Source organism: Thermoproteota archaeon (assembly GCA_030130125.1).
In the GTDB taxonomy this organism is placed as follows: domain Archaea; phylum Korarchaeota; class Korarchaeia; order Korarchaeales; family Korarchaeaceae; genus Korarchaeum.
In genome coordinates this window covers 1-49791 of record JARZZM010000004.1, presented here as the reverse complement: position 1 = coordinate 49791, position 49791 = coordinate 1, and the positions used below count along the sequence as shown (strand labels likewise).

The 49791-nt window shown below is 53.4% G+C and carries 57 protein-coding genes and 8 tRNA genes; 26 read left to right on the top strand and 39 right to left on the bottom strand.

The window, feature by feature from the left end:
* The first annotated feature begins 138 nt into the window (after positions 1–138).
* On the top strand, positions 139–588 hold the full coding sequence (locus tag QI197_01220) for a UPF0179 family protein (protein ID MDK2371988.1): 450 nt from the start codon (positions 139–141) through the stop codon (positions 586–588).
* Here QI197_01220 and QI197_01215 read toward each other — a convergent pair whose 3' ends face one another.
* The gene (locus QI197_01215) at positions 589–1296 is read right to left on the bottom strand and encodes a peptidylprolyl isomerase (GenBank protein MDK2371987.1); all 708 of its coding nucleotides are present in this window, start codon (positions 1294–1296) and stop codon (positions 589–591) included.
* A gap of 47 nt (positions 1297–1343) precedes the next feature.
* Complete coding sequence (locus QI197_01210; GenBank protein MDK2371986.1) at positions 1344–4172, bottom strand: intein-containing RctB family protein; 2829 nt, start codon at positions 4170–4172, stop codon at positions 1344–1346.
* Positions 4173–4254: 82 nt separating this feature from the next.
* Here QI197_01210 and rsmA point away from each other — a divergent pair, with 82 nt between their 5' ends.
* Positions 4255–5007, top strand: coding sequence for a 16S rRNA (adenine(1518)-N(6)/adenine(1519)-N(6))-dimethyltransferase RsmA (gene rsmA, locus QI197_01205; protein MDK2371985.1), 753 nt, complete (start codon positions 4255–4257; stop codon positions 5005–5007).
* A complete protein-coding gene (locus tag QI197_01200) occupies positions 4980–5606 on the top strand; it encodes a methyltransferase (GenBank protein ID MDK2371984.1) in 627 nt (208 codons plus the stop codon). The genes rsmA and QI197_01200 overlap by 28 nt, the downstream gene beginning before the upstream one ends.
* Here QI197_01200 and QI197_01195 read toward each other — a convergent pair.
* The 10 genes from QI197_01195 to prf1 all read right to left on the bottom strand — a co-directional run bounded on the left by QI197_01195 (position 5578) and on the right by prf1 (position 9084).
* Positions 5578–5772 carry a hypothetical protein gene (locus tag QI197_01195; GenBank protein MDK2371983.1) on the bottom strand — a complete coding sequence of 65 codons (195 nt, stop codon included), beginning with the start codon at positions 5770–5772 and terminating at the stop codon, positions 5578–5580. The genes QI197_01200 and QI197_01195 overlap by 29 nt on opposite strands.
* A gap of 18 nt (positions 5773–5790) precedes the next feature.
* A tRNA-Arg gene (locus tag QI197_01190) sits at positions 5791–5868 on the bottom strand.
* Positions 5869–5918: 50 nt separating this feature from the next.
* A complete protein-coding gene (locus QI197_01185) occupies positions 5919–6083 on the bottom strand; it encodes a 30S ribosomal protein S27ae (protein ID MDK2371982.1) in 165 nt (54 codons plus the stop codon).
* On the bottom strand, positions 6080–6376 hold the full coding sequence (locus QI197_01180) for a 30S ribosomal protein S24e (protein MDK2371981.1): 297 nt from the start codon (positions 6374–6376) through the stop codon (positions 6080–6082). Before QI197_01180 ends, QI197_01185 begins: the two co-directional genes overlap by 4 nt.
* Before the next feature lie 47 nt (positions 6377–6423).
* Entirely contained in the window at positions 6424–6612 is a 189-nt protein-coding gene (gene spt4, locus QI197_01175; GenBank protein MDK2371980.1) for a transcription elongation factor subunit Spt4, read from the bottom strand.
* 8 nt (positions 6613–6620) lie between these two features.
* Complete coding sequence (locus tag QI197_01170; protein ID MDK2371979.1) at positions 6621–7193, bottom strand: DNA-directed RNA polymerase; 573 nt, start codon at positions 7191–7193, stop codon at positions 6621–6623.
* A gap of 38 nt (positions 7194–7231) precedes the next feature.
* Positions 7232–7630 carry a hypothetical protein gene (locus QI197_01165; GenBank protein ID MDK2371978.1) on the bottom strand — a complete coding sequence of 133 codons (399 nt, stop codon included), beginning with the start codon at positions 7628–7630 and terminating at the stop codon, positions 7232–7234.
* A gap of 14 nt (positions 7631–7644) precedes the next feature.
* Positions 7645–7719, bottom strand: a tRNA-Ile gene (locus tag QI197_01160).
* Positions 7720–7721: 2 nt separating this feature from the next.
* Positions 7722–7795 (bottom strand) — tRNA-Ala (locus QI197_01155).
* 47 nt (positions 7796–7842) lie between these two features.
* Complete coding sequence (gene prf1 / locus QI197_01150; GenBank protein MDK2371977.1) at positions 7843–9084, bottom strand: peptide chain release factor aRF-1; 1242 nt, start codon at positions 9082–9084, stop codon at positions 7843–7845.
* Between the two features lie 26 nt (positions 9085–9110).
* Here prf1 and QI197_01145 point away from each other — a divergent pair, with 26 nt between their 5' ends.
* On the top strand, positions 9111–10376 hold the full coding sequence (locus tag QI197_01145) for a putative sugar nucleotidyl transferase (GenBank protein MDK2371976.1): 1266 nt from the start codon (positions 9111–9113) through the stop codon (positions 10374–10376).
* Here QI197_01145 and QI197_01140 read toward each other — a convergent pair.
* Positions 10377–10448: transfer RNA gene (locus tag QI197_01140), tRNA-Cys, on the bottom strand.
* An 81-nt stretch (positions 10449–10529) separates the two neighbouring features.
* Between QI197_01140 and QI197_01135 the strand changes: the two genes are divergently transcribed.
* Positions 10530–10607, top strand: a tRNA-Arg gene (locus tag QI197_01135).
* Between the two features lie 3 nt (positions 10608–10610).
* Positions 10611–10687, top strand: a tRNA-Gly gene (locus tag QI197_01130).
* 134 nt (positions 10688–10821) lie between these two features.
* Here QI197_01130 and QI197_01125 read toward each other — a convergent pair.
* The 6 genes from QI197_01125 to QI197_01100 all read right to left on the bottom strand — a co-directional run bounded on the left by QI197_01125 (position 10822) and on the right by QI197_01100 (position 15130).
* A tRNA-Leu gene (locus QI197_01125) sits at positions 10822–10911 on the bottom strand.
* A 51-nt stretch (positions 10912–10962) separates the two neighbouring features.
* On the bottom strand, positions 10963–11949 hold the full coding sequence (locus tag QI197_01120) for a VWA domain-containing protein (protein ID MDK2371975.1): 987 nt from the start codon (positions 11947–11949) through the stop codon (positions 10963–10965).
* Positions 11950–11957: 8 nt separating this feature from the next.
* Positions 11958–12836: a MoxR family ATPase gene (locus QI197_01115; protein MDK2371974.1), complete on the bottom strand. Its 879-nt coding sequence runs from the start codon at positions 12834–12836 to the stop codon at positions 11958–11960.
* 113 nt (positions 12837–12949) lie between these two features.
* A complete protein-coding gene (locus QI197_01110; GenBank protein MDK2371973.1) occupies positions 12950–13525 on the bottom strand; it encodes a cytidylate kinase family protein in 576 nt (191 codons plus the stop codon).
* Between the two features lie 10 nt (positions 13526–13535).
* Positions 13536–14513: a KEOPS complex N(6)-L-threonylcarbamoyladenine synthase Kae1 gene (gene kae1, locus QI197_01105; GenBank protein MDK2371972.1), complete on the bottom strand. Its 978-nt coding sequence runs from the start codon at positions 14511–14513 to the stop codon at positions 13536–13538.
* Complete coding sequence (locus QI197_01100; GenBank protein MDK2371971.1) at positions 14510–15130, bottom strand: L-threonylcarbamoyladenylate synthase; 621 nt, start codon at positions 15128–15130, stop codon at positions 14510–14512. Before QI197_01100 ends, kae1 begins: the two co-directional genes overlap by 4 nt.
* Positions 15131–15188: 58 nt before the next feature.
* On the opposite strand from QI197_01100, the gene map reads away from it, so the two are divergent.
* Both map and hjc read left to right on the top strand, forming a co-directional pair.
* Entirely contained in the window at positions 15189–16103 is a 915-nt protein-coding gene (gene map, locus QI197_01095) for a type II methionyl aminopeptidase (GenBank protein MDK2371970.1), read from the top strand.
* Positions 16100–16507, top strand: a complete 408-nt coding sequence (gene hjc / locus QI197_01090) for a Holliday junction resolvase Hjc (GenBank protein MDK2371969.1) — start codon at positions 16100–16102, stop codon at positions 16505–16507. Before map ends, hjc begins: the two co-directional genes overlap by 4 nt.
* On the opposite strand, the gene endA is transcribed toward hjc, so the two are convergent.
* Both endA and QI197_01080 read right to left on the bottom strand, forming a co-directional pair.
* The gene (gene endA, locus QI197_01085) at positions 16497–17573 is read right to left on the bottom strand and encodes a tRNA-intron lyase (GenBank protein MDK2371968.1); all 1077 of its coding nucleotides are present in this window, start codon (positions 17571–17573) and stop codon (positions 16497–16499) included. The two genes, hjc and endA, sit on opposite strands and share 11 nt — an antisense overlap.
* An 11-nt stretch (positions 17574–17584) precedes the next feature.
* The gene (locus QI197_01080) at positions 17585–18520 is read right to left on the bottom strand and encodes a Gfo/Idh/MocA family oxidoreductase (protein MDK2371967.1); all 936 of its coding nucleotides are present in this window, start codon (positions 18518–18520) and stop codon (positions 17585–17587) included.
* Positions 18521–18575: 55 nt separating this feature from the next.
* Between QI197_01080 and QI197_01075 the strand changes: the two genes are divergently transcribed.
* Complete coding sequence (locus QI197_01075; GenBank protein MDK2371966.1) at positions 18576–19427, top strand: geranylgeranylglycerol-phosphate geranylgeranyltransferase; 852 nt, start codon at positions 18576–18578, stop codon at positions 19425–19427.
* On the opposite strand, the gene QI197_01070 is transcribed toward QI197_01075, so the two are convergent.
* Genes QI197_01070 through rqcH form a run of 4 tightly spaced genes read right to left on the bottom strand, consistent with a single transcriptional unit; the run spans position 19417 to position 23428 of the window.
* Entirely contained in the window at positions 19417–20205 is a 789-nt protein-coding gene (locus QI197_01070; protein MDK2371965.1) for a CBS domain-containing protein, read from the bottom strand. The two genes, QI197_01075 and QI197_01070, sit on opposite strands and share 11 nt — an antisense overlap.
* Positions 20198–21013 (bottom strand): CBS domain-containing protein, encoded by an 816-nt coding sequence (locus tag QI197_01065; protein MDK2371964.1) that lies wholly within the window; start codon positions 21011–21013, stop codon positions 20198–20200. Before QI197_01065 ends, QI197_01070 begins: the two co-directional genes overlap by 8 nt.
* 19 nt (positions 21014–21032) lie before the next feature.
* Positions 21033–21521 carry a CBS domain-containing protein gene (locus tag QI197_01060; GenBank protein MDK2371963.1) on the bottom strand — a complete coding sequence of 163 codons (489 nt, stop codon included), beginning with the start codon at positions 21519–21521 and terminating at the stop codon, positions 21033–21035.
* Positions 21522–21526: 5 nt separating this feature from the next.
* Positions 21527–23428 (bottom strand): ribosome rescue protein RqcH, encoded by a 1902-nt coding sequence (rqcH, locus tag QI197_01055; GenBank protein MDK2371962.1) that lies wholly within the window; start codon positions 23426–23428, stop codon positions 21527–21529.
* A 54-nt stretch (positions 23429–23482) separates the two neighbouring features.
* On the opposite strand from rqcH, the gene QI197_01050 reads away from it, so the two are divergent.
* The 8 genes from QI197_01050 to QI197_01015 all read left to right on the top strand — a co-directional run bounded on the left by QI197_01050 (position 23483) and on the right by QI197_01015 (position 28289).
* Positions 23483–24352 (top strand): hypothetical protein, encoded by an 870-nt coding sequence (locus QI197_01050; protein MDK2371961.1) that lies wholly within the window; start codon positions 23483–23485, stop codon positions 24350–24352.
* A gap of 4 nt (positions 24353–24356) precedes the next feature.
* Positions 24357–24767, top strand: coding sequence for an archease (locus QI197_01045; GenBank protein MDK2371960.1), 411 nt, complete (start codon positions 24357–24359; stop codon positions 24765–24767).
* A gap of 127 nt (positions 24768–24894) precedes the next feature.
* Positions 24895–25902, top strand: a complete 1008-nt coding sequence (locus QI197_01040; protein MDK2371959.1) for a 50S ribosomal protein L3 — start codon at positions 24895–24897, stop codon at positions 25900–25902.
* A 4-nt stretch (positions 25903–25906) separates the two neighbouring features.
* Entirely contained in the window at positions 25907–26695 is a 789-nt protein-coding gene (gene rpl4p / locus QI197_01035) for a 50S ribosomal protein L4 (GenBank protein ID MDK2371958.1), read from the top strand.
* A 1-nt stretch (position 26696) separates the two neighbouring features.
* Positions 26697–26969, top strand: coding sequence for a 50S ribosomal protein L23 (locus QI197_01030; GenBank protein MDK2371957.1), 273 nt, complete (start codon positions 26697–26699; stop codon positions 26967–26969).
* A 4-nt stretch (positions 26970–26973) separates the two neighbouring features.
* Entirely contained in the window at positions 26974–27708 is a 735-nt protein-coding gene (locus QI197_01025; GenBank protein ID MDK2371956.1) for a 50S ribosomal protein L2, read from the top strand.
* Between the two features lie 40 nt (positions 27709–27748).
* Entirely contained in the window at positions 27749–28147 is a 399-nt protein-coding gene (locus QI197_01020; GenBank protein MDK2371955.1) for a 30S ribosomal protein S19, read from the top strand.
* A 55-nt stretch (positions 28148–28202) separates the two neighbouring features.
* Positions 28203–28289 (top strand) — tRNA-Ser (locus QI197_01015).
* Here the strand turns inward: QI197_01015 and QI197_01010 are convergent.
* Genes QI197_01010 through tuf form a run of 6 tightly spaced genes read right to left on the bottom strand, consistent with a single transcriptional unit; the run spans position 28290 to position 33232 of the window.
* Positions 28290–28505 carry a hypothetical protein gene (locus QI197_01010; protein ID MDK2371954.1) on the bottom strand — a complete coding sequence of 72 codons (216 nt, stop codon included), beginning with the start codon at positions 28503–28505 and terminating at the stop codon, positions 28290–28292.
* An 8-nt stretch (positions 28506–28513) separates the two neighbouring features.
* A complete protein-coding gene (locus QI197_01005; GenBank protein MDK2371953.1) occupies positions 28514–29530 on the bottom strand; it encodes a lactate racemase domain-containing protein in 1017 nt (338 codons plus the stop codon).
* A gap of 2 nt (positions 29531–29532) precedes the next feature.
* A complete protein-coding gene (gene pdxA, locus QI197_01000; protein MDK2371952.1) occupies positions 29533–30486 on the bottom strand; it encodes a 4-hydroxythreonine-4-phosphate dehydrogenase PdxA in 954 nt (317 codons plus the stop codon).
* A complete protein-coding gene (locus QI197_00995) occupies positions 30458–31552 on the bottom strand; it encodes a four-carbon acid sugar kinase family protein (protein ID MDK2371951.1) in 1095 nt (364 codons plus the stop codon). Before QI197_00995 ends, pdxA begins: the two co-directional genes overlap by 29 nt.
* Before the next feature lie 41 nt (positions 31553–31593).
* Positions 31594–31911, bottom strand: coding sequence for a 30S ribosomal protein S10 (gene rpsJ / locus QI197_00990; GenBank protein ID MDK2371950.1), 318 nt, complete (start codon positions 31909–31911; stop codon positions 31594–31596).
* A gap of 52 nt (positions 31912–31963) precedes the next feature.
* Entirely contained in the window at positions 31964–33232 is a 1269-nt protein-coding gene (gene tuf, locus QI197_00985) for a translation elongation factor EF-1 subunit alpha (GenBank protein ID MDK2371949.1), read from the bottom strand.
* 92 nt (positions 33233–33324) lie between these two features.
* Here tuf and QI197_00980 point away from each other — a divergent pair, with 92 nt between their 5' ends.
* Positions 33325–33816 carry a hypothetical protein gene (locus QI197_00980; GenBank protein MDK2371948.1) on the top strand — a complete coding sequence of 164 codons (492 nt, stop codon included), beginning with the start codon at positions 33325–33327 and terminating at the stop codon, positions 33814–33816.
* A gap of 4 nt (positions 33817–33820) precedes the next feature.
* On the opposite strand, the gene glmM is transcribed toward QI197_00980, so the two are convergent.
* The 5 genes from glmM to QI197_00955 form a co-directional block, all read right to left on the bottom strand.
* Positions 33821–35164 (bottom strand): phosphoglucosamine mutase, encoded by a 1344-nt coding sequence (glmM, locus tag QI197_00975; GenBank protein MDK2371947.1) that lies wholly within the window; start codon positions 35162–35164, stop codon positions 33821–33823.
* Positions 35155–37161 (bottom strand): OPT/YSL family transporter, encoded by a 2007-nt coding sequence (locus QI197_00970; GenBank protein ID MDK2371946.1) that lies wholly within the window; start codon positions 37159–37161, stop codon positions 35155–35157. The genes glmM and QI197_00970 overlap by 10 nt, the downstream gene beginning before the upstream one ends.
* 30 nt (positions 37162–37191) lie before the next feature.
* Positions 37192–37947, bottom strand: coding sequence for a hypothetical protein (locus tag QI197_00965; GenBank protein ID MDK2371945.1), 756 nt, complete (start codon positions 37945–37947; stop codon positions 37192–37194).
* Complete coding sequence (locus QI197_00960) at positions 37944–39152, bottom strand: phosphoglycerate kinase (protein MDK2371944.1); 1209 nt, start codon at positions 39150–39152, stop codon at positions 37944–37946. The genes QI197_00965 and QI197_00960 overlap by 4 nt, the downstream gene beginning before the upstream one ends.
* A gap of 108 nt (positions 39153–39260) precedes the next feature.
* Positions 39261–40076, bottom strand: coding sequence for an S-methyl-5'-thioinosine phosphorylase (locus QI197_00955; protein ID MDK2371943.1), 816 nt, complete (start codon positions 40074–40076; stop codon positions 39261–39263).
* A 125-nt stretch (positions 40077–40201) separates the two neighbouring features.
* On the opposite strand from QI197_00955, the gene thsB reads away from it, so the two are divergent.
* Genes thsB through QI197_00920 form a run of 7 tightly spaced genes read left to right on the top strand, consistent with a single transcriptional unit; the run spans position 40202 to position 46208 of the window.
* Positions 40202–41863 (top strand): thermosome subunit beta, encoded by a 1662-nt coding sequence (thsB, locus tag QI197_00950; protein MDK2371942.1) that lies wholly within the window; start codon positions 40202–40204, stop codon positions 41861–41863.
* Positions 41864–41872: 9 nt separating this feature from the next.
* Positions 41873–42757 carry a TrmB family transcriptional regulator sugar-binding domain-containing protein gene (locus QI197_00945; GenBank protein MDK2371941.1) on the top strand — a complete coding sequence of 295 codons (885 nt, stop codon included), beginning with the start codon at positions 41873–41875 and terminating at the stop codon, positions 42755–42757.
* Positions 42758–42767: 10 nt separating this feature from the next.
* Positions 42768–44072: an oligosaccharide repeat unit polymerase family protein gene (locus tag QI197_00940; GenBank protein ID MDK2371940.1), complete on the top strand. Its 1305-nt coding sequence runs from the start codon at positions 42768–42770 to the stop codon at positions 44070–44072.
* Positions 44069–45244: a hypothetical protein gene (locus QI197_00935; GenBank protein MDK2371939.1), complete on the top strand. Its 1176-nt coding sequence runs from the start codon at positions 44069–44071 to the stop codon at positions 45242–45244. Before QI197_00940 ends, QI197_00935 begins: the two co-directional genes overlap by 4 nt.
* Positions 45245–45257: 13 nt before the next feature.
* Positions 45258–45662 carry a 30S ribosomal protein S8e gene (locus QI197_00930; GenBank protein MDK2371938.1) on the top strand — a complete coding sequence of 135 codons (405 nt, stop codon included), beginning with the start codon at positions 45258–45260 and terminating at the stop codon, positions 45660–45662.
* Complete coding sequence (locus QI197_00925) at positions 45652–45933, top strand: signal recognition particle subunit SRP19/SEC65 family protein (protein ID MDK2371937.1); 282 nt, start codon at positions 45652–45654, stop codon at positions 45931–45933. The genes QI197_00930 and QI197_00925 overlap by 11 nt, the downstream gene beginning before the upstream one ends.
* On the top strand, positions 45930–46208 hold the full coding sequence (locus QI197_00920) for an H/ACA RNA-protein complex protein Gar1 (GenBank protein MDK2371936.1): 279 nt from the start codon (positions 45930–45932) through the stop codon (positions 46206–46208). The genes QI197_00925 and QI197_00920 overlap by 4 nt, the downstream gene beginning before the upstream one ends.
* On the opposite strand, the gene QI197_00915 is transcribed toward QI197_00920, so the two are convergent.
* The gene (locus QI197_00915; protein ID MDK2371935.1) at positions 46186–46728 is read right to left on the bottom strand and encodes a nucleoside-triphosphatase; all 543 of its coding nucleotides are present in this window, start codon (positions 46726–46728) and stop codon (positions 46186–46188) included. The two genes, QI197_00920 and QI197_00915, sit on opposite strands and share 23 nt — an antisense overlap.
* A gap of 49 nt (positions 46729–46777) precedes the next feature.
* Between QI197_00915 and QI197_00910 the strand changes: the two genes are divergently transcribed.
* The gene (locus tag QI197_00910) at positions 46778–47860 is read left to right on the top strand and encodes a hypothetical protein (protein MDK2371934.1); all 1083 of its coding nucleotides are present in this window, start codon (positions 46778–46780) and stop codon (positions 47858–47860) included.
* Here QI197_00910 and QI197_00905 read toward each other — a convergent pair.
* Both QI197_00905 and QI197_00900 read right to left on the bottom strand, forming a co-directional pair.
* Complete coding sequence (locus QI197_00905) at positions 47847–48530, bottom strand: fibrillarin-like rRNA/tRNA 2'-O-methyltransferase (protein MDK2371933.1); 684 nt, start codon at positions 48528–48530, stop codon at positions 47847–47849. The genes QI197_00910 and QI197_00905 overlap by 14 nt on opposite strands.
* Complete coding sequence (locus QI197_00900; protein MDK2371932.1) at positions 48527–49666, bottom strand: C/D box methylation guide ribonucleoprotein complex aNOP56 subunit; 1140 nt, start codon at positions 49664–49666, stop codon at positions 48527–48529. The genes QI197_00905 and QI197_00900 overlap by 4 nt, the downstream gene beginning before the upstream one ends.
* Positions 49667–49791 lie beyond the last annotated feature (125 nt).

Below are 49791 nucleotides of genomic sequence, written 5' to 3'. Positions count from 1 at the left end.
CACAGGATTTCTAGCTTTTACATCACTCATGTACATATAATCACCTTAACAGATGCGATACTGGCGAAGTAGCTTCCCATCTGATGGGTCGGAATTGAATTAAAAGGATTCCGCTGAGAAGGCGTCAGTGAGGATAACATGCCCTATGAGGAGAGAAGGAGCTTAGTTCCAGCTGAATTAGCTTTTGAAGGGTTTAGGTTCATCTTTGAAGGAATTACGGATACTCGAAACAGTTGCAGACCAAAATCAGCCTGCGTAGAAGGGCTGGAGGAGGGAAGAGTATATGAAGCAGTAGAAAATAATTCAAAAAAGAGATTCGAATGTCCTTTGCACGGAAAGCTAGTCCTAGCAACATTAAGGAGGGCTAACATACTGATAGCGCTACCCTCTGGAGTGATAGAAGGAGCAACAATACACTATAGACCAATAGAATGTGAGCTAGTTACTTGTAAAAACTTCCAGTACTGTAGGCCGGATGGTCTGAAACCGGGGGATAAGATTAGGTTAGTAAGGGAGGCCGGGCCGTTCAAGCCATTGTGTGGCAAGACCTCCGGGTTTAAGATATATGAGGTTGAGGTAAAATATTGATTAGGATTGAGACGTACTTTCCTCTCTTCCTGGTATTTCGAACTCTTCTACAAATCTAACCTTTTTAATACTCTTAACATGCCTCATTATCAGCGATAAGGCACGTATCTTCCTAGAATAAGCATCTCTTAGCACATAAGCTTTAGAGGGTAGCTCCACCGTGACCACACTATCTCCAGAGGGCGAAGCCTTTATATCTTCAAACCCGACGTCAAAGGCATCAGCCACTATTACTCGGACTTTGTCAACATCCTCCTCAACCTTCCTGACGATTTCTCCCTCAATAACGAGCTCCTTCCCTGCAAGTGGGTGGTTAAAATCTATGGTGACTCTTCCACCAGTTACTGACTTCACAATCCCTCTCTGCCCATCGATATAGACAAACTCACCGATCTTTGGCTGTATTCCCTCTCTCTCAAGCCTTTTGACTGAAAATCCCTTAATTTTGCTTCTATCGTAATTGCCATACGCCTCCTCAGGTCCAAGCTCGACAGAGAAACTCTCTCCTTCATCTAGCTGTAATACCTTCTCTAGGACCTTAGGAAACAAGTTTGTCTCGCCAGGTATGACAAGGATAGGCAGGTATACTGAGTCCTCTAAATAGATACCACTCTCCTTAGCTACTTCTTCTCGTGTAGTTTGATATACTTCACCTGTATTGGCATCTTTTACCGTGAGATCTATTAGTACGAAGGGTCTATCTGTCAATCCAAACACCTATGAGCTATAAGAAAGCAGGTTAATAAAATTGACCATTATCCCTTGACCACACCCATTGGTCTAAGCCTCGCCACAAGTCTAGCTATACCTGCCCTATGAGTTACATTTACTACTTCGTCTACATCCTTATATGCCCCTGGTGCTTCTTCGGCAGCAACCGCATATGAAGCCGGCTTCACTATAATCCCCCTCTCCGCAAGCATTTGGACTATCTGGGTACCTCTATATATCCTCTTAGCCCTAGATCTACTCATAACCCTGCCAGCGCCATGCGCTGTAGTTCCAAAGGATTCGCTCATAGCCCGATGAGTACCAATCATTAGGTAAGATGCCGTTCCTTGGGATCCAGGTATCAGCACTGGCTGGCCAATGCTTTTATAATCACTAGGAATGTCTGGATGGTCTGGTGGGAATGACCTAGTGGCCCCCTTTCTGTGGATGAATACCTTCACTCTCTTACCATCTATCTCATGCTCCTCAAGTTTAGCTATATTATGTGCTACATCATAGATAAGCCACATACCCATATCCTCCGCGCTTCTCCCGAATACCCTTTCGAACGACTCTCTTACCCAATGTGTTATCATCTGTCTATTGGCCCAAGCATAATTCGCGGCACCTTTCATAGCTTTAAAGTATTTCTGGGCGGTCTCTGAGCTAGTATAGGCACAGATAAGCTGCTTATCTGGTAACCTGAAATCTAAAGATCCTACTCTTGATAACATTAGCCTTAGGTAATCATCTGCTACTTGATGACCAAGGCCTCTGCTACCTGTATGTATCAGGGCCGTCACTTGACCCTCGTGCAGTATCCCCATAACCTTGGCTGTCTCGGGATCGTAGATCTTATCAACTATTTGGACCTCTAGGAAATGATTCCCGCTACCTAAGGTCCCGAGCTGAGGTGCACCTCTCTCCTTTGCTCTCCTACTGATCACAGATGGATCAGCTCCCTCCATCATTCCACCTTCCTCAGCGTGCTCTAAGTCCTTCTCCCACCCGTAACCGTGTTCCACGGCCCACCTGGCTCCCATTAGGATAACCTCATCGAGCTGCTGTGGCGTCAACCTCAACTTGCCTCTGCTGCCTAATCCCGAAGGGACATTGGCGAATAGAGTGTCGACCAGATGCCTCAGCTTGGGTCTGACCTCGTTCTCGCTCAGATCGGTCCTTATCAGCCTGACCCCGCAGTTATGGACGATCATCCCGTTGGCCACGAAGTTATGGGCCCTGTGCTCGACGCCGACATCGTAGAACTCCCTGTAGGAGGGCCTCACCCTCTCGACTCTCTCGACCCTCTCGATGATCATGCCCCCCCTCAGCCCGTAGGCATCGACGAACTCCTCGAAGGTCGGGAACCCCTTCGGAGGCCTAGCGTCCCCCACTGGTTGGTAAAGCGAGCGCTCGACGAACCTCCTGTTCACCACATCCTTCACGGATTCGTAGGCCTCCTTCAGACTTCCCGTCCTCCTGTGGACCTCCTTGGCCCTCTCTGCTGCCTCACGCCTGATCTCCTTCACTCTCTCCTTCCTGACGAGGTATGCATAGGCCCAGAGACCCCTCTCCTTCTTCCTCGGATCGTACTCGTAGCCCACTCTTCCTAGGAAGTTCCTTATGTTCTCGTCCCCCTCTATCGCGAGCCTGTATGAGACACTTCCCTCCACGGTCTCTACCCGGTATATGAGGCTCGATACACCGAACTCCCTGAGCAGGCCCGCTATGTCCTTCAGATAGCTCAGGAGGCTGTCCTCAAGCCCTGACCTCTTGTGCTGGGTGAAGTGTATCGGGAGGGACGTGTACCTCTTGAAGATGGGTGCGCTACCGTCAGCCCCGAAGAGGCCTGCCAGAAAGTTCCTCTTCACCCAGAGAGGCGCCTTCCTTATCCACTCAGGGACCGAGAAGGGGACCTCCGATTTCCTACCCTTGGGCATCCCAAGCCTCTCCATCAGAAGGGCGAAGGACCTGCTGGCCACCCTGAGCTCCGAGTTATCGCCCCTCCTCACGTAAAGGCTCGCGCTCACTCCCAGCCTCTCCAGATCCCTCCGCACCTCCTCCAGCGTATCCTTCAGGCCGTAGAAGGAGATGTGAAGCCTCCCTGACATCTCCCCGAGGTGGCCGTCCCCCATCGCGAAGCCAAGCAGCCTCGCTATCGTACCGATCCTCGGGTCCTCCCAGCGCAGCGGGATCAGGCCCCTCTCCTTCAAATACCTCCTCACCTGAGGATCCTCGAAGGCGCTCTCATCGAGCAGCACCCCGCTCCTTTCCTCATACTCCACGCCCTCGAACGGGTACACGACGATGGAATCGCCGGCCCTCAGCTCCCCCATCTGCCTGTAACCCTCGGGGGTCAGGACGGGGTGATCTGCACTGCCTTCGAGGGAGCGGCCCGTCTCGGTGATCAGCCTGATCGCGAACTCATCGGCCTCCCTCACGGCCACAAAGAGCAGGTCCGAGTAATCGTTGTGGCCCTCCTCGGCATCGTAGACCCTGATGCCGTGGGGCCTCTTGGGGAGGTCCGAGAGCCTTATCCTGAAGCCATGCTCCGTTAGGATCTCCGAGTCCGGGGAGAGGCAGTTGATGTCAAAGCCGACTCCTCCAGGACTTATCACCCCCTCATAAGCGTCGAAGGCGGCCACTCCCCCTATGGGGAACCCGTATCCCTCATGTATGTCTGGCATAGCTATGGAGTACTTGTAAATGCCAGGGAGTGTTGCTACATTAGCCAACTGTTCCACAGCTCCCCTCTCTATCTGCTTCATCAGCTTTTCACTGGCGAAGACCAGCCCAGGAACCCTCATTCCGGGTTTAAACCCTTTTGGAAGTTCCCATCTCACCTCATCGATTTTCTTGAAGAGAGACTCCACACCCAAGCTTCTCACCCGTTAGCTAACCTAAGAAACCATATATAAGCTTGTTAACCTCATTCTCAAAGGACGGTGATCTCTCCTGAGGCTTAAAAAGAGCTTGGGCCAGCACATAATGATATCGAGGAAGTGGCTCAGTGTCATGGCGGATCTACTTTCAATAAGATCCACCGATTCCGTGATAGAGATGGGAGCTGGGACTGGAAATCTGAGCGAGGAGATCCTGAAGAGAAGTCCCAAGAGGCTTACACTTGTAGAGAAGGACCCCAGCATGATATGGCATCTCAAGTTGAGGTTCTCATCAGATCCCCGGGTGGAAATAGTGGAGAAGGACATCAGAGAGGTGCTACCCATCAGAGGCTACGAGAAGGTGGCTGCTAACCCACCTTACTACCTGTCCTCCACTATTCTGATAGGTCTCGCGAGGAGCGATTTCGAGAGGGCAGTAATGACCTTCCAGAGGGAATTCGCCGAGAGGATGGTCGCCTCCCCTGGGACCTCAGAATATGGAAGCCTGACGGTGATATCTTCCCTCCTTTTCAGCGTGAATATCGTGGCTATAGTGGGAAGGAGGGCCTTCAAACCCTCACCTAAGGTCGAATCGGCCATAGTGGTGATAGAACCCAAGGATGTTGAACCCGAGGTGAGGGAGGCAATCCTCAAGTATTCCAAGACGATATTCTCTAAAAGGAAGAGAACCCTTAGGAACGTCCTGAGACCCTTGGTGGGCGAAAAGGTGGAATCGGCTCCCCATGTGGATAGAAGACCGTACCATCTCTCTCCAGAGGAGGTATTGGAGGTGGTACTTTGGCTGAGAGAGCTAAGATCAGAGTGAGAGGTCTCGAGATCGAGACTGACAGGGAGGTCTATACGCCTGCCGAGGACTCACTACTCATGATTGACTCCGTAGACCTGTGGGGAGATCTTAAAGGAATTAAATGCTTGGATGTGGGAACGGGCACGGGCATAGTAGCAATATTCATGGCTAGGAAGGGGTGTGAGACCTTCGCGACGGACATAACCTCTGAGTCAGTGGAATTAGCACGTAGAAATGCCGAGCTAAATGGTGTAGACATCCATGTCACCCAGGGTGACCTGATGGATCATTTCAAGGATTCTTCCTTCGACATAATAACGTTCAACCCACCGTATCTCCCGGAACCCCCGAGCAACGTCAAGCTCTCCATATCTTGGGCCGGGGGTTCTATGGGCAGGGAACTCATAGATCGCTTCCTCTCCGATCTTCCTCGTGTTATTAAAGAGGATGGTAAGGCAGCAGTATTGCACGCGGACTACAACGAGCCGCGTCTGACTCTAGAATGGGGAAGAAAGAGGGGATTCAATTCCCGCATACTAGGCAGGAGGAAGCTAGCATTTCATGAGCTGATTGTTATCGAGCTCAGACCTAGAAGCCTGAGAGCTGAGCGTCCCTGACCTGCTTCACCATCTTGTAATGCTTCCTGCATAGGGGGATCTTCTTCCCGGTGTTCTCCTTCACCTTCAGCTTCAACTCTTGGATGAAGGGGAGGAACGATCTATCTACCTCCTTCGAGGCTGGTTCGTTACAACCTTCTATCACACACACCTTTTCATCCCTCAAACCGAAGCACCTCCCTCATGGCGGGCCCGGGGGGACTCGAACCCCCGACCTCCGGCTCCGGAGGCCGGCGCTCTATCCATGCTGAGCTACGGGCCCGGAGATTAGTACCCCGAATCCGATATAAAATCGCTGCAGGAGCGGAGGGATCAGCCCTTCTTCTTGAACTCAGTATAACCGCACTTACCGCAGGTGTATCTGTCCCTGTGCTCAGCCATGAAGGAGCCACATCTCGGGCACATCCTCTTCTTCCTGACCAGCTTGTTCCCCTCAATGGAGTAGTACTTCCACACTTGAACTGGCTTGTGCTTCATGAGGATACTCCCTCCCCCTCTCCCTCATTCCTCTTTATTATGTGGTCCGGCTCTATAAGTAGGGCAAAGCCCCTGCTGTTATAGGCCATTGCCACGACCTCGGCCTCCTCCTTCCCATACTCGGTGATAATCCTCCTGATAAAGAGGTTTCCGACGGGTTTCCCGAGCTCTTTGGCTAGGGCCTCTCTTATCTCTTTCCTAGATGGGGTGCCACCCTCGAACCGCACCCTAGCGATGACCTCTTCCCTCTGCAGCAGCGGGTTTTCCCTGCGCCTGACGATCTCCAACTCCATTTTCGCCTCCCTTCTTGCGTTCACCCCTCCAATATATAACCTCTACCTCACCACACCCTCAGGGCGTACATACCCACCTTCTCGTGACCGAGCATCTTGGCGAGCTGGGAGCGTAGAGGGTCTGTGATGGCGACTATGCCCTCCCAGTTGTAGGTTAAGTCATCAGATCCACATAAGGGACATTTGTTATCGGTAGTAAGGGCCTTACAATTCCTGCAGGCCTTCCATTTAGCCATAAGATCACCTATTCACGATTCTCCATCTCTTTTTCCTTCTCCTCTATCTTTCCGAGCTTCGGCTGTCTCATCGTTAAGGAGACCCTGACTATAGGCTCTCCTCTGAGGAGAGCCGCGGGACTGGGCTTACTCACCGTGGTTATCCTAGCTCTGACCCTATCCCCCTTCCTAAAGGTGATCTTCGCCTTCTTACTCTGCAAAACCCCCGCCCTATGTATGAAGACGTCATCGCCCAGCTGGGAGATGTGAACGAACCCGCTTATCGGACCTATAGAGACGAACATCCCGTAGTCCACGATGTTCTCCACCTCTCCCTCGACTATCTCGTCCTTGAGGGGGAGGTATGTCAATACCTTGAACTTCGCCCTGACGTATATGTTTGGACTGCCTATGATGGACTTACCGTGGCTCAATTCAGTGACCTTGAGCACATCCAGAACCAGACCCACATCCCTGAGGTAGCGTCCTATGTACTTTGAGCCGAACTGCTCCCTCAATATTGATCTAATATCCCCAGTTATATCGGCAGGCCTTATGAAACCCACATCGCTCATTTCCGTTATATAAAACAATTCTTCCATTCCCCCGCTGGCCCCGAGAGGTCTTACCACTCCAGAGATCAGCTTTCCTTACTTAACCTTAACGGATCATCGAGCACTAGTTTCTTCCCTGCCCTGAGGTATATCACAGGAATGCCCTCTCTCAGCAGCCTCTCCTTCAACTTAAGATCGAATGTGACCACAACAGCTCTCAACTCCTTAGCCAGCGCAATTAGATCTTCGTCAACCTCTCCGCGATATTTCTCATCCACAATGATGTCATGCCTCTCTAATACCTGCAGGGCAACGCTGGCAGAAACCCTCTTCCCTCCCCTGAGAAAACTCTCAAGTTCCTTGACCACGGATTTTGTGGTGACTAATTTTGCATTGGGATAGAACTTCCTCAGGTCGCTCAGGCTCAGAAATCTGAGCTCTGTCAAGGCCATCAAGAAGGAGGTGTCCAAGACGATGTACCTCAAATCGATCACCCTAGTGGGCCCGGGGGGACTCGAACCCCCGACCTCCCGGTTATCAGCCGGGCGCTCTGACCAGCCTGAGCCACGGGCCCAGTGGACCGGGGGGGACTCGAACCCCCGACCTCCGCCTTGCGAAGGCGGCGCGCTACCAACCTGCGCCACCGGCCCAATGACCAACTACCCACTCCCCTAAATAAAATTTTACAGTCAGAGGATCAGTATTCCCTCAATTCATATCGGAGAACAGCTGCCACGCCGCCCAGAGCTTTGAGCTGCATACCCCATTCAGTACCCGAGGAGATCACGTAGATCTCAGCACCGCTCTGCTTTCCCATCTCTCCCAAGTGCTCTATTATGTCCAACTCCTCCACCTCGTATACCGTTCCCCCGCAATTCGGGCACTGCCAGCCGGATAGAGAAGCCTCCCTGTCCTTCCTGATTATCCTCTGCTCCTCGTAGCCGCACTGCGAGCACCTAATTTTCACTTTCTTCACGGGTATGTCCTCCAGCACTAGCACCTTCTCGGCAGCTCCGGCTTCCAGCGCTCTCTCGACCTCGCTTATCCCGTAAGCCACCTTGCCTGGCCCTTTGGCTAGGAGTCGAAAAACCTCCTCCACCAAGGCCTTCTCCTTGTAGAGGGAGGACTCTTTCAGGAGATCCTCCGCCTTCATCACCAACTCCCTGACCCCTTGCTCCTCTGTGTAGGACAGAGGTATATTCGCGATTATCTTCTTCTGCAATCTGTAATCCAAGAAGTTACCCTCCTCGAACTTCTCTCTAGCATCCCCTGGTCCTCCAATTATTATCCCCTCTAGCTCATCCTCTAATGGTAGGAGAGCCTCATTCGCCCTCTTCCCCAGCCTCTTGAAGAAGTCGTGCACCCTCTCCTCTCTTATCCTCTCGAACCTCCTCTGGGACTGTCCTCCAGCGCTGTGCTTTGGAGGTATGTCCGAGGTGACCCAGTCCACTATCTTGTAGTTGGGGCCCCTGAGCACGGCTATGACGCCGCCTCCCCTGTCCATAACTATGAGGCCGTAGGCCCTCTTCTCCTTAGCCATCTCCTCTAAGGGTTCTACGTAGAACTCGTGGTCACATACGTACTGGAAGGATCTGACAGGTTCTGGTGGTTCTATCACGTAGATCTCGATCTTCTCAGTCCCTCTATCTTTACCCTGAGGTATCGCACCACAGAAGACGACCAGTCCGTGCTCAGGTACCCTCCGGTACAGCTTGAGCCTCTGTATTATGCTCTCTATGGCGCTCTGGACATTTTTCCTAGTTAGCTTGTCCTTGATATTGCTCGCTTGATCGTACTCATCCCTCAAGTACTTTATAACGTCATAAACGTTTCTCCCGGGTGGGATATATAGGGATATAAGCTCAGTACCTCTACCCCTCTTACCCTTAAGCTCTTTTATCAGCTTCTTGAACTCATAGCGCTCGTAGGTTAGGGACAAAGTTTTTCACCCTTACGAGAGGTGGAATGGCATCCGACTTAAAAAACTCCATCAGGTGTAGCATGGTGCCTATGATCCAAGTGGTGCTGTTCGAGGACTCGCGGGTTAGTGACATCTCCCCCCTGACCGACCTCACACTGATGCAGGAGATCGTAGTTGGTGGGGTTAAGCAGTTCGAGAGGATGGATAAATGGCTGGGTACTCGAACGAGATGGCTCGTGAGGGATGGATACGAGGAGAAGATCCCTAAGGATAGAAAACCCGATTTCGGAGATCCTGCTCTACTGCTGAATTCTCGTCTGATATCGCCTGAGGTCCTGTCCAAAGTCAGGGGGTTGGAACTTGGTGAGGCGTTGGTGAGTAAGGGGCAGGTGGTCGCCGCTAGAGTCAGCTCCCTAGATTACGATGACAGTCTCATGATCTTCAGAGGGGACGCGGGGACATTCAAGGCGAGGCCGTGCGATGCCCACCTTCTCACCTCGCCTTGGGACGTCTCCCCGACATCGTTAATCACTCACCTATCCAAGGACCTGATGGATTTCTTCAAACCACCCACTAGCAGGAAGTTCGGAGAAATCAAGGTGCTGGGGAACTATCCTGTTGATCTGCCTGAGGAACTACAAATTCTTGGGCCTGTAACGATAGATGCCAGGGAGGGACCTGTAGTCATTGGTGAGGGTGTTCAGATTGAGCCTTACGCTTATCTCAAAGGGCCACTCTACGTAGGCCCGCATACTGTCATAGTCACCGGCTCTAGGGTTGCTGGGAGCTACATAGGGGTGCAAGGGAGGATAGGAGGGGAGGTGACCACTAGCATAGTTTCGGACTACTCGAACAAGTATCACTTGGGATTCTTGGGGCACAGCTACGTCGGCAGGTGGGTGAACATAGGAGCTGGATCCATAACCTCCAACTTGAAGAATACTTACGGCGAGATCAAGGTGGGGGGAGTTCCAACGGGCCTCAATAAAGTGGGTGCGTTCATAGGAGATCATGCCAAGCTCTCTATAGGGACATTGACGTATGCAGGAGTCAGGATCGGTCCTGCATCGCATCTACACGGTCTAGTGCATGAGGACGTACCTCCGTTCACCATTTACGCTAGGAGCCTCGGATGGGGTCTCTACGAACTGGATCCAGAGTCGGCCATCAGGACCTACAGGAGAATGGCTCCACGCAGGGGCGTGGACCCTGACCCGGTCGAGGAGCAGCTCCTCAGGAAGCTCTTCTACGAAACAGAACACCTTAGAAGGAGCAAGGGAGTGAAGAAGGGAAGACTTGTAGTGAGGTAGAGCCGGGTGGGGGATTCGAACCCCCGTCTACGGGTCTGCAGCCCGCTGCCTGAACCGCTCGGCCAACCCGGCCCATCATTGTATGGGGAGACCACCGTAATAAGTTTTGTTCCGAGTCAAAGTTATAAATGGGTTGACCCAAACTACTGAGTGGGGCCCGTAGCTCAGCAAGGATAGAGCGGCGGCCTCCTAAGCCGCAGGTCGGGGGTTCGAGTCCCCCCGGGCCCGCCATGTGCGGCCGTAGTCTAGCCTGGATAGGATGCCGGCCCCCCAAGCCGGCGACCCGGGTTCAAATCCCGGCGGCCGCACCATTTTGGACTGCTTATAGGATATGTGCGGGATTCCAGCTCGAAACGCTCAGCTAAGTGGATCAATTAAGCTTAGAATTCGATGGCATCTCAGCGGACTAGCCGCCAGAGTGACATCTATGATGAATTAGCTTGACTGGTGCGGGGGGTGGGATTCGAACCCACGCGGGCCTGCTGCCCACCAGCTCCTAAGGCTGGCGCCTTGGACCTATCTCGGCCACCCCCGCCCGCTCTCTATCTGAGTGTTAAGGGTATTTAACTATATTCCCGCTCGAGAACTAACTGAGTATACTTCTCATGAGTCTGGGTATCTCTTGCGGGTCCCTCAATTCATGGAACTTGCCATTACCCAGTCTAGCTAGGTCTCTGCAGAACTTGGCCCCTCTGCTGGAAGATCTCCTCCCTACGTAAACTACATGCAATCCCCTGATATGGGATACCACCTTTCTCGGATCCTCCCCCACGTTGTACTCCCCATCGGTCAGCAATATGAACCTCGGATTCACCAGACTCTTGGACTCCTCTAGAGCCTTGATTAAGCCGTCAGCTATATTGGTGTAGCCTAGGGGCACCAAGTCCAGTATATCCTCCACGACCTCGATGGACCCCTTGCTCTCATTCACATGCTTGATCGGAAAGGCCTCACTGTTGAATCCGATAACGGAATACTTACCTCTTCTGATCTTGTGAGATATCAGCGCGGCCATGGTGGCGGCGCTCAGTATCTTCCTGCCGGACATGGAACCACTGGAATCTATTATGACGACAGCAGAGCACTCACTTCTCCTCTTATCTAAACCCACGATGTCGCTGTAATCCAACTCATCGATCTTCTTTCCCCTCTCAATTAGCTCTTCGATGGTCCTCTCAACATCGAAATCCATTCCTACCTCGTAAGATGCCTCTGATCTCCTGTCCTCCTCCAAATTACCCCTCCCCCCCTTCACAACTAAGTTCACCACGGCCTTTGCTACCAGCCGTCTGAACATCCTCCTAGCCCTCTCGTTGAGCCTCCATCTGACCTGCCTGTACAGCCTGACGGCGGCCTCAGGATCTCTCTCTAGGGAAGAGACCATCTTTGGGGTGAAGTTGCCCTTGGATATGGCCTTAGCCACCACTATCTGGCTGTAGTTGGATATCCTTAACAATCCTTGGAGATCTCCCTCCATTAGGTAGTACTCCGCAGCTTTCCTCAGCACCTCGTAATCGCTTGCTAGAGGTTCTCTAAGGCCTGGTATGTTTCTTACTTGGGGATAATCCGTCATCGGAGCCTTTAACGGCTCCTCAATTCGAGAAAACCCTCCCCCCCTCCAAGTACTGATCTAACGATGTCCCTTATCAGGGACTCCTTGCTGACAGCTGTGTCCCTGAGCTCTATCCTCTGAGGTAGGACCATGAGGGCGGCATTGTACCAGCGCTCCCCGTCGCCCCTCAGCATCAGCGCTATCTTCGCCAAGTCTATGGACGATCTTATTGACCCACCTCTCAGGATGCTCGGATGCTCTCTGGTGCTCCTCACGATATCCACGCTGATCTCGGCGGTTTCATCATCGATATCTTGCACATGCCTCCTGACTATCTCCACCTCCTCTTCCCTTCTAGGATATCCCAGCTTAACGAGAACGAACCTGTCCTTCAAGGCCTCAGACAACCTGAGCACGCCGACATCCTCCTCCGGATTCTGCGTGGCTATTATGAGGAACCCACTCTTCGCTTTCAGGGTCCCTAAGTGGGGTATGTGAATGAGACCCTCATCCATGACGGGGAGAAGCGCGTTCTGAGCCGATTCTGGGAGTCTGTTCAACTCGTTTATGAAGAGGACAGAGCCACTGGTTGCAGCCCTAGTAAGGGGCCCGGGAACGAAGGCCTCTTCGACATATCCCTTCTTCAACACCATAGGAGGATCCCAATATCCGATCAGCTTCGTCTCGTTAAGTCTCTCATCACCATCTACCCTCACGAAGTCCCTCGAGAGGTATTCCGCTATCGATCTGGCGAGGAGCGTCTTGCCGACACCAACCGGTCCCTCCAAAAGTATGTGTCTACCGCTTTTGACCGCAACCAGCATCTTGAGTAGCTCCTCTCGTCTTCCTACTATGCCGTACCGCTGACCTATCTCCTCTACCTCATCCAGCAGTCCCTTTACCAGCATCTCCCCTATCATGCATATCTGTCCAACGTCGAATATTAAGTTGAGCCGGAGCGCTGCCCTCCTTAGTAACAAAATAAACTATATTCTAATATAACTGGGGATATAATATCAAATTACTTCAACCAACTATCAATAAATTTGCTTACTATGGAGAGTACCTCGCTGGCATTTAACCTCGTGGTGTCTAATACGAGATGGAAGGGAGTGAGGTCCTTGCCGAGCTCAAAGCCGTAGATCCTCTTATATATGCGATAAGTCTCCTCCTCCTTCAATTTTATTCTCTTTACCGCCTCATCAAAGCTTATCCTATCCCTTCTAGCTACTCTGAGAGCCCTAACTTCCAGATCTGCTTTCAGGAAGATCTTGATACAGTCCTCGGAGTCCAAGAGGTAGGCCATGGTCCAAGAGTCTAGTACGTAGCCCCCTTCAGAGGCTAAGGACATGAGCCTCCTGTCCACTTCCATGTCCAGCTCCGGATTGGACATCCTCTCGGCCATCGCCCTGCTGGCTTCCTCCCTTTCCCACCAGCCCGGATCCTTCAAGCTCTCTTTACCCCCTATTATCTCCTTCAGTATATCTCCGCCGGATACCCTCTTCAATCCGTACCTCTCAACCAACCTCCTAGCTAGTGTGCTCTTGCCGCTCCCAGTGAGACCCGATAGGCACACATTGAACCTCTTCCTTCCCAATCGATCACCCTCAGATGTCGGTCAGTGGCCACTCTATCTCATCTATCCTCCACTGGGGTTTTATGGAAGACTCCTCAATGGGCTCCGGCCCCCTTATCCTATAAGAGAGTATCGCGGTCCAGGCTATCATGGCCCCGTTGTCCCTCACGAGCTCCACGGGGGGTACCTTGAGCTCAACACCCCTCTCGCGGCACATGACCTCCGCTTTCTCCTTTAATCTAGGGGAGGCAGCGACCCCTCCGACTAATAGGAGTTCGTCTTTACCGCTCAGGGCCAAGGCCCTCTCAGCCACCTCTATCGTCATGGAGAAGGCCACTTCCATGAAACTCCAGACGACATCCTCGACCCTCTCTCCCGACTTTATTCTCCTCAATGCCTCGGTGAGGAGGCCGCTGAACGACAGGTCCATCCCTTTCACGGTGTAGGGGAGCTCCACCCACTTACCCATCATCCTATCCAATTTCGGTCCGGCCGGAAAGGGCAGCCCTATCTCTCTGCCCAATTTGTCCTGAGCATTACCCAAGCCCACATCTAGGGTCTCTCCTAAGACCACATACCTCCTGCCGTTGTGGGTGATCACTTGGGTGTTGCCACCGGAAACGTAGAGCACGACGGGATCGTAACTCTTGGTGATCTTCCTGCCTATCTCCACGTGGGCCAAGGGGTGGTTGACACCCACTAAGGGCTTCCCATATTTCAGTGCCAGCGATCTGGAGATGAAGGCTCCTATTAACAGGGCCTGTCCTATTCCAGGTCCCCGAGAATAACCGATGATGGAGATATCAGAGAGGGTCAGACCAGCTTGATCCAAGGCATCCTTTATCACCTTCACCGCGGTGTTGAAATGATGTTCAGCTAACTCATGGGGCCTCATGCCTCCCTCCGGAGACTTGTAGGAGTCCCACACGTTGGCGAGTATCTCGCCCTCTGAGGTTATGATCCCCACCCCGAAGGTGTGGGCCGTCGACTCTATACCTAGTGAGATCACCTTACCCTCTCGTAAACCCTCAGTATTCTCTCGAATGGCACATCTCCCTCCCTCACTAGCACGGGTCTCTCACCCGTGAGGTCCACTACGGTGGATGGCCTGCTGGGTGGAAGAACGCCGCAGTCTAGGAGTAGATCAACCTCGATCTCCTCAGCTACCTCCCTAGGATCTCTCTTAGGGGGTGAGCCCGACCTGTTCGCGCTAGTGGCCGTTACGGCCCTCCCGAAGGATCTAATGAGGCCACGAGTCAGATCCAGATCCGGGATCCTCACGCCTATAGCCCTAGGATTCACAGAATCCGGGACCCTCTCGGTCTTGGGCAGTATGAAAGTCACCTTGCCCGGTAGGAAGTGCCTAATCAGCTCCCTGCTTACCTCGTTCAGCACGGCGTACCTCTCCAACATGTCAAAGTCGCTGACCGCTATAGTCAGAGGCTTGTCTCTCCTTCTACCCTTGACCTCGTACACCCTCAACACCGCCCTCTCATTCTCCGCATCTGCGCCCAGCCCATATACCGTGTCCGTGGGGTAGACCACTAGCCCTCCGGATCTCCATACACCCACCACTTCACTGACACAGGCGTCATCGCACCCTCTCTTAACGTCCAGCCACCTCACAAAGCGAATGGGATGAAACGATTTAATAATCCTCCCGTGAGAGTTCCAGCGATAGGGCATGGATGATGAGCAGCTTGAATCTTACTTGAAACTGGGTGAAGAGCACTCTTACATCCTAGAGCAGATGAGAAGAAAGATCGAACCCGGTGCAAGCGTTCTGGATCTTGTTGAAGAATCCGAGAGACTGGTCAGGGATAGAGGGTACTCACTGGCCTTCCCCACCAACCTCTCCATAAACGAGGTCGCAGCTCACTACACCCCCTTTCCAGGGGACGAACTGAGGATCCCGGAAACTGGCTTAATAAAGCTGGATATGGGCTCCCACTTGGAAGGGTGGATAGTAGATGCCGCTAGATCCGTCGCTCTCGAAGAGAAATACGAGGAGATGGTTCAAGTTGCCAGAGAGGCCCTCGATAACGCGATAGATAGGATGATCCCGGGGAACAAGATAAGGGAGGTCAGCGAGGCGATATACGACACGATAGTGTCAGCGGGATACAAGCCCATACTCAACCTCACTGGCCATATGGTGAGGCCATACGAACTCCACGCTGGCATCGAGGTTCCAAACGTCCCAACCGGGAGGAGCATGGGTTACAAGATCAAGGAGGGAGACATCTTCGCAATAGAGCCCTTCGTAACTCTCCTAGAGGCCAGAGGATATGTGGTTCCTTTGGGAGAGCCCCTAATATTCTCCTTAGGTAGGAAGAAGGGCAGAACCCGCGATGAGATTGAGAGGAGGATTCTCAAGATAGTGGAAAAGAATTACAAGAGGCTTCCCTTCTGTGAGAGATGGCTATTCAAGGAGATCGGCCACAGAGTTAATCATGCCCTGTCCAGACTGGTAGATAAGAGGATCCTCATACCCTACCCTCCCCTGATCGAGGTCTCGGGGATGATGGTCGCCCAATATGAGGACACGGTCCTCGTAACTGCAGATGGCCCCCTCAGGCTTACGGGGGAGAGGGGTTGAGGAGAAAGGCCAAGGGGACTAGAGCAGAGAGGGACCTCCTAGACAAGTTATGGAGGCAGGGAATAGCGGCAGTGAGGATAGCAGGAAGCGGATCCACCAGTCATCCATCTAGCGATGTGATCGCTGGCTACAAGGGAAGAATAGCTGTCATCGAAGTTAAGACCACATCTAAGGAGACCGTTTACATTCCCTCAGAGGAGGTGACCTCCATGAGGAGGCTGGCAGAGCTGCTTGGGGGGGAGTGCTGGTTCGCGGTGAAGTTCTCCTCAGATAGGGGTAAGTTCTACCTGCTGAAGATGGAGGATGCCAAGGAATTGAAATCGGGATCCATCGCTATAGATATAGGGACAGCGAGGTCCAAGGGGCTGTCCGTAGAGGATTTCGCCCAGGTGATCAAGGCTTGAACCAGGACATCTTGTAGCTGACCACATGCTCTCCAGAAACTAGTGATACGATGAGGTCCTTTCTCACTGAAGTTGCAACCCTCCCAGACCTTATCAGATCAACAGGACGCACCTTATCTCCTATCGATCCAGCTACGCATAGGTAAGGTGCATGTTCGAGACCAGGACCTCTCTCGTATACCAGGAAGTCGGCTCCGTACTTGGATCCAGCCTTGGGAACGTATCCCAAATCCCTCCAGTACCTGAACACCCTCTCCCTGATCCTAGACCCCTCTCTAACCTCCGAAAAGATCCTTCTCAACTTGTCTAGGTCCAAGATCCTCCCATCGTAGGTCTCGACCCTCAGTTTGCCCTTGGAGGAGAGGTATATAGCTTCTATCAGGGGTAGCTGCAGGGGCTCTTCGTACTGCTTGAACGGTTCGGGCTTATCCACACCAAGAGGATGACCCCAAAATCCCTTAGCGTATAGATCTCCGGACCTCTCGTCGAACACTACAACCCTATCTCCCACTAGGGTACCTATAAGCTCCGGCAACTCTTCGATATCGTATCCGGTTCTCTTATCGGGTAAGAAGTTTTGGGCCCTGTAGTAGGTGACATTCATCTCGTCATCCACGACAGCCAATATAAGACCCTTCCTCAGCTTGGCCACCTTCTCAACGGTGTCCAAGATGTACTTATGGGGTATGGGCTGGTCCTCGGAGAGAGGGAGGATCAGATCCTTAGCAGCAGCCTCTCCCACTCTAGCCCCCTTCGGATAGAGCCTGAGAAAGTCGGTTGATCTCTCGTACACGACGAGCCTTTCCCTTCTCCTGAGATCACTGAACACCACGTACTTCAAGAAGGCCCTAGGATCGCTCACAAAGAGTCTCATAAGATCCCGCAGCCCGACTTCACCGCTCTCGCCGAGAACCCTCAACCTCCCCCTCCAAACTAGGAATGCGGCCTCAAGCGGGTGGAGCTCTAGCTCACTACCGATGATCTCACCGTATCCTTGCTTATAGAGTCTGTCGACCTGCTCTGACACGTAGATCATCCCTTCCTTGAGCCTTCCCTCCACAGGCATTCCCGCATCCCTCAGGAAACCAATCTGTTCTCCAATCCCTCGAATAAGGAATTCAGCACATTCTTGGCTAAGTCGATCCCTATCTCGGGATCATCCCCCTTTCTCACATGTTCCACGAAGTACGCGAGTTCTCCCTGTAGGGGCTCCTTCCTCCTTATCCTAGGCTGCTCTACCCTGTCTGATGACTCTATCCTCACCATTTGATCAGGGTAGTTCACAATGAGACTGCCCTCGTCACCCATTATCAGGGCCTCCCTGATCCCCGATGGCGTGAGCCAATTCGTTTCAATGGTGGAAACTATCCCACTTGGGAATCTAGCGAGGAATATCGCGAGGTCCTCTCCTCCCTCACCGTCCAGCAGCTTAGCCGTGTAGGAGGACACACTTGAGGGTGCCTCTCCCACTATGTGGTGCTGCACATACATCTCATGTATAGCTAAGTCCAAGGAGACACCTATCTTCCAGCCAATACTTTTCTTAGGGAGTCTTCCTACTCTCCTGGACCATATGGACAACAGTTTGCCTATCTTCTCATCATCTAGAAGCGATTTGGCCATGGACACCGCCGGGTTGAAGAGCTCTATGAATCCAGGCATGAATACACTATCGGCTCTCTTAACGAGGGATTCCAAATTCGAGAGCTCTTCCCTACTGGTAACTACCGGTTTTTCGACGAGTACGGATGCCCCTGCCTCTAAAGCCTCCTCTGTGGCTCGAAAGAGGTACTGCGGAGTGACAGCTATGCTTACAGCATCCAAAGACTCCCTCCTGATCATCTCCTCTATCGATGTGTAATGGTTCACATGGTAAATCTCCGCCAACCTCTTGGCGTTTTCCTCAACGATATCCATGACGGCAACGAGCTGAGCCTCGCCTATGGTCCTGTACACTCTAGCGTGAGCGGATCCGAACCACCCGCACCCCACTACACCGACTCTGACGGGCAAATCCGATCCCGATAGGTATATTTCTTAGCCCATAAAAAGGGACCGGTGTAGGTCCATGGGGGGCGGCAACATCGGGGGCTACTTGAGGCTCTTCCGTCCCAAGAACGCCCTAATGTCCGTATTGGGAGTTCTTGTCGGCTGGGTAAACGTATCTGCCTCCCTTGGGCTCATTCCGAATCTGATCTTGGCTTGCGCTGTGCCGCCCTTCATCCTGATGGCCGGTAATGCGGTGAACGACTACTTTGACGCTCCCATAGACAGAGTGAATAAACCAGACAGACCCATACCATCTGGGGAGGTCTCCCCTAGGGAAGCGATGACTTCCTATATCGTCTTGTCCCTCATAGGGGTTGCCTTGAGCATTCCCTTAGGTGTGGAAGAATTCGTCATAGCTTCTCTTTTCGCCCTCTCTTGGTACCTCTACGCCCGATGGATCAAAGCGATGGGACTAGTGGGTAATATCCTAGTCAGCTTGGGGGTAGCATTTACTCTTATATTTGGAGCCTTGGCGGCTGACGGACTCAATGGAAAGGTGATCCTATTCTCCACGATAGCCTTCACATCCAACTTAGCTAGGGAGGTGGTGAAAACCGTGGAGGACTTAAAGGGAGATTCACTCTATGGTTTAAGGACGGTGGCGGTGGTGATGGGCCCCAAGAGGGCAGGCGCTTACGCCTCCCTGATGATCATTGTGGCCTCCGTCCTCACAATTTTACCTCCTCTAGCTGGCCTGACGGGCCCGGTATACTTTCTCCTCTCAGTGATTCTCTCTATTCCCCTATTACTCTACTCCGCTAAGGAATCGCTCAAAATAGATGAGATTAAGGCTAAGAGACTGAGCAGCACGCTGAAACTCTCCATGTTTCTCGGAATAATGGGGATGCTACTGGATCCCCTCATCCGATGAACCTGAGTAGGCTCCTCCTCTCTAGGACGCCGATCACCTTATCGTCTTCGTTGACCACGGGAAGGGCTGGTAGGCCCAATTCTAGGAAGAGGTCTCTGGCCTCATTCACTAGGACGAACCCTCTGAGCCTCCTCGGGGCCTCCACCATCACATCCTCCACCAAGATCTTCCTGACCACGTTGTCCATGCGTATGGGATCCACATTTTCCCTAACGTCTAGGAAAGCCCTTGCCAGATTCCTCTCCGTAACTATGCCTATGAGCTTGCCTCCCTCCACCACAGGGAGTATCCTAGCGCCCCTCTCAAGCATCACGTTCCTCGCATGGACTATCCTCTCATTGGGCATTATCCTCGGGTGATCTTCCTTCACTAAGGCCTCAATGTCGCCATCATAATCGAGGGACTTCACTAAGTCCGTCTCGGTAATTATACCTACTAACCTATCTCCTTCCACCACTGGGAGCGATCCGATCCCATTCTCGAGCATGATAGAAACTGCCTCCTTTATGGACATTCTGGGACCGATAGTAACTGGAGGCTCGGTCATCAGGGCGCTGACGTATATCCTCCTAGCCGGTATCCTCTCGAACCTAGACGAGCCCAAGCCCTCCATTACGTCCCTTATGCTGAGCACTCCGACGACCTTATATCCAGAGGTGACTACCAAGTGGTTCACATCGTTCCTCTCCATGAGGTCCAATGCGACCTCTACAGTTTCTCCCTTATCGACCGTGATGACCGAGGTCCTCATTATGCTAGAAACATCATTCTTAGGCATTTGCCACACCTCTCACTAGGGCCTTCTTATCGACCACACCCACCAGCTCGTTCCCATCGAAGACGGGGATTGCACTCACCCCCCACTCGATCATGTACCTAGCAGCCTTGGCTGCATCTTCCTCAGGATTGAGCCTTATCTCTATCTCCTTCATTATGTGCCTGGCGGTCTTCACCCGGACGTCCACGCTGATCCTTCCGGTCCTCGATGGGATGAGAACGTACTTCTTAGCGAGATTGGGCTCCCACAGGGCTATATCTCCCTCGGTTATCATGCCCAAGTAGTTGCCCTCCGATCCAACTATCAGGACCCTGCTGCCGTTGGCTATCAGCTTGGCCACCTTCTTTAGGTTGGTATTCGGGGGAATCACCTGATAGTTCTCATCCATAAGATCCTTTATCTTGTAGGAGCCCCTCATACTCTCGGCGAAGAACCTGGAGATATCTGTCTCCGTCAGTATGCCCACTAGGGAAGAGTCCTTCACCACTGGAAGGCCCCCTATGCCCTTCTCGCTCATAACCTTGGAGGCGGTCCTGACGAGCTCATCGGGCCCTATTGTTACGGGATTCCTCGTCATGAACCTGTCGATTAGGGAGTTCTCTGGATTCCTCCATCTCCAGGGCGCACCCCTCCTAGCTAGGGCCTTAGCGATATCCGTCGCGGTAATTATTCCAACTACGTTATTTCCCTCCACAACCACCAATCGCCTTATCTTCCTCTCTAACATGAGGTTCCGGGCCCTACCGAGGGTATCTCGGGGGGTCACGGTGACGACTCTATCGGTCATATAATCCTTTACCTTAGCCATCAAAATCGGGTACCCCCCTTTATACTAGGCTCCAACCCTTCTTAGACTTAGCTAGCCTCAACCTCTCGGACAAGATGAACCATATGTGAGGAGCTACCTTCAGGATGTCGCGGGAGGAGATTATCCCCACTACCTTCTTGTTGGAGTTCACCACTATCAGCCTTCTGACGTTGTGCTCCACCATGATCCTCGCGGCCTCATCGATATCTATGTTGTCCCTGACTATAACAGGCTCCCTGGTCATGATTTCCTCTACCTTAACCTCTTCAGGTCTCCTTCCGTCCTTCTTAGCTATGTACCGGGAGATCAGGTCCCTCTCCGTGACTATCCCCCTCAGGAGCCCTTTCTCCATCACGACCACGGAGCCTATGTTATGCTCGCTCATGAGCTGCGCTACCTTGAAGACAGTATCCTGAGGGGTCACGGTGATCAGGTTCCTGTTCATTATCTCGGATACCTTAAGCCTGAACTTGGGTTCATCACCTTTCTCGGGGAGCAGAGACCACATAACTATCACTCCACTATCGTAACTTTTCCGGGGGGCAACGCCCTCACTATATCATCCACACTCACTTCCACAGGCTCCGCCAAGGGTTCTGAGTCCCCACGTATTTTAATGTTTTCTTGCAGCCAGCTCTCCAGCACATTCTTTAACACTTTTGCGGCCTCTTCCTTGCCAGTGGATCCAGGTCTAAGACATACAGAGTAGAGGAGAGGAGCTCCCGGGGGTGCTGCAGTCAATTTGATTCCATCAGGGGTCTCCTGAAAGCCCACGCAGATCTCGAGCCTCACCCGCAAGTAGTTCCTCCTACCAGTTATGTAAAAACTCCCCTTCGGGAGATACAGTCCGGAGGGCGCGTGTTTCGAGACTTGGGACCCCTTGACATAGTAAACGTCCACCGAGGTCAGACCCTCTCTCCATGCTCTAGAAAACACCCCAGCTGCTGTGGCTGCTTGATTCACTGATGCCTCATCCGGCTCCTTCCCATCCAGCTTGAGCACCACCACTGAGCCCCCCGGCATGTCAACGTGGAAGAACAGATCGTTCTCGTCCAAGTACTTGGACACTATCTCGGCGTTGGTTTGGGCATCCCTCCCCCCTATCGCTAGGAAGCCCCCCGATGTATAGAACCACCTGAATCTCTCGTACCATCGGAGCTTCCGTCTCTTAGTTGGGACCTTTTTGGAAGCCCTCTCTTTGGCTTCACTCCTGAGCCTGTTAAGCTTCTCCTTCAAGGACGAAATGGCCGTATCGATCCTTTCATGCTTCTCCCTATACTTCTTCGCCCTGTTATAGTACTCGGAAGCGTTTTCAGTGGCCGATTTGAGCATGTCTAGCTCGATCTCCCGACCATCCAGATTCAACACGACCTTGCCGGACTTTCTGTCAACTGAAACTATGGGAGGAAGTGAAATCCCCCTCCTAGCCTTCTTCAGCGCCTCATCCACCTCGGTCAAGTGGAGATATATGAGATCGCCCATAGACCTGTACTCCTCCGCCTTTTCCGCATACTCATTCTTCAGCTCTTCCTGCCTTTGAATTTCAACCTCTAACGACCTTATCTTCTGGTCTTCCTCGTATTCAGGCCTTTCAGCGGTATAATAGAGCTGAATCGCTCTAGACAGACTAGATACGGATCTCCTCTCCATCTGGAGGTGCTGTAGCGGGAAGGCCGAGAAACTCACCACTTCATCGCCCTGAACGTAAACTAGGGGTTCCGTCTCCCTATTGAGGAACGAATGGATCAGATCAGCCAGCTCAGCGATAGGAGCCTCGGTCTCGGGTAGAGGCGACTTCAGATCCACACCCGTCAGGAGAGAGATCTCGTCCGTGTAAGGAGGACCCACCCCGAAGGATCCTATCAACACCTTCCATAGGGGTAGCTTCTCCTTCACACCCTTCCTTAGGAGCGCCAGTATGGCATCCCTATCTCTAGGATCCAGCTCAATCCCCGGACCAGCTGGTGGCCGGTATATCTCGCCGGGCTTGATAGATCTACCCCTAAACTCGACTCTCTTGAGGGGTAAAAGGATCTCATCTTCCTGAGCGAGTATGAGGTTCCCTCCGCCGAACAGCTCCACTACAAGCTGCATATCGCCGAAAGATAATCGAATGATTCTCTCGACTCCTATCTGAGATATCTCAGTGAACTTCCTACCCTCCAAGTGCTTCCTGAGAGCCATGATGAATGGAGGCGGGCTCCGAGGTTTTGGCCACTTAAGGTCTGTCAGAAAAATGAAGCCGCTCAGGTCGATCACGAGTTCCCTGCTCCCATCAACTTCCGGATAGAAGACGAGGGAAAAGACACCTTCATCCAGCATGTACGCTTTCTTAAGTATTTTACCCTCCAGAGAGATCAGCTCTCTGACCAGATGCCTGAGATCCAGACCAGTAACCTTTCTCTTCCGTCCCATACAGCCTTTCTCAGGCCAACTCCCTTTATATATTCAATTGGTTACTGGGGCATGATGAAGCCAAAGCACAAAGTCTACTACCTCAGGGTAGCCCTATCATCCCTAGTCGGGCTAGTGAGCGGTATCGCTGGACTCACTCCGATGGAGGGGCTGAGCCTCTTCTTGCTTGCTTACTTCCTCGTTACACCCCTATCCCTCAAACTCTGGGGGGGCGAACTGAAGGACCTTGGACTGATGAAACTATACAGGGAGGCCTTGGGATCATCGTTCCTGGCTCTCCTCCTGATCTGGACCCTAGTCATTAATCTGATGGGTCCGGGAGTCCACATCTACGTGGTGAGGGCATCTCAGGGTGGTATATATCCCATACAGACGATAGATGGTCGGATCGTTGGTCCCGGCGAGAGACCCCTAGCCGGATACAATGCCGTTTACCTGAAGCTCACGGACCACAACATAGAGGACATATACATCGGTTCTTACGCCAAAATGAGAGACCTAACGAAGGTCATACTAGGTCACACAGAGGTAACCCTGTCTAAAGGAGAGATACACATCTCCGGCGTCTACAACTTGTCGATCGGGTCAGACTATGAGAGGATGAGCAAGCTATTGGGGAACATAACGATATTCTTGAACGGGACCCTCGTCATAAATGGGACTATGAAGCTCAATCCCGGTGAGACCAAGGAGTTTACCTACAACTCCACCATGATGGAGGTGTACCACACCGCTCCCGGCGTCCTCGACGTAGAGATAGACTCAACGAGGGACAGGATTACCGAGTACCCCGTTTCAGTCTTCATAAGCTCAATAGAGGAGAAGGAAGGCTATATCTTCGTTTTCGATTCAGTTAAACCGTTTTGGAAGACCAGGACGGCTAGGGTAGATGACAGCTACGTTGTCGTCCTGCCCCCGGGGTGATATTGTGGGCAGGAAGCTGGTCGACGTCGAGGCTGATGTAGGGTTCGAGGTGTGGGCTAACGACCTGAACTCCCTCTTCGAGGAGGCAGCCCTCGCCATGTATGAGGTAATGGTGGATGTCGAGAGCGTTAATCCAGTTGTAAGGAAGGAGCTGGAATTGGAATCTGAAGATCTATCCCTGCTCCTCCATTCATGGCTGTCAGAGCTCCTGTTCATCACGGATGTGGAGGGGTTGGTGTTCTCGAAGTTTGAGGTCACGATCCAAGGTACCAAGCTCAGAGGCAAGGCGTGGGGCGAACCGGTGGATCCCGAGAGGCACAAGCCCAAGACCGAGGTGAAAGCGGTCACCTACTACAAACTCAAAGTGGAGAAAGAGGGAGACCTCTGGAGAGCCGTGGTTATTTTGGATCTCTGATATACAAGGACGGCATCGAATATGCCGCTGAAGTTCGCTGTCTCCACAGGAGAGGACCCCCCTGACATACCAAACTTTAATAAACCCCAAGCTTGTCTTGTGTTGGAAAGTTAACGGGGTGCTAGTGATGCCCAGAAGACACGGTTCGCTACAATTCGCTCCTCGGAAGAGGGCTAGAACTCAGAAGGCAGTCTTCAGATCCTACCCTGAACTGCCCCTTGAGGAGCCGACCCTAGTGGCCTTCCCAGGCTATAAGGTGGGTATGGTTCATGTCCTGATGAAGGAGGATAGGCCTGGTAAGCTCAACATAGGTCAGCCCGTGACCTTGGCCTCCACCGTGGTGGAGACCCCCCCAATAGAGGTGGTCGGCTTCAGGCCCTACGTGGGAACCTACTACGGGCTGAAGGCCGTGACCACAGCTCTCAAAATCGAGCAGAATGACCTGATCTCCAGAACTCTCACTATAGGCGATGGGGTTGACAACTGGGACGAGGCCCTCGCCAAGGTGGAGGCTAACAAGGATAGAATAGAGGAGGTCAGGATTCTAGCCTACACTAGGCCTGATCTGGCGGGAATACACAAGAAGAAGCCAGAATTCCTCGAAATCCCGATTAAGGGCGGGTCCATGGATAGGAGGCTTGAGTACGCCCAGTCCTTGGTGGGCTCTAAGGTCAAGGTGAACCAAGTCTTCAAGGTGGGTCAGCTGGTGGATGTCACCGCGGTCACCAAGGGGCACGGGTGGCAGGGAGTCGTCAGGAGGTTCGGAGTCGAGCTGCTCAGGCACAAGGCCGGCAAGGGCAGATGGAGGGTCGGGAGCTTGGGATCTAGGCATCCGCCCTACGTGACTTGGAGGGTCCCGAGGGCTGGCCAGACCGGTTACCACAAGAGGACGGAGTACAACAAGAGGATACTGATGATGGCCGATCTGTCCGAGGAGGGGGCCCTGAACGTAACGCCCAAAGGTGGATTCAAGAATTACGGGATCCTGAAGAGCCAGTATGTGATCCTCTCCGGATCGATACCCGGTCCAGCGAAGAGGTTCGTGTTCATGAGGCATCCGGTAAGGCCCAAGTACGAGGAACTTCCAGAGCCCGAGATAAGCTATGTGAGCTCCGTGGGCTGGTTGAAGAGGTGATTACATGGTATCGGTTCCGGTGTTCAATCTGAACGGCGAGAGAATAGGGGAGGTGGAGCTTCCCTCCATCTTCGACATGGAGGTAAGGCCCGACACCATAAGGCGGACCTACCTGTCCCAACTGACCGCTAGGATACAGCCCCAAGGTAGGGATCCCTTGGCCGGACTCAGGACGTCGGCTGAGTCTTGGGGGGCAGGTCACGGGGTGGCTAGGGTACCTAGGGTGAAGGGTAGGGGCTACCCCGCCGCCAGCAGGGCGGCTAGAGCGGTCATGACCGTGGGCGGCGCGAAAACCACAGCGCCCAGATCTTGGAAGGTCATCTGGGAGAGAGTGAACAAGAAGGAGAGGAGGCTGGCTATCCTATCGGCCATAGCGGCGACTGGGAGGATAGACTTGGTCAAGGCCCGGCATAGGGTGGATCTGGACTATGTCCCTCTGGTAGTGACGGACGATCTGGAGGGCATATCCAAGACATCTGAACTCCACTCCCTGCTGCTGAAGCTAGGCCTGAAGGACGAGCTGGACAGGACCAAGAGGAGATTCAAGAAGATAAGGGCCGGACGGGGGAAGATGAGGGGAAGGGTCAGGCAGAGGGCGAGGGGTCCGCTCATAATATACCTCAACGAGAGCTCCTCGATAGCTAGAGCTGCCAGGAACATACCCGGAGTTGATGTAGTCGCTCTCAGGAACCTGAGCGTGATCCACCTGGCCCCGGGAGGTGTTCCGGGGAGGCTGACCGTATGGACGGAGAGAGCCCTCCGTTCTCTGGAGGAGGTGATGGGTATTGCCTAAGATAGGCGACTTCGATCCCTACAAGATACTGAAGGCCCCCATCTCCACCGAGAAAGTTGTTAGGATGATCAACGAGGAGAACAAGCTGGCTTTCTTCGTGGACAGAAGGGCTAACAAGAAGGAGATAAAGAGAGCTGTTGAGGAAGCCTTAGACGTCAAGGTAGAGAGGGTGTGGACCATAATTACCATAGACGGCAGGAAGAAGGCATACGTGAAGCTCAGTCCCGAGTATAGGGCCTCGGATGTCGCTGCCAAGCTGGGCATAATAGGGTGATGGTATGGGTAAGCGTATACTGGTTCAGAGGAGGGGAAGAGGAGGTATCCAGTTCAGATCTAGGGATCATCTCAAGATAGCTCCCGTGAAGTACCCGCCTCAGATAGGGCTGAACGGCCTCGTGAGGGGAGTCATAAAGGAGATACTACACGAGCCAGGAAGGCACACTCCGATCTCTCTAGTGGAGCTGGAAGATGGCACCAAGTTCTATTACGTGCCTCCGGAGGGGATATACGAGGGTCAGGAGATACAGATAGGTCCTGGAGCCGAGATAAAGACGGGAAACGTCCTTCCTTTGGCTGATATACCCGACGGGACCTTGGTCTCCAATGTGGAGATAAGGCCGGGAGATGGGGGAAAGATAGCTAGGAGGAGCGGGACCTACGCTCTAGTGTTCTCTCACGAGGGAGATAGAGTCCTCTTGAGGCTTCCCTCTAGGAAGGAGAAGTTCGTGGATGCTAGATGCAGAGCCACCATAGGTATAGTGGCTGGTGGCGGCAGGATAGAGAAGCCGTTCATGAAGGCGGGTCTCAAGTATTACCACGAGAGAACCCATCCGAAGAGGTGGCCTGTGGTCAGGGGTGTGGCCATGAACCCAGTCAGCCACCCGCACGGTGGTGGATCCCACAAGAGACCTGGCAAGCCTACAACTGTGGCTAGGACGGCTCCGCCAGGACAGAAAGTCGGACATATAGCTGCTAGGAAGACGGGTAGGGCCAAGAGGAGGGCTGGCCTCTGAGCCCAACCTTTATTTATGGTTCAAGTATGGGGTGACATGTATGTCCTCCAAGGAATTCAGGTACAGGGGTTACACACTGGAGCAGCTCCAGAGCATGACCCTAGATGAGCTGGCAGAGGTGATGCCAGCTAGAATCAGAAGAACTCTGAAGAGAGGTCTCTCTCCTGAGAACAAGAAGCTCCTGGAGAAGATCAGGAAGTACAGGAACAAGGGCATAGACAAGGTGATAAGGACACACAGGAGGGACATGCCCGTCCTCCCTGAGATGGTGGGGGCGAAAATAGCCGTCCACAATGGGAAGGAGTTCGTCGAGATAACCATAGTCCCCGAGATGATAGGACACTACTTGGGAGAGTTCGCGATGACCAACAGGATAGTGAGGCACGGTAAGCCCGGTAAGGGAGCCACCAGATCCAGCAAGTTCGTGCCACTCAAGTGATTCACCTTTTTATTCCCCCTCGCATTTATACCAGGAATCCGCGAGCGCCGCTCGAGCCGGGGTGGCCGAGCCAGGACCAAGGTGCCCGCCTTGAGAGCGGGTGGCCCTCCGGGCCGCGAGGGTTCGAATCCCTCCCCCGGCGCTACACCTTGGGGAGCAGCTCCGGAGCGTTCCTCATTATAGCCACTCTAGGCTTACCCCCCAAGGATTTCAGTTCAGAATCTATGGCCTCCTGCAGATCTCCATACCAAGAGAAGCCAAGAGACCTGGCTTCTTCCTCGGAGATTCCATCGGAGACCAGGACTACCTTTATCCTGGATCTCACCTTAGACCAGACCATGGAGTTGGCAGCGCCCACGGGATCCTCTATCTCTCCCCCCTGACTTTGGCATCTATCTTCTCCGGACTCAATCCAGCCAGCTCCAAGACCTCTGGGTGAGTGACAGCCACGCCCTCAGGGCAGGGTGTAGCGAGTATGAGGATTCCCCCATCCCTGAGGGCCATCTCAGCCGGATATAACGATTTGTGGGCCTGCCAGAACTCTATATCGGCTGGATAGCTACTGGCGATCACTAAATTGAGGTTGCTGGGAGCCTTCACCTCATACACGCGTCTAGCCTCATCGACCGCCTCGGAAAAGACCTCCCTTACACCGCCTGCGCCCACCCAAGTGGGCCTCCCAATCCCATCGACGACTACCTCCACCAATCCCCTCAGTCCAGCCCTCTCTGCAACCAAGTCCATGAGTGCCCTCACGGGGTTCTCTTTCATTCCCAAGAAGCTCCTCCTCAGTCTAGCGCTGAGCAAGTGCATGCCTCCCACAGTCCTCTCACCGGACACACCGGGCAGGACTATCTTCGACCCACCTGAGAAGCCGGAGACGTGGTGAGGAGTAACCATTCCCACGCCTATCGAGAAATCTACCTTCATGAGGACGTTGCTCACCTCGATGGGGGATCCTTCAGGCATCGATCCAACTATAGCTTGCTTTTCCGGATCCCTATAATCGGGTTGAACGACCTCGACCCTCTCCATCGCCTCCCCATACTTCCTCTCCAACTCCCCTTGGGTCATGGGCCGGTGCGTTCCCAACGCGGCCAGCAGCAGAATGTCATCATCACTCACGCCTGCTGAATTTAGGTAGTCTAGGAGATGCGGGAGGATGTCCGCAGTGGGAGTCGGTCTCGTCACATCATCGGCAATTATAGCCACCCTCCTACTTGGGCGGATAATCGCATCCAAGCCTCTCAAGGCTCGTTGTAGTGCTCCTCGGGCATCCTCGAGGGGCGTAACATTGTTGGGACCCATTTCAACCACTTGAGCCTCATCGGGGAGGTGGAAGCTCAGGTAGCGCTCCCCGTACTTGAGGGAATAGTGGACCATCTCTACTCAGCCAACCTGAATGCCAGCTCTAAAGCCTTAAGCATGCTGCCCTCATCGGCCACGCACCTGCCGACTATATCGTAGGCCGTACCGTGATCCACGGAGGTCCTCACATAGGGCAGCCCTAGCGTCACATTGACTGCTCTGCTGAAGCCAATTATCTTGGCCGGTATGTGACCCTGATCGTGGTACATGGCCACGACAGCGTTGAACTCCCCCCTTAGCGCCCTGAGGAAGACAGTGTCAGGTGGTAAAGGGCCTTCTACCCCGATCCCTTCGCTTCTGAGCTCCTCCACGGCAGGACCTATGATTTCGATCTCCTCCCTTCCCATCACACCGCCATCTCCGGCGTGGGGGTTCAGCCCCGCCACCGCGATGTTAACCTCCTCACCCAACCTCCTCAGGAAAGAGGCCGTCAGTCGAACGGTCAGGTGAATCTCCTCCTTACTTATGGAGGTTGGGACGTCCCTCAATGGGATATGAGTGGTGACGTGGCTCACCCTCAATTCGTCCAAATACAAGAGCATCTTGACTTTCACACCTCCGGCCAGCTCCGCGAGTAACTCTGTGTGACCGGTGAACCTGATTCCAGCCATGTTAACGGCCAGCTTGTTCATGGGTCCGGTCACTAAGGCGCTGGCCTTACCCTCCCTCACCATTTCCGCCGCCCTCACAACATACCTGTATGAGTAAACACCACCCTCGGGAGTCGCCCTACCCTTCTGGACATCCTCGCCACCCATATCTATCACTGGGACGCTGTCCACAAGGTGCGTCGGCTCATCGACGGATGAGAACCTCAACTTCAGACCGCAAAGCTCCGAAACTTCCTCGAGACACCTCTTACACCCCACCACTGTGATGGGTTTCCCGCCACCGACTCGGGCGAGGGACTTCGCGACGACCTCGGGACCTATACCAGCGGGATCACCCATCGTTATCAAGATCGGCCTCACGTAACCACCTCCTCACCCTGATTAACGTGGTCTCCGTTCCGAATCCTCCCGCCTTAGTTACTATGGGTAGGCCATCGAGCGGTCCACCCACTATCCATCCGGCGGCAAGCCCCTCCTCTGGAGGTTCCCCTATCTTTACACCTGCTATCTCCATTCCCTCTACCAATCTCTTGAGGGTCTCCCCACCTACCACCACCAGCCCTCCAATCTCGTAGAGCAAACGGCGGATCTTACCAAGAGTGCTGGGCTTCACCTTGGCTAGGCTGAAGCGAATTGCCGCATCTCCTCCCTCCCCAAGTACTCGGGCGACCTCCTCTATACTGAAATTGTCAGCCTCCAGAACGGGTATCTCCTTTGAGAGGGCTTTGAGCTGCCTGACTGCTACCTCATTCTCCGATCCGGATACGAATAGGATAGGACCGTTTGCTCTAGGGACCTCTCCCTTTTCCGCTCCTATCCACTGGGCCAGTTCCAGAGCTAGCCCTGCGCTACCTCCCATCACTCGATAGTCGGAAATCTCACGGAAGAGGAGGGACAGCGCCCTTCTGTCGGGGACCTCCTTGGCGATCAGAATACCCGAATCATCCTCTCCCCAGTAACCCACCGTCAGATCGGGAGATGTGGCCCTCACTATCTCCTCTATCAAAGAGGAGACGATGGGTAGCTCTCTCACGTATTCCGTCTCCTCTAAGGGAACGCCTCGAACGTACAGTCGACCGTTTAGCACGATCCTTCCCTGCTCGGGGTAAGCCGGGGTGAAGGGCAAGGGGGATTCTATCATCGAAACTATGGGGCTCAGCTCGGCACCTATGTTCCCCCTCATGGTGGAATCCACCTTCTTGTACAGGTACCTCGGACTGGTTAATTCTAGAACGGCCTCTAAGATCTCTCTGATCCTCCTTTCAGCCTTCGCAGGGACGACAAGCCTAGTATCGGTGCTCAAGGATACGCATTTCCATTTGTATCCGGCGAATTCTCGGTTCAGGGCGACGAAGGAACCGCGCCCGAACTGAGATGCCGTGTCTAAAGCGCCGGTTAGGTCATCAGCTAGGATCAGTACATCCATCAGGGGCTATGAGGGGAGGATCCTCTAAAACAGTTGTCCGGTCAGGTAGTCAGCATGACTATGCTTATCTTGACGTCCTCAGGGATGGTGACACCCATTATGCTCCTTATGTATCTCTCGTCGGGGTTAGGGATGTCTATTATGCGCTTGTGGATTCTCAACTCGTACTTATCGTACCTGTTCGTCCCTTCACCCGAGGGATTCCTGAGAGCGGTAACCCTGAGCCTCTTGGTCGGCAGGGGTATCGGGCCCTTGACCCTGACCCCCATCTTCTCGGCCATTTCCTTGAACATCCTGCTCACTTGGTCCAAGCTCTTGGAATTGGTGCTGACCATCTCTATCCTCAGTACCTCGGGCATTTTACCACCACTCACCGGGACATCTCACTGCTAAATAAAAATGATGGAGGGTTTACTTCTTCTTCCTCTCCATCGGAACCACATCGAGCACTATGCCTGCGGCGATAGTCATGCCCATGTCCCTGACCGCGAACCTGCCGAGCGGCGGGAATTCGCTGTACTTCTCTATCACGAAGGGCTTCAGCGGCTGGAACTTCACTACAGCGGCCTCTCCCCTCCTTATGAAGCTCGGATTCTCCTCAATGACCTGACCGCTCCTCGGGTCGATCTTCTTCTCTATGGATACCATCTTGCAAGCCATGTGCCCGGTGTGAGCGTGTATAACAGGTGTGTAACCCGGAGCTATAGCGGTCGGGTGCTGTAGCACCACTATCTGGGCGGTGAACTCCTTGGCGACGGTGGGCGGGTTGTCGGGATGACCTATGACATCTCCCCTCTTGATCTCCTTCTTGTCAATGCCCTTGATGTTTATCCCGATGTTGTCGCCGGGCTCAGCCTTGTCGAGCTTCTCATGGTGCATCTCAATACTCTTGACCTCCGCGGTCTTGCCGAGGGGCTCTATGACTATGTTGTCGCCGGGCTTGATCACTCCGGTCTCCACCCTACCGACCACGACGGTACCGACTCCGGTTATGGAGAACACGTCCTGTATGGGTATCCTGAGGGGCTTGTCCACAGGCTTGGGCGGCGCGGAGAACGTGTCGAGCACCTCATAGAGAGTCGGACCGTTGTACCAAGGCATGTTCTCGCTCTTCCTGACCACGTTGTCTCCCTTCAGACCGCTCACGGGGATGAACTGTATTTTGTCGGGGTCATACCCGACCTTCCTGAGGAGCTCGGCCACCTGAGACTTGACCTCCTCGAACCTCTCCTTGCTGTAGTTCACGGTCGGATCGTCCATCTTGGATATGGCGACAGCGAGTTGGTTGACTCCCAGCGTCTTGATCAGGAAGACATGCTCTATGGTCTGGGCTTGGACGCCCTCTCCGGACTTGGCGGAGACCACGAGTATGGCAGCGTCGGCCTGGCTAGCCCCGGTGATCATGTTCTTGACGAAGTCCCTATGTCCAGGGGCGTCTATTATTGTGATCATCTTATGTGGTGTCTCGATCTTGGTATGGAAGAGGTCGATGGTCATACCCCTCTCTCGCTCCTCCTTGAGCCTGTCCACGAGCCAAGCGAACTGGGCGTCAGCTGCCTGCTCCTCTGGAGGAAGCTCCTCCACTAGCTGGAGATCGAAGAACATCCTCCCTATCAGCGTCGACTTTCCGTGGTCGACGTGTCCTACGAAGATCAAGTTCACGTGTTCCTTCTCGGCCATCTTATCACCCTATCACCTACGGGTATCTCTACCGGTCCATGACTGTGCGCATTTTTAAACCTAAACGTAACCCCCGAATCTGAGGGCCGAACATGAAACCGATCGAATCCACTCTGGATGGTTACAGGGAATTCACCGCTTGGATGGCGGTTATCCCGGCTCTCACGGTCTTTCTAGCGACCTTCCTATCCATGAGGATCACTTTGGTGAGTAGGGAACTGGGAGCCATGCTGAGCGTTCTGTTCATGGTGATAGCCCTCTTCCTCTTCATAATGTCTGACAGATATGTTAGGAGGATAGTATTCTCTGAGAACCTGAATGAGAGCGAGTTGGGGGCTCTGTACAGGAAAGCCGCTTACTACTCCGGCCTTATGATACCCTTAGTGGGCTTCATATCGGCCATACTCGTGGGTTACCCAGACGCGCCCTTCACGGCACTATCTTTCATGATAATAGCCCTCAGCGGCTTGGGATCCGCTTGGAAGAGGTTCTCCGACAAGATGACTGGAAAGCTGGTCCTCCCTAAGGGAGGATCAGACGAGTCCTTCAAGGAAAAGAAGAGGAAGAAGAAAGGGAAGGACTGACCGCTCACATAGCTACGACCTTCTCCACTTCTCTCAAGAACTCCTCAGCTTTGGAGCGGTCGTCCGATTCCACGAGGACCCTTATCTTGGGTTCTGTCTTGGAAGGACGTATCAGTCCCCAGACCTCTAGGTCGGAGAGTCGAACTCCATCGGTCAGATCGATCTCCATACCTCTTCTCTCACCGAGAGATATGAGATCTCTCTTAAGCGAATTCCAATCCCTCCTTTTCGGGAAGTTAGCTCTTATCGTGTGATACTTGGGGAGCTCGGAAATCAGCTCGCTTATGCTTCTTTTCTTGGAGGCCATTATCTCTAGAATGAGTGCCGCAGCGAGAGGACCGTCCCTCCCTATGTGGAAATCAGGCAGTATGACCCCTCCGCAGCTCCCCTCGCCGCCCACCGTAGCACCTACCTCCCTCATCTTATGAGCCACGTATGCCTCGCCCACGGGGGTTCTGTATATCTTAGCCCCTCTCTTCCTCGCAATGTCATCGAACATCTTGGAGGAGGCCACGTTCACCACGAGGGAGCCCCCGCCTCTCCTCTCCAAGATGTAGTCGACGACCAGCGCGAGGGTAATGTCCTCGGATAGTACCTCCCCATTCTCAGTTACAAGGGTAAGCCTGTCAGCGTCGGTGTCATGAGCGAAACCCACATCCGCTCCGGTCGATACAACGACCTTGGACAGGTCTTGTAGAGTATCGGGCCTGGGTTCCATCTCCCTGACGAATATCCCGGGAGACGAGTTCAGCGTGTTGACCTTACATCCAAGTGATTGGAGGAGGTAGGGCGTGACGTAAGCACCGGCACCTCCGTTGACATCCAGCACCACCTTGAAGCCCGCCTCCGAGATCACCTCGATGTTCACGAAGTTCAGTAGGTCCTCCAAGTATTCTCCAGTGACATCTACGACCTCCTCCATGCCTATATCGTTCCAAGGAACCGACCTGAATTCCTCCCTCTCGAACCTCTCCCTGAGCCTCTCCATGTCATCCGGATGGAGGAGGAGCCCCCCTCTACCTATCAGCTTCAAGGCGTTCCATTCAGGGGGATTGTGACTGGCCGATATGATGATACCGCCATCCGCATCGTACCTCTCGACGGCCCATTCTATTGTGGGAGTCGGGGCTATGCCTATGTTGAGCACATTGACCCCCGCCGAGAGCAGGCCTGACACGACCGCCTTGTCCAGTACGTACCCGCTGGGTCTTGTGTCCCGCCCAACGACCACCAAACTTCCCTTTCCTAGTTCCCTACCGAAGATGTTGGCTATCTTCTCGACTATAACCGAGTCGATGCCATCTCCGAATATCCCCCTTATGCCAAGGGGTGTGAATATCAGGGCCATTCGATCACCTCCCCCGCTTCCTCGCCTTCACTCCCTTTCCACTCAATCCTCTCCTGTGAAAAGGACATGTAGGCCTTGACAGAGGGCAGGATCACTGACAGCAGAATGATCACTCCGACGATGCTGGCTAGAGGCTCTAGCGGGCTCGACCTCATGATCACCACTAGGCTCGTCCCCATGATGTTGAGGACCCCTCCTATGGCGAATCCCGCCACGAAGGGGACTGCAGTCTCCCAGAAGAACTCCTGACCCCCATATCTCCTAGTCAAATATCTGAGCAGGCTGGATATCATGTAGAGGATGGCGTATTGGGGTATCAAGAGGCCGAACAGCACTCCAACGGCGCTTATGCCCAGCCATGGTACGCCTCCCCTCAGCAGGAAGACGATAGCTCCTATTGCGAGACCCTCCAAGAAGTACTCCGGCTTCCATCCAGCTAAATCGCCCATCACGGAGAGGAGACCCACATTCGGGTAGATGGGGGAGGCCATATCTAATGGCTTCTTCGCCGCTCCCCAGGCGTGGAACGATACCAGTAGAAGGACTCCTCCCACCACGGCTCCAAACAGGAGTCCCATGAGCTGAGCCCTGAACATCTCCCTGGCCCTCATACCTATGGATTTAGCGTATTTGAAGCTCTCCACCGAGGCAGTGGGTTGAGCTGACACAGTGTCGGTCATCATGGCTGAAGACGCGCCCGAGAAGAACGCATCGGAGGAGGCGCGCTGGAACATGCCTGAAGCGAAGAACGCGTTGTCCACGATGCCCCTGATTCCCAAATCCACTGGGATTATCCAGTTACCCATTCCTATCGTCCACACGTAGCCGTGCCAGTACATGAGGTGCAGGATGACGAGCGCAAGGGCTATGAGCGGGCTGACCCCCAGAAGCATTATCATAAGGGTGCTGGCGGCGAAGGTGAGCAACCATCCAATCACGAGCCACTTTCTCTTTAGGGGCTCGTCCTCCCAGGCCCTCCAGCTATCCCTTATATATCTGTACCCGAGTATGAGGGGGATGAGTCCCACAGCCAGATAGAGGCCCGTTGATATGTGATACCACGGAAGAGGCCCATTCACTGCGGCATTTGATGAGTAAAAAGCGAAATCATGCCCCGGCTCGTACGGCAAGAGGCCCATTCTCACGAGGACTGGTGGAACTAAGAGGAAGGCCACTATGGCCGTCGCCCACATGGACACCTGAATCTCCAAGGGTATGAGGAACGCCCAAGCCAGTAGATCCGGGGTTATCTGGGTCCCGGGGTCCATGCCAAAGGCTCCTCCTGGGAAGAACTGCTGAAGCCAAGGTGTCAGATCGATCCTCAGCTCGGCAGCCGGGAAGTCCTCCCATATCGCTTGGAGGAGGTGTCCCTTCTGGAAGAGGCTGATGCCGAATCCAGCCAGTACGCCGAGCCACAGCCACCTGAGACCCTCTCCTCTGTCCTTAACCAGTTGGGAGAACTTGGCGCTGACCGTGGCCACTGGAAAGATGAGTTTCTCCTTCTCCAAGTAAAATCTCCTGAAGGGTATGATGTTGAGGTAGGAGAATAGGGACAGGACCACAGCGAAAAGGACGGCATAGGTCAGGGGAAGTATCCAAGCAGACCAGTTGACCCCCCCGCCCAGCAGCAGGGCCCTCAGTGCTTCCTGATCCTTGGGAACTAGGAACTCGGGGAGTATTCCTCTCAGAGGGAAATCCTTTGCGAGCCCAGCTCTGGCCCAAGAGGGTAAGATGTACTGCCAACCGACGAAGAGTACTGTGATGACCTCTATAGACCCGAATATGACACCCATCTCCCCGATAGACAAAGGATTGCCTCTCACAGTGGAGAGGGCGTAGGCCACGGTGAGCACCACCAGAGCGGCCTCGCCGGTCCAGCTGTAGCCGGCCGCGCTCCTCATGACCGTCTGGGCGAAGAGCATGAACAGGCCGAAGGCCAGGGAGAGAGTTATAGACCTGAAGGTGAACGCACCTCCAGCTGGACTACATTCCTCCATTTCCTCCAAGAAATCCCCTCCTCTCACACCCTAGATGATCAGCCCGCCTTTAATACTTAGGTACTCATCGGTCATCGACCGGGAGAAATCCCTCTTAACTCCTTCCGACTCCCTCAGGGTATCCACGACCTCAGGCAGGGGGAGCAAGTATCCCAGCAGAGAGATCATCTCAGCCTCCCTCCCCACCACTTTCACGGAGCTGAGAAGGACGTTCACGGAGAAGATGGAGTGGGGAAAGGATACGGGCAGGAAGGCGCACAGATCTTGCAGGTATATATCTTCACCGGAGATACCAACCACCCTAGGGGATCTGAGGAGAGACTCTCTGACCTCCCCCAAGCTTAAATCTTCTCTCAGCTTCACGGCCAGACGGAATGCCCTGAAGTACGGGCAGCAAAACAGTTCATCACTTATTTCCTCAACGGAGATGTCCTGAAGGGGGAGACCCAAGGATAACCTCTCGAGCAGTACATCATATGGCCTCACGACCATGCCCGAGCTGCCGTAGGAGATCCTCACGGAGTATTCCCTCGAGCTGTACTCCAAGAAGGCATCGGTCCCCTCTATGAAATCATCTAGGAATCCAGATACCTTTATCCCCATCTCTTTGAAAAGCTCTAGGCTGGACTCGCTGCAGTAAACATCCAATCTCTTGGAAACCGGTCTGGAGAATGGAGTTATATCGTGATTGTAGGCGCCGATTATCTTAATGTCCGGCTGCCTCTCTAGACAGTCGGCAATGGGGATGGTATAGGGATCGTGGCCCACTATCCCTACTCTAATCATCTCCTGCTACTCTCCCTGAGGGCGTCTACGGCCGGCAGGGGGAGGCCTGCTAGCCCGTAGAGCACGGCCCCGCCAGCCGTGTAAACCCTGCTACCCCTTATCCCAGCCATGTTGGCTGCAGTGCTGAGGTGTCCGCCGCAAAGTACGGACTCCTTTGCATACTTTTCCATGGCCTTAACTATTTCCAGAGTACCTCTCCGGGATTCTGGCCTCTCGAAGATACCCATTGGACCGTTAGCCACGGCCAAATCGGCTCCCTTTAATCTCTCCTTGTATATCTCTATCGTACCCGAGCCTATGTCTATTATCTTGCCTTCCTCCGGTACGGCGTAAACTGGCACATTTTCCAAGCTACCGTCACTCATCTTCACGACGAAATCCACGGGATAGAATACCCTACCCTCCCCCAGCCTCAGTATCTCTCTAGCGGCGGGCAGAAGGAGGTCCAAATCCCTTATCTTCCTGAGATCTCCATTGAGCTTGTGACCCACTGCATGGGCGATTATGATGCCGAGAAGCCCGCCAGTCAGGACCTCTGCCGCCTTCCCGTTCCTGATGGCGTGAACCATGACCTTCAACTTGTCACTAACCTTGGCACCTCCAAGTATGAATATCCTCCTCCCTTTGATCGCGTCGATCTCAGCCATCTCAGCTATCATCTTCTGCATGTTCCTCCCAGCCGCAGCTGGCATCAAATAAGGGAACGCGACCAGAGATGGTTGACTCCTATGCGCAGCCTGGAAGGCATCGTTGATGTATATATCGAAGAGAGGCGCCAGTCTCTGGACGAAGTGTGTCTTGATGAGATCCCGAGGGTCTCCCTCTATATTCTCCTCCGCCATAAACCTCAGGTTCTCCAGCAGGAGGACCTCACCTTGCCCTAGCTTCTTTATCTGCTCCCTTATCTCCTTGGATATGACGCCATCTACGTACCTGACCTCCAGACCCACCTCCTTACTGAGCTCCCGTGCGTGGGGTTCCGTGCTTATGAAATCGCTGCTTCCGGGTCTTCCTTGATGGGTGCCAATGACCACGGAGGACCCCCTCTCTATGAGCTCCTTGAGGGTCTTAGCTGCCTGCTTTATCTTCTCGTTGTTCATTATCTCCCCATTCTCCCCGATGGGGACATTCATATCAGCCCTTAGGAAGACCTTCTTGCCATCCAGAGAGAGATCATCAAGCGTCAAGACCTTCCTCGATCTCAAGGACGCCACCTCGCGGTTCTCCCTATTATGGAACCCGACCAGCGAAAAATTAAAAATTCATATAGTTTAGACTATGCGCGCGTCATATTCAGTTAAAAGTATTGATGGTCACTCGTTGAAGAACTCGTCCAAGGCTTCTCCGCAGGGACAAGATCTCTCGACTGGTATCTTCCCTACTGTCCTCCTGAGGATCTCTGAGAGATCGTTTATCCTCTTGGAAAACGTCTCTAGGACTTCCTCGTGTGTGAGTTTCACCCTGCCGCCTACGCCTGCCGCGTAGTTAGTTACTACTGAGATGCTAGCGTAGCACATGGCAAGCTCTCTAGCGAGCGCAGCCTCGGGACACCCGGTCATCCCAACTATGTCACCGCCCAAGATCCTCATGGCTCTTATCTCAGCTGGTGTCTCAAACCGGTTTCCCTCTGCGCACACGTAAACACCCTTATCCACAGTCTCCAAGCCCAGCTCCTGAGCCGCCTCCTTTAGAGCTCTCCTTATCTCCGGGCAATAGGTATGGGGTGTCATGGATACGTGTATCACCCCCCCAACTTCCTTTCCCCTGACCTTGAGAATTGTTTTTCCATCATAGAACGTTCCCTCCCTACATTTAGTTAAATCTATGAAATCATCGGGGATCACGAAGGTACCGGGAGCCAGCTCCGGGTCGATCGACCCCACAGCGTTAGTGGCCAAGATCCTCTCAACCTCTAACAGGTTCAGAGCGTATAGATTAGCCCTGTAATTAACTTTGAAGGGAGGGATCTCGTGCTTCTCACCGTGTCTGGGTATGAACGCTATCTCCTCTCCCCCGAACTCCCCTAGGAAGACCGTCACATCACCGAAGGGGGTGCCCAGTATTCTTCTAACAGGACTTTCCAGCAACCTGTAAATACCGCTGCCCCCTATTATCCCTACCCTCACCATACCAGGCCCTCTCCTAACCCCTTTGTTTTCTACAGGATGTGGTAATTTTTATAACTCATGGTCGTCCATGACTCATGCCTGTATTTGGCAAGTGTAAAGTCGCATAGCACAGGAGGTGATTGTTGATGGCCCTAGCGACCGTTGGAGGAAGACCCGTTCTGATACTGAAGGAGGGAACCACTAGGACCCGGGGTGAGGAGGCTAGGAGGATAAACATAATGGCCGCCCGCGCCATAGCGGACGCCGTGAAGACCACTCTCGGACCTAAGGGAATGGATAAGATGATAGTCGACTCCTTGGGGGACATAACCATAAGCAACGATGGAGCCACCATCCTTCAGGAGATGGAGGTGGCCCATCCCGCCGCGAAGCTCATGGTCAATCTGGCCAAGGCTCAGGATAAGGAGGTAGGAGATGGCACCACCACCAGCGTTGTGCTGGCTGGGGAGCTCCTCACCGAGGCCGAGAACCTCCTCCAAAAGGACATACACCCGACCATCATAATAGATGGATATGAGAAGGCCCTCAAGTTCGTGGAGCAGGAGCTGGAGAAGCTGGCCATAGAGGTCAATCCCGACGATGAGGAGTGGCTGAAGAAGGTAGCCGAGACTGCGATGAGCAGCAAGCTCATAAGTGCTGAGAAGAAGAGGCTGGCAGAGATCGCCGTGAAGGCCGTCAAGGCCGTCGAGGAGAGGAAGGGAGACAAGAGGTACGTGGATATAGATAACGTGAAGATAGTCAAGAAGAAGGGAGGGAGCCTCTCAGACGCCGAGTTCATAAGGGGCGTCGTTCTCGACAAGGAGGTAGTCCACAGGGACATGCCCAAGAGGGTGAAGGACGCTAAGATAGCTATACTCAACCTCTCTCTAGAGATAAAGAAGCCCGAGATAGACTTGGAGATCCAGATATCCTCGCCCCAAGAGCTCAGGGAGTTCATAGAGCAGGAGACTAGGATACTCAAGGAGAAGGTGGAGAAGATAGCCGCCACCGGAGCGAACGTTGTGTTCTGCCAGAAGGGGATAGACGAGGTGGCTCAGCACTTCCTAGCGAAGCATGGCATAATGGCCGTGAGGAGGGTCAGCGAGAAGGACATGCAGAGGATAGAGAAGGCTACCGGTGGGAAGATAGTGAATAACTTGGACGACCTCACCGAGGCAGAGCTGGGTCGCGCCGGCTTAGTCGAGGAGAGGAAGATAGGAGACGACAGGATGATCTTCATACAGGAGTGCGAGAACCCCAAGGCCGTGACCATACTCCTCAGGGCGGGCGCTGACACCATACTGGATGAAGCTGAGAGGGGCCTGAAGGACGCCCTTTACGTGGTGAGGAATGTCGTGGAGGACGGCAAGGTGTTCTACGGAGGAGGCTCCATACAGGCCGAGCTGGCCCTCAGGCTGAGGGACTACGCCCACACCGAGAAGAGCAAGGAGCAGCTGGCCATGGAGGCCTTCGCCAACGCGCTGGAGAGCATACCTAGGATACTAGCCGAGAACTCTGGGATGGATGCTGTGGATGCCTTAGTGGAGATAAGAAACGCCCACAAGTCCGGGAACATATTCGTCGGGATAGATGCGGTGGACAGCAAGATAGCGGACATGAAGGAGCTGGGAGTGGTCGACACCTACAGAGGGGTCAAGAACGCCGTAGCCGCCGCCACCGAGACCGCTATACTGATAATCAAGACCGATGACATAATAGCTGCGAAGCCCTACGAGGAGAAGGGCAAGGGCAAGGGCGAGGAAGGAGAAGAGGAAGGAGGCAGTGAGTTTAAATCTGAGTTCGACTGAAAACGCGGGATGAAGCTAGTAGACCGGAAAAGCGGAAAGATCTTGGGCGTAAACGCCTTCGATCTTTTTTTAATCTTGATAATCGTCTCATTCGCTGGCTATTATGCCTACGAGAATCTGCTTCCCCCACCTCAAGAGGTCAACGCTTACTCTGGCCTCAATATCAGGAATGCGGCCCTAGAATTCACCAGACTCTCCACCATGGGGTACATAGTCGAGGCGAGGATAGATGGGGTGTGGACCGCTAATGGGACGGAGTTCCACGACGACGTTCTCATAACTTGGTCTTACGAGACGAGACTCTTCGGATGGTACAAAGGGAGGAGGATAACTATCGGGGGCCCTAACGCCTATGTGGAGGACATAGCTGCCTCGAAGATAACCTTCAAGACGACCGCCCCCTCAATCATCAGGATATACACCTACCCGATAAAGGCAGACAGCCTCAGCGAGATAGCGGACAAGTTGGAGGAAATAAGCGGAAAGGTAGCGGGGGAGTACGGCGTCAGGGATGTAAAAGCTAGGTCCTCGCTGGTCATTGACGTTCCCGGGCTCGAGCCGAGTGCGTATCTCTACACTCAGCTGAAGTGGAAGATCTACGAGAGGATCCCCTGGGGCTTCATCTACGTTTACTTGGGAGAATCCTTCATAACCATGAAGTTCGACTACACGCAGAAGGTGTCCCTCACATCCGATGATCTGAGGGAGATCGATTCTATACTCAGGGAGCTGGGAGTGAACTACACCAACGCCATGCTGGATGCTGCCTACGTATACATCGGTACGGAGGAACCTCTCACAGGGGTTTCGGTGTACGCCAACCTGTTAGATAACGCGCGACCCCTGTCGGATGCCATAGATGTGACTAGGCTGACGTTCATCCCCAAGCCATAGGGGGATCGCATTGCTAGTTTCCCTCCTACTGAGATCGTTCAGCACCTCCATCTTGGGGAGGATATGGCGGAGGCTCGGCATACCCGAACTGGCCAGAACCAGTCTAACTTACAAGCTCCTCGTCGCCTCATACGAAATCCTTTCGTCAGCAACTCAATCCTCTATCTTCCTGAGGGCCCTCGGGAGGACTTGCAACCTCATCAACTCAATCATCTCAGGGATAAGCATGCTAGCTCCACGTTGGAGGATAGATCTCCCAGTGGGAAGGTTGGTAGAGATACTGCTCTCCCCGTGGATGTTCCCTCTGGGTCTTCTCCTGTTCTTCTGGTTGTCGATGGTTCGGGTCTCGATCCCAACCATGATCCTAATTTATTTCACCGTACTCGTGATGGCCTCGGGGATCTTCCTAGCCTATAAGGAGGAAGGCCTTCGAGTTATCGATAACAGGGGGTTAGTTGTTCTCTTAGGTGCTGCTATGTTCCTACTGGGTTACATGGCTTTCATCATGCAGATATCTAGGGTGGGAGGCCTCCCTCTCTTGAACGATGAGCTCAGGAGGGGTTTGTCCCCTCTCCTCAACTACTTGGCTTGGACCACCGTTCCCGGTACTGCATTCCTCCTTTCCTCGTTGGATTTGAGGAAATGCGAGGCCTACTCATTGACCCTGATAGGGTTTATCCCCTCGTTTTTCTTGGCTTTCAGGACTGAGATGATAGCTTATATATTGACGGCCCTCGTCGTCCTTTATCACAGGAAGGTAGTCAGCTATAAGCAAGTTTTCTTGGGACTGATGGTGGCTGCCGCTTTTTTCCTTGGAGTGGGTGCGGTCAGATCGCTGACCACGGGCTTGGCCCAGAACCCACTTCTCTCAGTTCTCTACAGGCCGACCATCACGATAGCGGCCCTCGACACAATAGTCAGGCTCTACGCTCTAAGACCGGTTACCGGTGGGTGGGTGCATCTAGCGGCTCTATCCTCATTAGGACTAATCAGGGGTACGCGTTACGGCCCTAGAACCCTGATAAGCATCTATGTGGGAGGCAGGAGGACTGTGTCCACCACGGCGACCTTGATAGGTGGACCTCTCTTGGACTGGGGGGTATTAGGGGCGGTAGCAGCTTCCCTCATCTTCTCCTATCTACTGGCCCTAGCTTACAGGTTCTCCAAGAAAGCGGACTACCTGCTCGGCCCCTATTCGGTGCTGTTCGCCTACTTGGTCGTTGGGATAGAGACGGGGATACTGGATATCAACGTATACCTCTACCTCCTTATTGCCGTGGTGGTTCTTCTCACCTCCCTGAGGCCGGAGAAATGAGGTCGCTCAGAGAAGTGATATACTCCATCTCAGTGCACCCCACGATAGGCATACTCACGATCCTAGTGGCGATCCTCCTACTGGGCTCTTGGAGTTACGGGCCGGATTACGGGTGGGTGATGGTATCTGGGTTGGGCATTCTAGCCTTCCAGTTAGGTACACTCACTGCCTCCATGGTCAGCGGCAGAAAATTACACTGGATATCACTCATCATAAGTGAGGCCCTAGTGATCATCCTGTTGGGGGTCTCCTTCAGGGAGATAACCCCTCTCCACCACCTAATAGCCCTGCTATGGGTGACTGCGATCAACTTGGCCGCCTATATCATTGCACACAGCAGGGGCGAGACACCCATCTTCCAACTACTGGTTTACGCCTCCGGAACCTTCTTCGTCGTGCACTCATTCCTCCAATACGGGGATTGGGAGGTCATTAGGGAGCTACCTCTCACTCCCGTAGAGGGAGCCTTCGGGATGTTTCTGATATTCATTTCCTACCCGAGCTTGTTGTGGAGGTTGATAGAAGGCGGACGCAGGCTCCTTCCCTTGGCCTTCCTGTCCCTGACCTCCGGCTTGATGGTGCTCCATGGATTCAGGGCGGATGTATCCTTGGTGATCCTGTCCACCTCCCTGCTTATGGTCAGGAGGAAGGATCCCAAGGGCTTCGCACTCATGGTTATCCTCCTAGGACTGTTCGTCGCCGTCGGGGAGGTGAGATCGTATGTTCATGTGCCAACCTATGAGAGGGTTGCTTTCAGGCTTGCAACTACCTACTATTACTCGAAGGAGTTGTGTAGCCACTTCCTGACACCGCTGCCTCCATATGGGCCCTTCTGGCTCTCATCCATACCCCTGCATCCATCGCAATCCTTAGGCAGGGGGATCCTCAGCAAGGCCTATGGGATCACGCCCACCATGTTCATCGGCCTCCTTGTGGCTCTGGGCCTAATAGGCATGATAGTCTTCTCCGTGCTGATAGGGTTCCTCTCGGGGTATAGCTACCGCCTATCAATGGGAGGAGGCAACGATCTATTCTCGTACAATATAATATGGCCTATACTCATCACGAGGGCTGAGATAGGCTTCAGCCAGCTGGATATAGCCCTCATAGCTGGCTCGGTGGTGTTCGCCTCCCTAGCCAATCTTATTAATGGAAGTGATCAAGCTAGCTAGGTGAAGTGGGAACATGCCGTATTACTACCACGGTCCAGTAATGCCCGGAGGTAGGAAGCCTACCGGTGGTAAGGTAAGGAAGAGTAGAGGAAAGAGGAGGAGGGAGGCCGGTAGACCGCCAGCGTTCACGGTAGTGGGAGCTAGGAAGCTCAAGCCCATCAGGATAATGGGCGGTGGAAGGAAGCTCAGGCTGGTATCCGATCACGAGGTCAACGTGGCGCTTGGCGATGGCACCACAAAGAAAGTGAAGATACTAGATGTGATGGAGAACCCGGCCAGCAAGGTGCTTACTAGGAGGAAGATAATAACGAAAGGAGCGCTGGTCAAGACCGAGCTGGGCTTGGTGAGGATAACATCTAGGCCTGGCCAGCATGGGATCCTGAACGGGGTTCTACTGAGGGAAGAGGTTGCCTCGTAAGGGCCCCAAGGTAATATACCCCTCCTATTTCGATTCTAGGTTGAGCAGGTCCAAGGGCAGGAGGGTACCTCGCCCCCTTGCTGTGAGGAAGCCTACCCTCCAAGATTTGGTGAGCGCTCTGAAACATCTCTCCTTGGAGTACGAGGTGGAGGAGAAGCACAGGCCCTCGAGATGGTACAGGTTCGAGGGGAGGGTGAAGGTGATCTACCAAGGAAGCAAGGAGGAACTCCTTAAGAAAGTGGCCGAAACAATCAGGAGGTATAGGAAGTGAGGGTACTGGGAGAGGTCGTGAGACTGACTAGATCTAGGAACTTCCTAGTGAAGATGAAGCCCCCGGTCAAGGAGGACCCTAAGGACAAGAGGGTCGTCTCCGAGGATCTGCTACTCGTTGGGGTGGTCAGCGATGTTATTGGGCCAGTTCACGAGCCGTACGCGCTGGTGAAGATCGTGTTACCCTTGGACAAGGCCAAGGAATTCGTGGGTAAGAGGCTGTACTTGGTGGAGCGCAGGGAGGAGAGCAGGCTCATAACCTACCCAAATACTTGAGGATCCTCTCTACGAGCTTCTCCGCAACTCTTTCAGCCATACCCCTCTCTATCCAGAAGACCTCCGATAGAGAGCATATCTCCTCAACGAATTTGATTTTGGAGATGGGAGCGGTGCCGAGAGCCGCCCTATCCGACCTCCACAGCTTCCTCACGACCTCCACGAACCTATCCGAGAACAGTTCCATCTTACCGATCTCATCAACCAAGACTAGGTCGCATTCCCTCATCGAGTTCTCCAAGGCAGGAATTGCCACCTTCTCAAAGAGATCTATCCTGACACCGTATTTGGAGATTTTAGGACCATCCCCGTAGTTGACAGAGGCGAACAGGGATTTCTCCCCCGTCAGTAGGTTCTCCACCTCAAATCCTATTCTCCTTCCTCCAGATCTGATCTCTGGAGTCCTTATTCCCCCTACTTTCACTCCTAGGTTCTCTAAATGCTCCTTTACCATCATAACGGCCGTAGATTTCCCAGATCCCGGTTTACCCCTTATAATATACTTACCCTCCCTCCCCATGATGGAACCCTCGCTCAGCATACCGCTCAAGCTATATAGGGAGGGAAGCGTGATCTTCTACTCCACCGATTTGGAACACTTAGAGAGAATGGGCCTGTCCTACACAAAGGCACCAGTGTTTTACAACCCGCGAATGAAACTGAACAGGGACGTCACCATCTCAATCGTCAGGTCTGTGAACATTGGGAGCGCTGCCGATCTCATGGCAGCATCGGGGGTCAGGGCCCTCAGACTGGCGGTTGAGGGGGGCGTCGATGAGGTACTGGCCAACGATTCTAACTGCTTGGCAGTCCATGTGATAAAGCTAAATGCGAGGCTCAATGGGGTAAGGATCAGGGCGACCTGCTCAGATGCAAGGCTGGAAGCCGAGAAGCTCGCGTGGGAGGGAAATAGACCCCATTATTTGGATCTAGACCCTTTCGGTTCCCCGGCTCCCTACATGGATTCCTTCTTGAGGGCCGTCAGGAGGGGTGGCCTGTTGGGAGTTACGGCTACTGACACCCCGCCCCTGTTTGGCATATACCCGGACAAGCTGTTCAGGTACTACGGTGTGTTGGGGAGGAAGCTTCCCTTTCACAAGGAGTTTGGGATACGCGCTTTGATTTCCTTCACCGTCAGAACAGCGGCCAGACTCGACCTCGTAGCCAGACCTCTGCTCTCCTACGGAAGGGAGCATTACGTCAGGGTGTTCTTCTCCATCGATAGGGGGCCCTCGGCCTCTAGCCGACAGCTCAGGGAATCTCTGGGCTGGGTGGAGACCTGCAACGGGGAGCATGTGATCCACAAAGGGGTCGATCTGCCCAATGCTGAATGCGGGGAGCTGCTAGGTCCCTTGTGGCTGGATGAGATCACGGATCCGCGATTCTTGGATGGGGTAACACCGATCAACGAGGAAGTTGAACGCCTTCTAAACGCTCTAAGAGAGGAGTCTGGAGGCCCTCCCTTCTACTACATGCTCGACGACATCTGCTCACGCTTACGCGTTAAAATGCCCAAAGTGAGCGATATCGTCGCTACCTTGAGGGAAAGAGGATATTTCGCTGCTAGGACGCATTTGGAACCTCTTGGGGTGAAGACGACAGCGAGCAGGGCTGAGATAGATGAAATAGTTAAGGAGATCACAGCTTCCTGAAGACCATCATTGCATGCTTGGGGTCGTAGGGAGAGAGATCAACGGTCTCCAGCAACTTATATCTCCCAGTGGAGATGACCTCCTTCTCGACAAGCCTATAGACCTTCTTGGGCGGGAGGGTTACATCTATACTGCTGGCTTTGACGGCTATCATAGCCACACCACCCTTCCTTAGGAAGATATCCGCGTTCTTCACCAGTATGCTGGCCTGATCGGGCTGTGCTACATCCTCGTACACTACATCCACCTCGGAGACGATCCAAGAGTAGCTTTGAGGCCTTCTAGCACTTTCCATGATTGGTACGATGTTCCTCCTCACCTTAGCCACTCCTAGAAGATCTCTGATAACCCTATGAGCTATCTCCACACCGAATATGATCCCATCATCCTCAATCACGTCGCTCACATGCGAGGCGGTCGTTCCCGATGCAATGCCCAAGTACAGGACCTTGGTCCCCCTCCTGAACGGGAAGTTCTTCAGGCCCTTGTATATGGCCGCTGCTAGCTTTGACCTGTAGGGGTTCCATATCCTGTACTCCTCTCCCTTGATCTGCCTCACAATTTCATCGTAGACCCTGTGACCCGGGGCTATGCTCTTAGTGGCCAACTGCTTCTTACCATTTATTATCCAGAACAGGTTTCGGAACTTCTGGTCCTCCCTAACCCTCATTTCCTACCACCCCTGCCCAAGATCTCCCTCAGCTTCTCGTCTATCTCCCTCCTTAACTCGTCTCCCACGTATCTGCCATCTCCAAAGGCATCCACTCTAGCAGCTATGGCTATCTTGGTTGCCAGCAGTCTTGCGACCTTCCCCCTCAGCTTCTTAGGTGCGGTCCTCACCTCCTTGGCTTGGAAGAGTACGCCGTGCTTCGGGGGCTTGGCTCCCTTAACTAGGTGCATGAAGATGGCCTTGTGGGCACCCAATATCTGGATGGAACTGGCTGGTAGGCTTGCAAGCCTGTTCAGACCTCCAGCCACGGCTATGAGTCTAGCCCCTACAAGCGGATGAACGACCGCGGATAGGTTGGGAGCGGCGCGCTTCATGAGGTCCTCTATGAAGGCCTCCACCATCTTCCTAGATTCGTAAAGGGATGTCCAATTCTCAGCGACCTTCCTCAACATCTCAAGGTCGCTCTCCTCGAAATCGGCCCCTATCGAATTTCTCGCAGCCTCCATAACCTGTCTAGCCTTGGCATCGCTTAACCCAGCCTTCTTCAGTATTTCTAAGGTCATTTTTCTCCTGTCAGGCTGTAGGGAAACCACCTTCATGAACAGCGGATGGTCCTCCACCAAATCATTCAGCTCTGGGAAGTGAATTGAGTACCACTCTCTGATGGCCGGGGCTAGGACATTCAATGCCTTGTTAGCGTGATCGATGTAGTCTATGGCTTTTATGACCTGCTGATCCAGAGAGCTCAGCTGCTTCTTTATCCCGATCCTCGTAAGCTCTATTCCTATCTCATTAAGCATCCTGAAGTAATCCTTCTGTTTCACTACCCCCCATATCTGGGAGGCGTAGCGGTGAGGCGTCCTTCTCAGCCGGAGGAAGGCCTCCTCGGCTGGTGAGAGTATCGATTTGATGTCCGCTTTATTCAACAGGTCCTTCAGTATCTGATCGCCTACTACGAGCTCATCAGCTTTCAAACCGGCGAGCAGTTTCCTGAGAGGCTCTTCTAGCAAGCTCTCGTCAGTCAATATGCTGGCGATCTTCTCAGGATCCTTGGGAAATCCCCAAGACTTAAGGACCTTGCCCTTATGATCAAGCAGTAGGATTCCATAGGGTTGGAGGGCCAAGAATGCTCGCAAGTTATCTCCCTTCGAAGTAGGACCGGGGTCCTAAAAAATCTCTTATATCGGATGCTGTCCGGGCTTCCTTCCGAGTACGAACCTCTTGCGGTAAATGCTCTTTATCCTCACCCTAGGAACAGGAC

Excerpts from the sequence above, each read along its gene's own strand:
- thsB (MDK2371942.1), top strand. The coding sequence starts at position 40,202 with ATGGCCCTAGCGACCGTTGGAGGAAGACCCGTTCTGATACTGAAGGAG.
- QI197_01120 (MDK2371975.1), bottom strand. The coding sequence starts at position 11,949 with ATGACGGATTATCCCCAAGTAAGAAACATACCAGGCCTTAGAGAACCT.
- rpsJ (MDK2371950.1), bottom strand. The coding sequence starts at position 31,911 with ATGCCCGAGGTACTGAGGATAGAGATGGTCAGCACCAATTCCAAGAGC.
- rpl4p (MDK2371958.1), top strand. The coding sequence starts at position 25,907 with ATGGTATCGGTTCCGGTGTTCAATCTGAACGGCGAGAGAATAGGGGAG.
- QI197_00980 (MDK2371948.1), top strand. The coding sequence starts at position 33,325 with ATGAAACCGATCGAATCCACTCTGGATGGTTACAGGGAATTCACCGCT.
- QI197_00905 (MDK2371933.1), bottom strand. The coding sequence starts at position 48,530 with ATGAGGGTTAGGGAGGACCAGAAGTTCCGAAACCTGTTCTGGATAATA.
- endA (MDK2371968.1), bottom strand. The coding sequence starts at position 17,573 with ATGCCTGTGGAGGGAAGGCTCAAGGAAGGGATGATCTACGTGTCAGAG.
- QI197_01075 (MDK2371966.1), top strand. The coding sequence starts at position 18,576 with ATGGGGGGCGGCAACATCGGGGGCTACTTGAGGCTCTTCCGTCCCAAG.
- QI197_01180 (MDK2371981.1), bottom strand. The coding sequence starts at position 6,376 with ATGGAGTTGGAGATCGTCAGGCGCAGGGAAAACCCGCTGCTGCAGAGG.
- QI197_00930 (MDK2371938.1), top strand. The coding sequence starts at position 45,258 with ATGCCGTATTACTACCACGGTCCAGTAATGCCCGGAGGTAGGAAGCCT.
- QI197_01050 (MDK2371961.1), top strand. The coding sequence starts at position 23,483 with ATGAAGCCAAAGCACAAAGTCTACTACCTCAGGGTAGCCCTATCATCC.
- QI197_01020 (MDK2371955.1), top strand. The coding sequence starts at position 27,749 with ATGTCCTCCAAGGAATTCAGGTACAGGGGTTACACACTGGAGCAGCTC.
- QI197_00955 (MDK2371943.1), bottom strand. The coding sequence starts at position 40,076 with ATGGTGAGGGTAGGGATAATAGGGGGCAGCGGTATTTACAGGTTGCTG.
- QI197_01115 (MDK2371974.1), bottom strand. The coding sequence starts at position 12,836 with ATGCTGGTAAAGGGACTGCTGGATGAGGTAGAGGAGATAGGTCAGCGG.
- map (MDK2371970.1), top strand. The coding sequence starts at position 15,189 with ATGGATGATGAGCAGCTTGAATCTTACTTGAAACTGGGTGAAGAGCAC.
- QI197_00915 (MDK2371935.1), bottom strand. The coding sequence starts at position 46,728 with ATGGGGAGGGAGGGTAAGTATATTATAAGGGGTAAACCGGGATCTGGG.
- QI197_00935 (MDK2371939.1), top strand. The coding sequence starts at position 44,069 with ATGAGGTCGCTCAGAGAAGTGATATACTCCATCTCAGTGCACCCCACG.
- spt4 (MDK2371980.1), bottom strand. The coding sequence starts at position 6,612 with ATGGCTAAATGGAAGGCCTGCAGGAATTGTAAGGCCCTTACTACCGAT.
- QI197_01065 (MDK2371964.1), bottom strand. The coding sequence starts at position 21,013 with ATGGCTAAGGTAAAGGATTATATGACCGATAGAGTCGTCACCGTGACC.
- QI197_01040 (MDK2371959.1), top strand. The coding sequence starts at position 24,895 with ATGCCCAGAAGACACGGTTCGCTACAATTCGCTCCTCGGAAGAGGGCT.
- QI197_00965 (MDK2371945.1), bottom strand. The coding sequence starts at position 37,947 with ATGATTAGAGTAGGGATAGTGGGCCACGATCCCTATACCATCCCCATT.
- QI197_00945 (MDK2371941.1), top strand. The coding sequence starts at position 41,873 with ATGAAGCTAGTAGACCGGAAAAGCGGAAAGATCTTGGGCGTAAACGCC.
- QI197_00970 (MDK2371946.1), bottom strand. The coding sequence starts at position 37,161 with ATGGAGGAATGTAGTCCAGCTGGAGGTGCGTTCACCTTCAGGTCTATA.
- QI197_01170 (MDK2371979.1), bottom strand. The coding sequence starts at position 7,193 with ATGGAAGAATTGTTTTATATAACGGAAATGAGCGATGTGGGTTTCATA.
- tuf (MDK2371949.1), bottom strand. The coding sequence starts at position 33,232 with ATGGCCGAGAAGGAACACGTGAACTTGATCTTCGTAGGACACGTCGAC.
- QI197_01060 (MDK2371963.1), bottom strand. The coding sequence starts at position 21,521 with ATGTGGTCTCTGCTCCCCGAGAAAGGTGATGAACCCAAGTTCAGGCTT.
- QI197_01185 (MDK2371982.1), bottom strand. The coding sequence starts at position 6,083 with ATGAAGCACAAGCCAGTTCAAGTGTGGAAGTACTACTCCATTGAGGGG.
- QI197_01220 (MDK2371988.1), top strand. The coding sequence starts at position 139 with ATGCCCTATGAGGAGAGAAGGAGCTTAGTTCCAGCTGAATTAGCTTTT.
- QI197_01145 (MDK2371976.1), top strand. The coding sequence starts at position 9,111 with ATGGCATCCGACTTAAAAAACTCCATCAGGTGTAGCATGGTGCCTATG.
- rqcH (MDK2371962.1), bottom strand. The coding sequence starts at position 23,428 with ATGGGACGGAAGAGAAAGGTTACTGGTCTGGATCTCAGGCATCTGGTC.
- QI197_01005 (MDK2371953.1), bottom strand. The coding sequence starts at position 29,530 with ATGGTCCACTATTCCCTCAAGTACGGGGAGCGCTACCTGAGCTTCCAC.
- glmM (MDK2371947.1), bottom strand. The coding sequence starts at position 35,164 with ATGGCCCTGATATTCACACCCCTTGGCATAAGGGGGATATTCGGAGAT.
- QI197_01070 (MDK2371965.1), bottom strand. The coding sequence starts at position 20,205 with ATGCCTAAGAATGATGTTTCTAGCATAATGAGGACCTCGGTCATCACG.
- QI197_01025 (MDK2371956.1), top strand. The coding sequence starts at position 26,974 with ATGGGTAAGCGTATACTGGTTCAGAGGAGGGGAAGAGGAGGTATCCAG.
- QI197_00995 (MDK2371951.1), bottom strand. The coding sequence starts at position 31,552 with ATGGATGTACTGATCCTAGCTGATGACCTAACCGGCGCTTTAGACACG.